Here is a 53,706-nt window from a genome sequence, read left to right on the forward strand (position 1 = left end):
CTGCCAGAAACAAACCACCAAGCTCGATCATGATCAGGCCGCGCGTGGCCAGCGGCGGTGCAAATCGTCGATCACGAAGGCATGAGCGTGATGGGGCCCATGTTCGGCCAGATGCGGGTGATCAGGTGGCAGGTCCGGGTGGTCGTGCGCCATTTCACTGGCGTCCTGCGTCGGCCAGATGCGCAACACGGCCACAAGCCCAAGCGAGCCGATCCCGGCAAGAACGAGGGCCGCAGCCGTCAGCCCCGCCCCTGCGCCGATCCAGCCCGCCAGCGGATAGGTCACCAGCCAACAGGCATGCGACAGCGCGAACTGCGCGGCAAACACAGCGCCCCGGTCAGCTTCGCGCGCAGAACGGTTGATGATGCGGCCAATGGGCGTCTGCGTCAGCGAAAAGCCAAAGCCTATAACCGCCCAAAGCGCGATCAGCACGGCAAGGCTGCCCACCAGAGGCACCAGCGCCACGCCCGCGACCATGAGGGCGGCGCCTCCGATCATCACCGGGCGGTCCGCCAGCCGGTCAAGGATGCGGGGCAGAAGGAACGCCGCCAGCATCGACCCCGCGCCAAAACCCGCGAAGGCCAGCGCCACGGATTCCTCGCCAAAACCCAGCCGGGCCTGCACCAGAACCACGGTGTTCACATAGACCATCGCACCGGCGGCAGCGACGGCTGCCTCCATCACCATCAGACCGCGCAGGCGCGGCGTTCGGGTGTAGATGCGGATGCCCTTGGTCACATCGGCCCAGAAATGACCGGGTTCGACCTGCGCCCGACCCGGCAAGCGCGCTGTGACCACCAAAAGGGCAGAGGCGACAAAGCCCACCACGGTGCCGGCGAACAGCACCGGAAAACTGACCACGGTCAAGAGAAGCGCCGCGATCATGGGCGAGGCGAGTTGTTCCAGATCCTCGGCCAGACGTAGCAGCGAAAGAGCGTTGGTATAGTCGTCTTCATCCTTCAAGACATCGGGGATCACCGCCTGGAAGGCAGGCGTGAATCCAGCCGAGGCGGCTTGGAGGAAAAAGATCAGCACATAAATCTGCCAGACCTGATCAACGAAAGGCAGGCAGGCGATGACGGCCGCGCGGATCAGGTCCAGTGCCACCAGAAAGGCCCGGCGCGGCAAGCGTTCGGCGATGGCGGCCGCTACCGGGGCCAGCGTGACATAGGCCACCATCTTGATTGCCAGGGCGGTGCCGAGCACGGCACCCGCGTTGTCACCAGCGAGCTTCCAAGCCAGAAGACCAAGTGCCACAGTCGCAAGACCTGTGCCCACCAACGCCACGATCTGTGCGGCAAAGAGGTGGCGAAAGGTCGGGTTTTTTAACGTTTTAAGCATGTGTGGCTTTCAATGGTGATGCCCGTCCGGCTCCACCATGCGGAACGGAAGGGTTTCGGATGTGTCATTCGCGGTCAACACGAGCGTTGCGTTGAACTCATGCGGCTCGGCAGGCACGGCATGGCTGGTCAATCTGTGGTGGTTGTCCATGTCCGGCATAAGCTCAAGAATTTCCGGGCCATCGGGGCGATCAATCACCACCTTTGCCGATAGTCCCTCGACATGCCGCGCCAGCGTAAGGCGCATTCTTTCACCACCTGGCGTATCCACAATCTCTACCACACCCGCAGCAAGCCCGGTTTCGAACCGGAACGGTTCTGGTGCATGGTGGTGCGAATGTGCGTCAGAATGGTGCAGCGCGGCAGCATGACCGGTGCTGTCATGCGCCGGCGCTTCGATCCGGATCGAGACCTGCGACAGGACCGGCAGATGTGCGAAGAGTTCTGTCCGCATGTGATCAACGATCCGCAAGGCGTCAGCCAGGGGCAATGTCTCATCGATCTGGACGGACATTTCTGCGTGCAGCCGGTGGCCCAGCCAGCGTGCCTGCACCGCATGAACACGCTGCACCCCTGCGACATGCTCGGCGACGTGATCGATTTCGTTCAGGATGTCCGGCTCAACGCCATCCAGCATGCGGGTCAGCACGGCCCGTGCGGATTGCCAGACAATCACGAAAATGGCTGCCGTGATCACCAATCCAACAATCGGATCGGCCAGCGGAAATCCCATCCAGATACCGAGGGCTCCCAGAACGACGGCGAGGCTAGTAAATCCGTCGGTGCGGGCATGATAGCCATCGGCGATCAGGGCGGCCGAATTGATTTCGCGTCCTACGCGGATGCGAAAAACGGCGACCGCCTCGTTGCCGAAAAACCCGATGACACCGGCTGCCAAGACCCAGCCAAGATGCGTGATCGGTTGCGGGTCAATGAGGCGCAAGATCGATTGGTAGCCCGCGACAATGGCCGAAAAGAGAATGATCGCCACTATGAACAGCCCGGCAAGATCCTCGACCCGGCCCAGACCGTAAGTAAAGGTGCGCGAAGGCTTGCGGCGCGCCAGCATGAAGGCGACCCAGAGCGGAATTGCTGTTACCGCATCCCCGACATTGTGAATCGTATCGGCAAGCAGGGCGACCGAGCCCGAGATGATGACCACTACCAGTTGCGTCGCCGCCGTTAGTGCCAAGATCACGAACGACCATTTTATCGCCCAGATACCGCGGCTCGTGGTGGCGATGGTCGGGTCGATCACACCGTGCGTGTGACCATGCCCCCCGCTCCCATGGTCATGCCCCCCGGAATGGCCGTGTCCGTGGCCACCAAGAACGTGGTCGCCGTCCCCATATCCGAGCCAAGACAATAACGATTTCATGTGGTGTCCCTTTCACAGGTACTTGGCGATCAACTTGAACTCGTCGATCTGCGCCCGGTCGCCTTTGGCCAACGGCTCTGCGATCGCATCGAGACAATGGTCGATGTGATCGTGGATGAGCGCCTTCTTGGCCTGAACGATGGCTTTCTCTACAGCGAGAAGCTGCTGGGCGATGTCGAGACAGGGTCTATCCTGTTCGAGCATCTGGATCACGGAGCGCAAATGCCCGTCGGCGCGGCGCAAGCGCTTGATGATTTCGGGATGACCGGTGTGGGTGTGTGCGTCGCTCGTCATGATCCTATCCCCCTGGAGGGGATAGCACTAGGGCCGACCAACTCACATTGCAAGGGTCGACTTCAGGCCAGGAGGCTTTCACCGACCCCAGATGCTCAATTTGCAGCGGTCGCCTTGATGCGTTTTCGATGTTGCTGTAAGGGTTTGGAAACCTCGGGAGAGGGAAAAAACGTCAATAGGCGAGCAGGCGTGTCGGGCAAAAGTGCGCAATTGGGAACAAGACCAGGCTGGGCCAGAGTTTTCTGGTCCGTTGCTGTTATCTGCGCCTTGCTCATCGCGCCGCTGTTCACAATCAAGACTCACGGCCCGGGTGCCTATGCCGAGGCGGTGGCTGCTGCTGCCGAGGATCTCGCTCATGGTCACTCACACGACTTCAGTGGCGACGGATCCGCTTCCCATGACGCCACGGACCATGAACATCAGAGCTTTGCGGTAATCCCTCGCGCCGAACATCCAAACCCAAGTGAACAGTCCGAAGACCTGTCCATTGAGTCTGCGGTCGCATCTGGACTTGACCGGGGTGGGCCACGAAGGCCCCCGCGTCTCGACGTCTGACCTGCCGCCGTTTGCGGCGTCAACCTTTCGAGACACCTCTTCAAGGAAACAACCATGAGTCATCGGACGCAAACCCCGTGGTTTGCGGATCACGGCCCGTTAAGGGTCATGGTCCTGCTTGCCACAATCGCAATAACGCTTCTCTGGGCAGAAGCGGCACTCGCCCACGCCGTCACCCTTGGCGACAAAGGCTATATTCAGGAAATTACCGGGCCGCAGATCGTCCCGTTCCTTTACCTTGGCGCCAAGCACATGGTGACCGGATATGATCACATCCTCTTCCTCTTTGGCGTGATCTTCTTCCTGTATGGAATGAAGGAGATTGGACTTTACGTCACCCTTTTCGCCATCGGCCATTCGACGACGATGATCATTGGCGTCTGGTTCAACTTTGGTATCAACGCCTACATCATCGACGCGATCATCGGCTTCTCTGTGATCTACAAGGCGCTTGATAACCTCGGCGCCTTCAGGGCGTGGTTCGGAGTGCAGCCAAATACCAAGGTGGCGACGCTGATTTTCGGCTTTCTGCACGGCTTCGGCCTTGCCTCGAAAATCATCGAATATGAGATCTCGCCGGACGGGCTGTTGACCAATCTGATCGCCTTCAACGTCGGCGTCGAACTTGGTCAACTTACAGCTTTGGCCATGATCTTGGTCGTCATGCAGCGCTGGCGCGCGACACCCTCGTTCGAGCGCCAAGCCTACAGTGCAAACGTCATTATGATGGGACTGGGTTTTTACCTGATGGGCTTGCAGCTCATCGGTCTGGCCATGTCCTGAAGAGAAATCGCAAATGAACAACAAATTCGATATCACCCGCGCACCCCAGGTTCCGCCGCGTGCAGGCGCAAAGATCCGTAGCGTCGAAACCACCTCTGGAGGCCTGATCCGGTCCACCATGCTTTCAGGCGTGGCGGCGCTTGCCGTCCTCACGATTGTCTATCTCCCGTCAGAATACGGGATCGATCCGACCGGTTTTGGTGCTGTGCTTGGACTGACCGAGATGGGCCAGATCAAGCAGCAGCTTTATGCCGAGGCTGAGGCGGATGCTGCAGCAACGCCTGTTGTTCTCGACCCTGCAGTGATGGCACGGCTGGACCGGATGGAAGCTCAGCTTTTGGCCATCGGGGCCATTATTGGTGCCCCTGTGACTGAGGCTCCTGCGCCCACAGTCGAGACCGCACCGAGAGAAGAAGTGGTCGTCGTTGAGCCGGAACCGCAGGCGGCACCGGAAGCGGTTTCGCCTGAAGCCACCCCCGTGGTGGAAGATACGGCGACAAACTCTGAGCCTGCGGCCGAAGCAGCCGCGATTGAGCCAGCCGTCGAAGCGGCGGTTGCCGAAGCGATCACGTCGGAATGGCGTGACGAAGTAAGCTACACACTTGCCCCCGGCGAAGGGATCGAGGTGAAGCTGGTCATGGAGGAAGGCCAGACCGCACGCTTCGAATGGACCGCGAATGGTGCCGTCGTGAACTACGATACCCATGGCGACGGCAGCGGACAGAAGATCAGCTACGAGACCGGACGTGGCGTGCCTGAACAAGCAGGCGAACTGACTGCCGCGTTCACCGGAAATCACGGATGGTTCTGGCGCAACCGCACGGACGCCCCGGTGACCATGACGTTGCGGACTGCCGGGGACTATGCGGAACTGAAGGCCCCTTGAGCAATACAGCACCGTGGCGGCCCTGTAAGGGGCCGTCACGTCGGCGGGAAGGTCGGAGAGAACTCCCTGCCAGACATCTCCATCTGGTCCAGACTTCTCCCAGCAGGCTGCCACTCAAGTCCAATGGGCAAGAGTCTGGATGGCTTCTGGTTTTCCGAAAATCCATAGCCCGGCAGCCCTTGACGCAGCGACTTGCCAACATATTGCTCCCTCAGCATCAAAATTGTCCCCGCCTGACGGCATGACGGGATCAGGCGGCGCGCGGCGCAAACAGGATGATCGCCGCCCCTATCAGACAGACCGCGGCCCCGGTGACATCCCAGCCATCCGGGCGCTGGCCCTCGATTGCCCAAAGCCAGATCAGCGACGCGGCGATATAGACTCCGCCATAGGCCGCATAGGCCCGCCCGGCAGCATCGGACGGGGCCAATGTCAGTAGCCAGGCAAAGGCAGCAAGCGAGGCAAGACCCGGCACAAGCCACAGCGCCGAGGCCCCAAGCCGCAACCAGGCCCAGACGGCAAAGCACCCGGCGATCTCGGCCAGTGCGGCAAGGGCATAGAGCGCCACGGTCGGGGCGGAACTCATCCGGCGACCTCGATCAGGTGTCCGGCGTGGGCATGGTCCGCGTGGCACTTTGTATGATCGCCCAAGACCTCGATCACACGGCAATCGGCAATCACGCCCCCCGCGCATTGGACGAGCATCCTTTCCAGCTCGGCCTTGAGCGCCACGAGCCGCGCAATGCGCGCTTCGACCGCTGCAAGCTGCGCCGAGGCGATGGCATCGGCCGCAGCACAGGACTGGTTTGGCCGGTCTGAAAGGCTGAGCAGGTCTCGGATCGCATCGAGCGGGAACCCAAGTTCGCGGGCATGGCGGATGAAGGTCAGCCGCTCTTGTGCCTTTTGGCCATAAAGCCGTTGATTGCCTGCACTGCGTTCGGCCTCGGGCAGAAGGCCGATCTCTTCGTAGTAGCGGATGGTCGGCACTTTGACCCCGGCGGCATCGCTCAGTTTTCCAATGGTGAGCATGGTTTGTCCTTGCACCTCTAGTTACTAGAGAGATTACAGAGGAGCCTGAACAGTTGCAACCGGTGCCAAGGCTCCGGTGGGAAAGGCTTGAAATGGCACAGAAATCAGAGGCCGAATCGCAGGAGTGGGTCGTCACCGGAATGGATTGCGCATCCTGTGCCGTGAAGATCCGGACGGCAGTGGAGCGGCTTCCGGGGGTCAGCGACGTCAACGTAGCGGTCATGGCGGAAAAGCTGACGCTTAAGCTGGAGCCGGGCACCACGCCGCGCGACAAGATCGAGGCGGCGGTGACGAAGCTGGGCTTTGGCATCGGGGCCACCAAGGCCAAAAAGGCCAAGGCGTTCGTCATGCCCGGTGCGCTGGACGCCGGGAAAGACGATCACCACGCTGGACCTGATCACGCGGACCATGTCGGTCACGACCACGTCGCTTCGTCCGACACGATGGCAAACGTCACCCCCGCCCCTGTCGACAGCGAGGATGGTCATGGCGCGCCCGGCCACATCCACAACGACCCTGCCGACCGGGGCAAGCGCTGGTATGAAACCGGCAAAGGCCGCCTGGTCATCGGTACCGGCCTGCTGCTGTGTGCCGCTTGGGCGGTCAAACTACTGGCGTCCGAAGACATCGCAAACTGGGCGTTCATCGCGGCCTGCCTGATCGGTGTGGCACCGGTGGCGCGGCGGGCGTTTTCGGCGCTGCAAGCCGGAATGCCTTTCACTATTGAAATGCTGATGACCATTGCCGCCGTCGGTGCGCTGTTCATCGGGGCGGCGGAGGAGGCGGCGCTGGTCGTGTTCCTGTTCGCAGTCGGCGAGGTGCTGGAAGGCGTGGCGGCCAACAAGGCGCGCGACGGCATACGGGCGCTGGCAAACCTGATCCCCAAGACCGCGCTGGTCGAGGAGAACGGTACCACTCGCGAGGTTGCCGCCGACACGCTGCGCATCGGCCAGAGGGTGCTGGTCCGCCCCGGCGACCGGATTCCTGCGGATGGCGAGATTGTCGAGGGCACCTCGGGCGTCGATGACAGCCCGGTGACGGGCGAAAGCATGCCGGTGACCAAGGGGCCGGGCGATGCGGTCTTTGCAGGCTCGATCAACACTGAGGCCGCTTTGCGCGTGCAGGTCACCAAGGCCGCCGAGGACAACACCATCGCGCGGATCATCAAGCTGGTGGAAGAAGCCGAAACTTCGCGTGCGCCGACCGAGCGATTCATCGACAAATTCAGCCGCATCTACATGCCTGCCATTGTCGGCGTTTCGCTGCTCGTCGTGCTGGTGCCGCCGCTGGCCTTTGGTCAGGCGTGGGACACCTGGATCTATCGCGGTCTGGCCCTGCTGCTGATCGGCTGCCCTTGCGCGCTGGTCATCTCGGTTCCCGCTTCCATCGCCTCATCCTTGTCGGCAGGGGCGCGGCGCGGGCTGTTGATGAAGGGGGGTGCCGTAATCGAGGCGACCGCGAAGGTGACGAAAGTAGCCTTCGACAAGACCGGCACGCTGACCCATGGCCGCCCCGTGGTCACCGACGTCATCGCCTTCGACGGTGTGACCGAGGCTGAACTGCTGGCGGTCGCTGCCGGGGTCGAGAACGGCTCAAGCCACCCGCTGGCCATCGCTATCCTGAACCGCGCCAAGGAGGCGGGCGTCACCGCCCTGCCGTCGCGCGAGGCCAAGGCGATCATCGGCAAGGGCGTCGAGGCCATCGTCGGTGACGCCAAAGCGTGGGTTGCGTCACCCCGCCATGCGATGGACGCGGGTGCACTGGACGGGCTTGGCCTGCGGCGGACAACGCAGTTGGAGGAGGAGGGCAAGACCGCGGTGGTGATCTACCGCGAGCGTCGTGGCCTTGGGATCATTGCCATGCGCGACGAGCCACGCGCGGACGCGATCAAAGCGGTGCAGCAGTTGAAGGCGCTTGGCGTGGGGTCGGTGATCCTGACCGGCGACAATGAACGCACGGCGGCGGCCATCGCGGGCGGCATGGGCATGGAGTTCCGCGCCGGCATGATGCCCGAGGACAAGCTGAACTTCATCAAGACGATGGCCGAGGGCGGCGGCGTGATGATGATCGGTGACGGCATCAATGATGCGCCCGCTCTGAAACAGGCAAGCGTCGGCGTGGCGATGGGGTCGGGCACCGATGTGGCGCTGGAAACGGCCGATGCCGCGATCTTGCGCGACAAGGTGACGGACGTGCCCGGGCTGATCCGGCTGAGCCGCGCCACCATGGCCAACATCCGCCAGAACGTGACCATCGCCCTAGGGCTGAAGGCCGTGTTCCTGGTGACGACGGTGCTGGGCATGACTGGCCTCTGGATCGCCATTCTGGCCGATACAGGGGCGACGGTGCTGGTCACGCTGAATGCGCTGCGCCTGCTGCGGTTCAATCCGGAACGCGAGGGCTGATCCGATGATCTCTGGTTTCGGCTGGGCCGCACTGGCCCTTCTGTTCGGCTATCTGGCGTTGTTCTTCTGGGGTAGCGCCCTTGCGGCCCAAGCCGCAGGTCGGCCCGTCTGGCTGTTTGCGCGGGCGAAGGGGCGTGACCGACTTGCCGCCACCGGGTTCCGCGCGGCCTTTGCACTCGCGTTCTTCGGGCCGCTTCTCTGGCTGGCCGTGCCCGTGCTGCACAAGGTCGATCCGCTCTGGACGGAAGGAAATGCCATAGCACTGGGCCTGATCGGCATCTTCATCGCGGGTCTTGGCGCGATGGTGGCTTTTGCGGCGCAAATGTCGATGGGCTCCTCTTGGCGCGTCGGTGTGGTGGGCGGCGAGACCGGCGATCTCGTCTCGGGCGGGCTCTACCGGTTCAGCCGCAACCCGACATTTGTCGGACAGGCTGCCTTGCTTACCGGAGTTGCCCTCACAGTGCCTTCCGTCCCGACCGTCATGGCACCAATCCTGTTTCTTTGGTCCGCCAGCACACAGATCCGGTCCGAAGAGGCTGCGCTGCGCGCGTCCCTCGGGTCAGACTATGACCGCTATACAGCGTCGGTTCCGCGCTGGATGGGCTTCAATCGCCGGGAATTGCCATGAGCGCGCGACTTACGCTCGTCTTGATCGCGGCCACCACACTGGCCGATCAACTGATTAAGGCCGCAGCCTTGGCACATCTGACAGTCGGCGAGCCAGTTGCCATTGTTCCTGGCGTAAATCTGGGGCTTGGGTTCAACGAAGGATCGAGCTTCGGCATGCTGTCCGGTGTCATGGCAGGAAGGCCCTTGCTGATGGCTGCCCTGACCGGAGCCTTGACCCTGATCTTTGCCGCCATGGCATTCCGCACTCGCGCGGCACTCGAACGCGTAGGATTTGCTTTCGTCACGGGCGGGGCACTCGGCAACATCGTTGACCGGCTGAGGCAAGGCGCGGTGACCGACTTCCTTGACCTCTATTGGCGCGACTGGCACTGGCCGACGTTCAACGTCGCGGATATCGCCATCACGGTTGGTGCGGCATGCATAATCGCAGCCTCCGTTCCCGCCTGCCGGCGCAAGGAGACTGCTCATGACCAACGCTGAATCTTCGCAATTGTCGCGTGACGACCTTCTGCTTGCGTCGGCATTCCTGACTGCGCTCACAGCAACGCTTGCAGCACTCTTCATCGGCGAGGTGCTGGGGCAGATGCCTTGCACCCTGTGCTGGTATCAGCGCATCGCGATGTTCCCACTGGTGCCGATCCTTGGCATAGCGCTGTGGCGCGGAGACGGCATGGCGCGTCTCTATGCCCTGCCGCTCGTAGTTGCAGGCTTGGCCCTGGCAGGCTGGCATTCCGGGCTCACCATCGGACTAATCCCGGAAGCGGTTGCCCCTTGCACACAGGACGGCCCGTCCTGCTCGGGTCCTGCACAGATCATTCTGGGCATCCCCATCCCCTACCTGTCGCTGGCAGCATTTGCCGCGATCCTCGTCTGTCTCATCTTGCCGAAAGGAAGCCGTGCATGAACCGCCGCACTTTGTTGATAGGGGCCTCAGCCCTCGGGCTTACCGCCTTCGGGGGCGGAGCCTTTTTCCTGAACCGCCAGCGTCAGGCCGGAGCCGAAGCGGTCGCCGCCGCGACCCCGGCCGTGGACCCGGCTCTTCTTGTCCGCCCCCACTCTCCCAGCTTTGGCCCGGAAGATGCGCCGGTCACGCTGGTCGAATTCTTCGACCCCTCCTGCGAGGCCTGCCGCGCTTACCATCCGGTCGTCGAAGAAATCCGACGCATGTTTCCGGATCAGGTCAGAATCGTGTTGCGCTATGCTCTCTTCCATGAGGGCTCAGACGAAGCAGCACGCATCCTCGAGGCGGCGCGGATGCAGAATAAATTCGAACCAGTGCTCGACGCGCTCTTTGAAGAACAACCCGGCTGGGCCGTCCACGGATCGCCGGAAATGGACGTCGCATGGGAAATTGCCGCCAATGCGGGTCTCGATGTGGAACGTGCCGAAACCGACAAGCTGTTCCCGGGGATTACCGGCACCCTCAATCAGGACATGGCGGACGTCGAAGCTCTTGGCATTCGACAGACACCCACGTTTTTCTTGAATGGCAAGCGACTGGAAAATTTCAGCGCCGAAAGCCTGATAGCCGACGTCCGGTTCGCGGTTGAGAATGCCTGACGGGGGCGTTCAGGAGCGGCGCGATCAGGACTTGCTGGCGTAGGCGGCAAAGAGAGCGAGCGTCCGTTCGCTGACGTGATGTTCGATGCCTTCGGCGTCGCGCTCGGCCGTCTCGGCGTCCAGTCCGAGACTGAGTAGGAAACGCAGCACGATCTCATGCCGACGGCGGCATTCCCGGGCGAGAGCGCGGCCCTCATCCGTCAGAAAGACCGAGCGATACTTTGCGCGGGTGATCAGGCCCTCGCGGGCCAGACGGTCCAATGCTTTTGTCACAGTGGGCGGTCTCACGCCAAGGCGCGCGGCGATCTCCACCGGGCGGGCTTCACCATGGTCGTGGATCAGTTCTGCGATCAGTTCGACATAGTCCTCGGCCAGTTCGCGGCTGCGCGCATCCCGGACGCCCTGAAACGCCTCGGCGCGCAGGTCTGCGGGGCGGCCATCGGTCACGGAAGGTGTCGGATTTGCAAGATCACGCTGTGTCATAAGCTTAGTGTCGCACATGGAGGATTGACAAGTAAAGTCGCACCTCTGATTGTTAGCATTGTCTAACTTTATGCGCCAAGACTTTGGCGCGCTATCTCCGACTATAGAAAGACAAGTCCTATGCCCGCAAACGCCTGGCGCCGGGAGCGTGAGACGCCCTCGCTGTCCGAGGTCTTCCGCAGCATCGCGGTCGGCAATGGTGGCACCAGCCGTTTTCGTCGGTTTCTTGCGTTCATCGGCCCCGGATACCTCGTTGCCGTAGGCTACATGGATCCCGGCAACTGGGCCACGTCACTCGCAGGCGGGGCAGCGTTCGGCTACACGCTCTTGTTCGTGGCGCTCTTGTCGAACATCATGGCGATCCTGCTGCAATCGCTGTGCGCCAGGCTGGCAGTGGCCTCGGGGCGTGATCTGGCGCAGGCCTGCCGCGACGCTTTCCCGAAATGGATGTCGGTGCCGCTTTGGCTGCTGGCTGAAGGCGCCATCATCGCCACCGATCTGGCCGAGGTGATCGGCACCGCCATCGGTCTGAACCTGCTGTTCGGCATCCCGCTGGAAATCGGCATCTTCATCACTGCCGCCGATGTGTTCCTGATCCTGTGGCTGCAGAACAAGGGGTTCCGCTGGATTGAGGCGTTGATCATCTCGCTCATGGCGCTGATCGCCGCATGTTTTGTCGTCCTGATCGCCCAGGCCGACCCGGTCTGGGGCGAGGTGATCGCCGGGTTCGCCCCCAGCAGAGACATATTCAACAATCCGACCATGCTGTTTCTGGCGCTCGGGATCATCGGCGCGACCGTCATGCCCCACAACCTTTACCTGCACTCGGGCATCGTGCAGACCCGCGCCTTCGGTCTCGATCTGCCCGCCAAGCGCGAGGCGCTGCGTCTGGCGACATGGGACAGCACCATCGCGCTGATGTTCGCGCTGACGATCAACGCCTCGATCCTGATCCTGGCAGCCGCCACGTTCTATACAGTTGGTCAGAATGATGTGGCCGAGATCGACAAGGCGCATCTCCTTCTCGAACCGCTGCTGGGGTCGTCCCTGGCACCGATCTTGTTTGGCGTGGCGTTGCTCTGTGCGGGCCTCAATTCCACCGTCACCGCCACCATGGCAGGGCAGATTGTCATGGAAGGGTTCATCAACCTGCGCATCGCCCCCTGGGCACGGCGCTTGATCACGCGGTGCCTTGCCATCGTGCCGGCCATCTTCGTGATCCTGATCTACGGCAGCGAAGGAGTCGGGCAGCTCTTGATCCTCAGTCAGGTTGTGCTGTCGTTCCAGCTTCCCTTCGCCATCGTTCCCTTGGTGATGTTCACCGCCAGCCGCGCCAAGATGGGCGAACTCGTAGCACCCCGCTGGCTGACCGGCCTCTGTTGGCTGATTGCGGCCCTGATCATCGTGCTGAACGTGAACCTGCTGTCGACCGTTCTTCTGGGCTGACAATTCACCCTTCGGTGAAGGTGTGATTTCCGGCTTGTAGCTTAAGCTACTGGAGGGTTTAGACACCGAGAATTGCGGAGTGGGCGGCGGATGCGTTTGACAAGACTGCAGAAAATACTCTGGGCGGCGGCGGGCGTTGCCGCACTTGCCTATGGGGCGTTAATGGTTTTCTCGGACCGTGCGCCGGTCTCCGTGGCGGAAGCGGCCTTTCGGCCGACCTTTTCGCTGCCAGATGCAGAGGGGCGGCTGCGTACCCCGGCAGATTTCGCGGGCAAGCATCTGTTGGTATTCTTTGGGTTCACCAACTGCCCCGATGTCTGCCCAACGACGCTGGCTGAAGTCGCTCAAGTCATGGATGATCTTGGCGAGCAGGCCGAAAACGTCCAGCCGCTGTTCATTTCCGTCGATCCCGAGCGGGACCGCAGGCTTGGTCTGGCCGCGTTTACCGCAGCCTTCCACCCAACGATCCTGGGGCTTGCCGGGGACACAGAGCAGACTCGCGCCGCGGCAGAAAGCTTCAAGATATTCTTCGAACGCCAGGACGATGCCGCAGCGCCGGATGGCTATACGATGTCCCATAGCCCTGCGCTCTACCTGATCGGGCCGGACGGGGATTGGCTGCGCCAATTCACCTACGGCACCCCCGCCACCGACATTCTTGCCGACCTGCAACCCAGATTGTGAGACTCCATGAAGCGCCTGATCCTTGCAACCCTCGTAGTCTTCGCGGCGATGCCCGCCCTCGCGTGCGAAACTGTACGCGTTGGCGATATCGAGGTTGAACATGCCTGGTCCCGCGCCACGATTGGTGCGGATCGACCCGGCGTCGTCTACCTGAGCATTCGCAATACCGGCAGCACTGATGATGCGCTCATCGGGGTGGCGACGCCCATTGCCGGGATGCCGATGCTGCATGAAACCGTTGTGAGCGATGGCATCGCCTCGATGCCGCATACCATGTCGATGCCCGTGCCTGCGGGCCAGACGGCGGCGCTGGCACCCGGTGGGTTTCACGGCATGCTTATGGGGTTGACGCTGGCGTTGAAGAAGGGAGATTCCTTTCCGCTGACCCTGACGTTCGAGACCGCAGGCGACTTGACGGTGACCGTTGATGTGCTGGGCATGGGGGCCAAGGAGGCTGAGTGCCCTGACGCGCAACCGTGAACCGGCGTCAGGTCCTGACAGGGGCGTCATTGGCCGTTGGGGGGGTGGGCTTCATGCTGACTCTGGGCTGGTGGCGATCCGGGGGGCAACCAATGACGGGACGAGATCTGCTGCCAATCCCGATCAGGGACATGTCCTTCAGCCTGACGGATCACAATGGTCAGCCCTTTGCACCTTCACAGTGGCTTGGCCGTCCGACGATGGTGTTTTTCGGCTTCACCTTCTGTCCCGACGTCTGCCCGACAACGCTGAACGACATTTCTGACTGGCTGGCCGACCTTGGTCCAGAGGCTGATCGGCTGAACGTGGCCCTGATTTCTGTCGATCCCGCACGTGATACGCCCGCCATTCTGGCTGAATATCTGTCGAACTTCGATCCGCGCATCGTTGGGCTGACAGGTCGGCTGTCCGAGCTTGAAAAGGCCGCCGCTGACTTCCGGGCGATATTTGAGAAACTACCGCGAGACGGCGGCTACACGATGAACCACACGGCGGGTGTCTTTCTCTTTGCCGCTGAGGGCCAATTCACGTCGATCATCGACTTTCATGAAGACCGCCGGTTCGCCATCCCGAAAATCCGCCACATCCTGACCTGAAGACCTGGAGCTTTCACATGCCGCAACTGAGCCGTCGAAGCCTTCTCATATCGACCGCGTCGCTCGGTCTGGTCTCGGCCTTGCCGCTTCACGCCGAAACCCTGCCGCCGATCCACGTCGCCAAGGGCACGGGCTGTGAGTGCTGCTCGGCTTGGGTGGAACACCTTCGCTCGGAAGGGTTCACCGTCACCGAGGAAGAGCTCTACGGTATGCTGCTGATCAATTACAAACTCGAGAACGGCATTCCACAGCGCATGACCTCGTGCCACACCGGAAAGATCGACGGTTACATGATCGAGGGTCATGTTCCTGCTGCGGACATCCGCCGCCTGCTGCAGGAGCGCCCGGATGCCATCGGCCTTGTGGTGCCCGGCATGCCTTATGGCTCGCCGGGCATGGGGGACGAAACTGACCGCGATGCCTATGAGGTTTTCCTGATAGCGCGCGACGGGACGACCTCGGTATTCACGTCTTATCCCGAAGCTTGAATGCTTTCCGGGCGAGTGGTCAGGAGCGACCGGAGGCTCTCATCCTAGTTGCTCGACCAGTCAGCGGCGAGCATGCCGAACCGGCGTCCGCTTCAGGATGCGAGCAAGGGCAGAGGGCCATGGAAGACAGCCCTCTGCGCTCAATCCCTCACTGACCGCGTGCGGCCAGCCAGGCTTTCATCTGTGCAATCTCGCGCTCTTGGGCCGCGATGACCTCCTCGGCCAGGGCGCGCACTTCGGGGTCGGTGCCATGTTCCAGTGCCACACGCGCCATTGCGACGGCGGCTTCGTGATGCGGGATCATCCCCACCATGAAATCCACGTCCAGATCGCCGGTGTAGGGCACCATCATATCGGCCATCATCTTGTCCATGGCGTCGGCATAGGCGTTCGTGGCCGGGTCATTGGCAAACTCGGGCGGGATCAGCGCGGAATGGTCCATCATGGCCATGCCTTCCATCGATCCGCCGGCCATGTTGCCGTGGTCCATGCCTTCCATCTGGGCAAAGGCAATGCCGCCTGCCACAACGAGGGTGGCAGCGGTCAGGGCAAGAACGGTCTTTTTCATTTTCTTCTCCTTTGGGTCGGTTACGCGGGTGCAAAGCCCGCTTCGGTCAGGGCGGCAACGATCTGGTCGCGCGGCGCAGTGGTGGTCACTTCCACACGGCGGTTAGGCGGATCGGCCTGCACGGTTGCGGTGGCGTCGACGCTCTGGATCGCCTTGGTCACACCCCGGGCACAGCCGCCGCAGGTCATTGTTTCAATATGGAACTGCATCGCATCCTCGTTCGGTTGAACTTCGCTGCATAGGACATGGGGCTTCCAAGCGTTGGAAGGTCAAGAGCACGTTTTTGTGTAATTTGACGCTTGACCTTCCAATGATGGGAAGGCCTATCTGTGAGTGCGACCCGACACTTTTCTGATCAGGACAGTCGCCATGAACGCTCCCTTTACCCCACCGGCCCCCGTCACTTTGAGCCTGCCCGTCGATGGCATGACCTGCGCCTCCTGCGTGGTACGGGTGGAACGCGCGCTGACGGCGGTGCCGGGCGTCACGTCCGCAACCGTCAATCTGGCAACGGAACGGGCGGAAGTTTTGTCAGCGGCGCCGATTGACCGCGCGGCTCTGGTCGCGGCGGTGGACCGCGTGGGCTATACCGTGCCTTCGCAGACTGTGGATATTGCCATCGAAGGCATGACCTGTGCCTCTTGTGTGGCGCGGGTAGAACGGGCCCTGACCGCAGTGCCGGGCGTTGTGTCGGCCAACGTCAATCTGGCCACCGAACGGGCTACCGTGACCGGGACGGCAGACGCCGCTCTGTTGCAAAATGCGGTAGAGACGGTCGGTTATGGCGCGCGGCTGGTTCAAGCCTCGGCCGCCGGCGATGCCGAAGGCGCGGCGCGCAAACAGGCGGAGGAGGCCTTGCTGCGCCGCGACCTGCTGATTGCGGCAACGCTGAGCCTGCCCGTCTTGGCGCTGGAAATGGGCTCGCATCTTTTTGCGCCCATCCACCACCTGATCATGACAACCATCGGGATGCAGACAAGCTGGGTCCTGCAGTTCGTGCTGACCTCGCTGGTCCTGCTGGGGCCTGGGCGGCGGTTTTATCTCAAGGGCTATCCCGCACTGTGGCGGCTTGCCCCCGACATGAACAGTCTTGTCGCAGTGGGCACAACGGCGGCCTTTGCCTATTCGGTGGTGGCGACCTTCCTGCCGGGCCTGCTGCCGCCGGGCACGGTGAACGTCTATTTCGAGGCGGCGGCGGTGATCGTCACGCTGATCCTGCTTGGTCGGTTTCTGGAGGCGCGGGCCAAGGGCCGCACGTCGCAGGCGATCAGCCGGTTGGTCGGCTTGCAGCCGCGCATGGCCCGTGTCCATCGCGGTGATACTGTGGTCGAGGTGCCTATTGCCGAGGTGCGGACGGGCGATCTTCTGGACCTGCGTCCCGGCGAACGCGTGCCGGTCGATGGCGAAGTGACAGCGGGCGACAGCTGGATCGACGAGTCCATGATCACCGGCGAACCCGCCCCGGTCGCCAAGGCCGCAGGGGCTGCGGTCACGGGCGGCACGGTCAACCAGACCGGCGCGCTCACATTCCGCGCGACGGCGGTGGGCGAGGCGACGATGCTGGCGCAGATCATCCGCATGGTAGAGGCGGCCCAAGGCGGCAAGCTGCCCATCCAGGGGCTGGTGGACCGCATCACCCTGTGGTTCGTGCCAGTGGTGATGGGGCTGGCGGCGCTGACCTTTGCCGTCTGGCTGATCTTTGGCCCCGACCCGGCGCTGACCTTCGGTCTGGTCAATGCTGTGGCGGTCCTGATCATCGCCTGCCCCTGCGCAATGGGGTTGGCGACGCCCACGTCCATTATGGTCGGCACTGGGCGCGGGGCGGAACTCGGCGTGCTGTTCCGCAAGGGCGAGGCGTTGCAAGCGCTGCAATCAGTTCGCGTCGTGGCGCTGGACAAGACTGGAACGCTAACCGCCGGCAAGCCCGCACTGACCGACCTGATCCTGGCCCCCGGGTATGACCGCGCCGGGGTGCTGGCGTTGGTGGCCTCGGTCGAGGCCAGATCGGAACACCCCATTGCCCGCGCCATCGTGGCCGCAGCCGCGGCCGAGGAGTTGACCCTGCCCGTTGTGACCGACTTTGCCTCGGAAACCGGGTTCGGCGTCACGGCCATGGCGGGCGGGGTGCCTGTGCAGATCGGCGCAGACCGCTACATGGCCCGGATGGGGCTGGACGTAGCCCCGTTTTCCGAAGAGGCCGCGTGCTTGGGGGCGGAGGGCAAATCACCGCTCTATGCAGCCATCGACGGTCGCTTGGCGGCGATGCTGGCTGTGGCCGATCCGGTCAAGCCGACAACCCCTGCAGCGATCCGCGCATTGCATGACCTTGGCCTGAAGGTCGCCATGATCACCGGCGACAACGCCCGCACCGCGCAGGCTATCGCCCGCCAACTGGGCATTGATGAAATCGTTGCAGAGGTGCTGCCGGGCGGCAAGGTCGAGGCAATCCAGCGGCTGCGCAGAGATCACGGTCCGCTGGCCTTTGTCGGGGACGGCATCAACGATGCCCCAGCTCTGGCCGAGGCGGATGTGGGTCTTGCCATCGGAACGGGCACCGACATTGCGATCGAGGCGGCAGATGTCGTGCTGATGTCGGGCCGGTTGACCGGCGTGCCCGATGCCATCGCCCTCAGCCGGGCGACGATGGGCAATATACGGCAGAACCTGTTCTGGGCCTTTGTCTATAACGCGGCCCTGATCCCGGTGGCGGCAGGGACGCTTTATCCAGCCTTTGGCATCCTCCTGTCGCCCGTCTTTGCGGCGGGGGCCATGGCCCTGTCCAGCGTGTTCGTGCTGGGCAATGCCCTGTGCCTGCGCCGCTTCCAGCCAACGCAAACCAACGGAGAAACGGCATGAACATCGGAGAAGCCGCCAAGCATTCGGGCGTTTCAGCCAAAATGATCCGCTACTATGAGCAGACTGGCTTGATCCCTTCAGCCGGGCGCACCGCATCGGGCTACCGCACCTATACCGGCACCGATGTCCAGATGCTGCGCTTCATCCGCCGCGCCCGCGATCTGGGTTTTCAGGTTGAAGCAATTGGCGAACTTCTGGCCCTTTGGCGGGACCGCAGCCGCCACAGCGCGGACGTCAAGCAGCTGGCACAGGCCCAGATCGCTGGCCTGCGCCGCAAGATCGTGGAGATGGAAAGCATGGTCGCCACGCTTGACCATCTGGCGCAGGGTTGTTCCGGCGATGATCGGCCCGATTGCCCGATCCTGGCCGATCTCGAGGGGGAGGCATCACTCGTTGCTCCCGCCTGCCACAGCGGGCCGGGCTTCAATCGATAACCGCGACGTCCCAGCCACTTGCCTTTCAGTGGCAGCGGGCCAAACTTCCTTTCAACTAATTACATTCGCTGGAGAGACCCAATGACCCTCACTCGTCGCCATGTCCTGTCCGCGGCCGCCAGTCTGATCAGCCTCGGCATTCTTCCAGGCCGGACCTTTGCTCAAGACTTGGAGACGATCGAAGTCTTCAAGACGGCCACCTGTGGATGCTGTCACGATTGGATCGCGCATCTGCAAGACGCAGGCTTTGCCGTCACTGCACAGGATCTGGAGTATGACGCACTCGCCGACCTAAAGCAGACGGCGGGGGTGCCAGAGGGCCTTGTGTCCTGCCACACCGGCCGGATCGCTGGCTATGTCATCGAGGGCCATGTACCCGCCGCCGACATCCGCCGACTGCTGGTCGAAAGGCCCGAGGCCATTGGTCTGTCGGTCCCAGGCATGCCCATCGGCTCACCCGGAATGGGACCAGAAGACCAGCGCGAAGCCTATGACGTGATCCTGATCGGGCACGATGGGGCGACCATGGTGTTCGCGTCCTATCCGGCTGCCTGAACACGGTCAGGTCCGAAGCAGGCAAGAAGCCGAACGAACCTAGCCAGCGGCCTTCCTGGAACGAAAACGCCAGCCCGAAGGCTGGCGTTCCCCTTGTTTGGTCAAGTGCGGATCAGAAGCAGCACTCGAACATCGCAGCACAGCAGGCCATCAAATCACCGCAGCAATCCGAGGCCGCAAAGGCGGCGCCGCCAAAGGCGAGCAATACTGCCGCAGCAGCAAGTGTGGTTTTCATCATAGGTCTCCTTGATGAGGTTGAATCGGGAGTGTCATCTCAAACAAGGGATCGGGGGGCGGCACATCCGGCTCTGTCAGGATGCCCGCGATCCGCGGGACCTTCGGGACGGGCAGAACGGATATCTTGCCGACAAAGGCGGGTGCGACCTGAACGCTGTATTGGAATGGAACACCGCAGGCTAAAACGCAAACGCCATCTTGGGTTTCCATGTCCATGCCTGCCATGGCGCAGTCGGTCTGACCCGTTGGGCAATAGCTGGAGCTCAACATCACAAGCCCGAGGCCGACCATGATGGCGCAGGCCCGCAATACGCGGGCGAAAAAGTTCAGCGCATGCGCAACCAGACCGATGTTCATCGATAGAAAGTCATCAGAAGCCGCTTCGGAAACAAGTCACAAAGCTGACATTCGGGCAGGGAAGCGAACTACCTGCGCGGCAGAAACTGTCCCCAAAGCCCTCTGTGAAAGACCGCAACGGTAGAAAAGGCGTTTTGGACACTGCCACTACGTCAAAATGATCCGCAGATCGTGGCGACATTTAGGACCTCGGGATCATGGGAAGCTTTTATGATCTTAGAGATATATTGACAAATTATGATCCAGAGAACATGCTACCTCTAAAAGGGTCAGATAGATGGATCAGATCGCGCGCACTACGAAGGATCTCGGCAACGTCTTGCGCAAGGCGCGCAAGGCGCGGAACTTGACGCAGGCCGACCTTGCTACACTCGCAGGTATCTGGCAGCGCACAGTCTCCAACATCGAGACCAGCGCCAGCGGAGCAAAGGTCGACACGATCTTCGATCTGCTCGCGGCCCTCGATCTCGAGCTGCACATCGTCCCCCGCAGCAAGATGACGCCCGGCGAACTTGAGGACATCTTTTGATGGGGCGCAAGCGCGCCTATGCCCCGCTCGACGTCTACATGAACCGCCGCAAGGTGGGGCAGTATTTCCGTGACCCGAACGGGGCCTTTGCCTTCACCTATGCCCCGGAATGGCTGGCTTGGGAAAACACCCTGCCCATCTCACGCTCCTTGCCCCTGCGGGCCGAGCGCTATGTCGGCCAACCAGTTATCGCTGTCTTCGAGAACCTCCTGCCGGACAGTGACGACATCCGTCGGCGTGTGGCGGAACGGGTTGGGGCGGAGGGTGTTGATGCTTACAGCCTTCTGGCCCGGATCGGGCGTGACTGCGTCGGCGCGCTGCAATTCCTCGCCGAGGGGGAAGAGCCCGGGGATAGCCGGGTGATGACGGGAGAACCGCTCAGCGATGCCCAAATCGCCGCGATGCTAAAAGATCTTGGCCGCACGCCGCTTGGTATCCGGGCCGAGCGGGATTTCCGGATCTCGGTTGCTGGGGCACAGGAAAAGACCGCACTTCTGTTCCATGACGGCCAGTGGGTTGAACCGACCGGCACGACACCAACCACCCATATCCTGAAGCCTGCGATCGGCACCTTGCCCAACGGCATGGACCTGACCGACAGCGTCGAGAACGAGCACTTCTGCCTACGCCTGATGGCCGCGTTCGGCCTGCCCGTCGCTCACACTGAGATGGTCACTTTCGCAGGTACCAAGGTGCTGGTCATCGAGCGTTTCGACCGGCTGCGCGCGCGGGACGGTCGGCTGATCCGCCTGCCTCAGGAGGATTGCTGCCAAGCGTTATCCGTCCCGCCGACCCGGAAGTACCAGAGCGAGGGCGGTCCCGGAATCGTTGAGATCTGCGGCCTGCTTCAGGGTAGTGACGAGCCGCTGCGCGACCGGGCGAACTTCCTGAAGGCCAACATTCTGTTCTGGTTGATCGGGGCCACAGATGGACATGCCAAGAACTTCAGCATCGCGCTGATGCCGGGCGGCCGCTTCGTCATGACGCCCCTCTACGATGTGCTGACAGTCCAGCCTTCGCTAGACGCCGGGCAGCTTCAGATCAAGGACATGAAACTTGCGATGCGAGCCGGGAAAAGCCGTCACTACAAGGTCTCCGAAATCCAGGGTCGCCACTTCGTCGAGATGGGTCTGGCTGCTGGGTTTTCCCGTGAACAGGTCGCGCGTATCTTCACGGACATCCACACGAGAGCGGAGCAGGCATTTGCGACGGCGCTTGCTGACATGCCGGCCGGTTTCCCCGGTGTGCTTTTCGACTCTGTGAAGCGCGGGTTTGACCAGCGGATACCGCGTCTTCGGGCTGCAGCCGACTAGCCCATTGGCACGCCAAGAAAAGCCGAAGGTTTACCGTGGAATCTCTCCCCGCCGTCGGCAGGAGGAGTGCAATCAATGCATAAGAAGCCACGAGCGTTTGCACTGAAGGCATTTCGGAAGAGGAGAGGGGAACGGTCGTCGGGGCCGGCGACAATGTCGGCCCCGAAAGAATATCGGTCACGCCACGGTTCAGCCGTGTGCGGCCTCGTCGTGTCGCTTCGGCTTCAGGCTCATCCACGCCACGATGGCGACGATGGCCGTCAGGAAAAGGGCGCTGGTGATGATCGTGCCAAGGCCCATGCCACCGTACTCTGCCGGTTGCGATAGAAGATCGCCAAACGACGCGCCAAGCGGGCGGGTCAGGATGTAGGCCAGCCAGAAGCCAAGGATCGGATCGAGCTTGAGGAAGAAGTACCCGAAGGCCAGCGAGGCGATGATCATCCCGAAGAGCACGCCGGTGGACAGATACCCAAGACCGAAATGCTCCGCCACCAAGTCCCCTGCGGCAGTGCCTAGGGCAAAGGTGAACAGGATCGCAAGCCAGTAGAACGCCTCGCGCTTTGTCGTGAAGATCGCGTGGATCGACAGGGTTTTTTCTGATGCGAACCAGACTGCGAATGTCGCAGCAAGGGCGACCGAAAAGCCGATGGTCGTGGCAATCAGCGAAACGCCGAAGTTGTCGACCAAGTTGTCGGTAACCAAGGTTCCGACGATGCTGATCAGCACCACCGCCAGCCAGTAGGACCACGGTACATAGCGTTTCTGTGCGAATTGCAGCACCAGGGCACCGATCAGGATGGCGGCCATGATCAACGAGGTCGCAGTCAAGCCAAAGCCCAGGTTGACCGCCAGATAGTCGGCGGCGGTTTCACCCATGGTCACGGCCATAAGCTTGATCAGCCAGAAATCGACTGTGACTTCCGGCACGCGATTCATGGCAAGCACGGGCACTGTTCCGAGCGAGGTTTGCGTTTTGCCGGTTGCGCTAGTGAGGGAGGATGAGATGCTCATTTCGCCACCAGTGCCAAAGCCTGAGCCGAGAACCCGTCTGCCCGCTGATCATCATCCGCGTTGCAACGCTCAAGCGCCTTGGTCTGGAAACCGACCGCGGCTGCATGATCTGCATCCGACAGTTTGGCGGTAGCAAGGCCGTCGGCCACCGACTTCAGCATGACTTCGCAGGGCAAGGCGCGACCGTTGGCATCCGTGACAGCGATGCCTGCGACAAGAACGGCATCGACCGAGGCAGCCGAAGTCGCAATCGGAGTGGTCAGCGTTGCTTGCAAGGCCGTCAGCGTAGCATCGACGTTTGCCGCGTCGGGCGTTCCGGCACGCAGCGCCGCAAGGGCGGCATCGGCGGCATCGTCGATGGTCCCCCACGCATTGCCATCAAGCGCGCGGAGCGAGGTGGCCTGATCGTCCCAAGTCGTCTCGAAATCTTTGATCCGGACTTTCGCGGCTGCAAGATTGCCGGTGGCTGCGATGGTCTGCACATCGGTCACGATGGCGCTGAACGCAGACATGTCGCCGAGCCCCGGCGCAGCGGTCGTGCTGGTGGCCGCCACGCCCGGCCCTGTCAGGTAGAGATTGAAGGCGGTAAAGGCACCGACCGGCAAGACGATCAGCGCCGTAGCAAGAAGAAGTTGTTTCATGTTCGGGCTCCTGTCGGGTACGGATTTGCCCCGTCAGAGGTGCCTCTAGAGTGGCAGCCATACCGCCAACTTTCGCCCGACTTACAGATTTGTATGGTGCCTGCGACCTTTGTGTTAAGCCGCAAATGCATTCATGCTGCAATGAATGACTTGCAGCCCTGAAAGACAAAGCCCTCCATGCGCATCCTTTTGATCGAGGACGACCCCTCTGCCGCCGACTATGTCGCGCGCGGTCTGTCCGAGAACGGCCATGTCTGCGACATCCTGGCCGACGGCACTGACGGCCTGTTTCAGGCAACTCGCGAAAGCTATGACGTGCTCGTGGTGGACCGGATGATCCCCGGGATCGACGGGCTGTCGCTGGTCAGAGCGCTGCGCGCGGCGGGGCGCAAGACGCCCGTGCTGTTCCTGACGGCCCTCGGCGGGATAGATGACCGGGTCGAGGGGCTGGAGGCCGGCGGCGATGACTATCTGACGAAGCCTTTTGCCTTTGCCGAACTTATGGCCCGAGTCAACGCGTTGGCCCGTCGTCCGCCCGTGCAAGAGGTGAAAACCTTGCTGCGCGTGGCCGATCTGGAACTCGATCTGATGCGCCGCGAGGCCCGGCGTGCAGGTCAGCAGATTGACCTACTGCCCAAGGAGTTCACCCTGCTGGAGGTGCTGATGCGCAACGAGGGCCGGGTGGTCACGCGCACCATGCTGCTGGAGCGGGTCTGGGATTTCCACTTCGATCCAAAGACCTCGGTGGTGGAAACCCACATCAGCCGCCTGCGCGCCAAAATTGACCGGCCATTCGCCGTGGCGCTGCTGCATACCGTCAAGAACATGGGCTATTCGATCTATGCGCCCCGCTGATCTGTTGCGGCAAAGCTCGTTTCGGCTGGCGCTTGGGGTAATGCTTCTGGTTCTCACAACGCTCATGCTGGCCAGCGGTGTCGGCTATGGCCTTATGCAGTCGCAGCTGGTCGCACGGCAGGATGCCCGTGTGACCGAAATCTTCGCCGCGATGGAGCTGGCAATTCTGCAGGATGATGAAACCGATCTGATCGAGATATTCGCCGCCCACATCAAAGCGAGCCCGGACCGCACCACGGTGTATCTGCTGAAAAACTTGGACGGTCGCATATTGATTGGCAACATCGGCGACGCCGGATTACCGCAAGGCTGGTCCACCGTCCCGGCGGCGCGCCTTGGTGTACAGACCGACTATCCCTATCGCGTATTCTCCGGAGATGCTGGCAGCTATTCTGTCACTGTCGGCCTCACCAACGCGGATCTGGATGATCTGCAAGAGATCGTGCTGGGGGCCTTTGCCTGGGCGGCGCTGTTCGCTGTACTTGCGACCGTCGCGGCAGGTGCTGTGCTGGCCCTTCGTGTACAGGCACGGTTGGCGAATGCCGAGGCCGCTGCTGCCCGCGTCGCACATGGCGATCTGTCGGCGCGGCTGCCGGTAGCGGGGCGGGGCGATGACCTGGATCGCATCTCGGGGGCGATCAATACCAGCCTGGCGCGCTTGCAAGGGCTGGTAGAGGCGATGCGACAGGTCAGCGACGACATCGCCCATGATCTGCGCACGCCCTTGAACCGGCTGCGGATCAGGATCGAGAGTGCGGCCGCCAACGCCGCCAGGGGCTTACCCGTCGAGCAGGAACTGAGCGCCGCAATAACCGAAAGTGACACGATCAACGAAACATTCTCAGCCCTCTTGCGCATCACGCAGATCGAGTCTGGGGCGCGGCGGGAGAAGTTCGCCGACGTCGATTTGGCCCTTCTGATAGCAGATATAGCAGATGTCTACGTCGACGTCGCTGAAGACGCAGGCCAGACCCTGAACCGCGACGTGACCGGGCCAGCATGGGTGACCGGCGACAGGGAACTGCTGACGCAGTGTTTTGCCAACCTGATCGAGAACACGATCCGCCATTGCCCGCCCGGCACCGCCATTACCTGCGCTGTGGCAACTGAGGGTGGCCACGTGACAGCTTGGGTCCAGGATTCCGGACCGGGTATACCGGCCGACCAACGCGACAAGGTTCTGCGCCGTCTTTACCGGTTGGAGAAAAGCCGGACGACCGAAGGCACCGGGCTCGGGCTCGCTTTGATCAAGGCCGTGGCGGACCTGCACAGTGCTGAGCTGGCACTGACTGACGCCGTGCCAGGGCTGCGGGTGGAATTGCGCTTTACGCAGATCGAGCGCAGGACATGATGCAATGGCTTACTCACTTCGTGGATTTTCTGGGTGCGCATCAGGCATTGGCGATCCTCTTCGCCTTTCTCGTGTCCTTTGGTGAAGCGCTTCTGATCATCGGTCTTTTCGTGCCGTCCACTGTTGTTCTGGTGGGCTTGGGCACATTGATCGGGTTGGGCAAGATGGCTCTTCTGCCGGTCTTTGCAGCAACAGTTGTCGGGGCAATTGCCGGGGATGCGCTGTCGTTCTGGGCTGGCGTGCATTGGAAAGAACGGATTCGCACTTTCTGGCCATTCTCGCGTTACGCAACGCTGATGGAGAAAGGTGAGCAGTTCATCGCGCGCCATGGCGGGAAGAGCATCTTCATTGTCCGCTTCATCCCGGGCGTGAAGGCCGTTGTACCGACGATCGCGGGCATGATGGGCATGACCACGACCCGTTTTGCGCTGGTCAATGTCGGCTCGGCGTTCGTCTGGGCGGCGGTCCATCTGCTACCTGCGATAGCACTTGGGCGCGGGCTTCAGGTCGCACACGCCGCCAATCCACGATTTGCCATCCTCGCAGCCCTAGGCGCGGCGGCGGCGGTCCTAGCGTGGCTGGCAATGCGCGTTGCGCGGGGTCTTCTGATCCCGGCGGCGGATCTGGTGCGGTTCAGGCTTGCCGTGTGGCTGGAGCGGCGCGGAGGACGCGTCGGCGCCTTTGCGCGGGTCCTGCGCAATCACGACGGAGCGCTGGAAGCGACGGCCTTGATGGGGTTGGCGCTTGGTGCACTTGCGGGATTTGCATTGCTCTTTTTCGCGGTGATCTTCGATCCGGAAGTGGCATTGGCGGATGCAGCCATTGGACAGTTTGTGCAGGGTTTGCGCACAGATTGGGCGACCTCCATCATGATCGGTATCACGATGCTGGGCGATGCTGGGGTTCTGTTCCCGGCAGCGCTTTTGCTGATCACCGCTGTGTTGGTCCGTCGTCAATGGGCGATTGCCGTCGCAGTGGCTACAGCTAGTCTTTCCGGCGTGGTCTTTGTGGACCTGTTCAAGACGCTGCTGCAACGCTCGCGCCCAATCCCGATGTACCAGGGTGCGGACCAGTTCAGCTTTCCGAGCGGCCACTCGACATCCGCCACCATTACTTTCGGGATGCTGGCGCTGTTTGTCGCGCAAGCCTTGCCAGCTCGGTTTCGCGGTTTGGTCTATGGTTGCTTCGCCACCTTGATTGCGCTGATCGGATTGTCGCGCGTGTATCTGCAGGCGCATTGGCCCAGCGATGTACTTGCGGGGATGCTGTTCGGTGGTGCCGTGGTCAGCGTCGTGGCGCTGTTGCTGCATGCGCGGGTCGTGACTTTCCCCCTTCGGATGTTTGCCGCTATGCTGATAGTGATCGGGCTGGGCATCATGCCGCTTCACGTGTGGACTGGCTGGTCTGCCGCAGTTGCGCGGTATGACGCCATCCTACCCGTGACGACGCTTGCAGCAGGTGACTGGTTGGCAACTGGCTGGCAGAAGCAGCCCACCCATCGCGTCTTGCTGGATGGCGACCCCGGCGAGCCCATGCTGGTGCAAACCACCTGGCCCATTGCAGATCTTGTGAACGATTTCGAGGCTGTCGGGTGGCAACCCTCGCAGAACACTCTTTCGGGCGAAATCCTTTCGGCAATCGTGCCGTCTCGTCTGCCACTTACCGATCATGCGCCTTGGCCGATGACGCATCTCGGCCGCACAGCTTTGGCGACCCTCACCAAAATGGACGGCACCGATCAGCGCCTGGTGTTGCGTATATGGGCAACGCAAACCTTGGTGCAGAATAGGACGAGCAAATACCCGCTCTTGATGGTTTCTCTGACTGCGGACCGGCTCGACCCGGTCGCTTTCGGATATGCGCAGCTAGAGGAGGCGTCGATTGTGCCTGACCAGTTGGCCACCGAAAAGGCTGGATTGGCAGCGGCGCTGCCGCAAGCTGTCGGGGAGCCGAGCAGGATTGTCGATCTGCCGCCTGTCGCAGAGTAATGATCGGCCAAGGGCTTCGCTTCTATAACTTGCGCGGGAAGACGGAGCCTGGAAGTCCAAGCCGATGAATCCCTGTCTCGTAGATCGAGACCAGCAAGGGATAGAACCAGCGGTGAAGACTTGGACCGGCCATCCAGATCAAGGAGGAAGCAAAGGCCGCAACGCCTAACGCGCCGAGCATATCCAGAGGGAAATGAACCCCGAGGTAGATGCGCGACCACGCAACGGCAAAGCCCAACAGCAGCATCCCACTGCCCCAGCGACGCGTTTCTGCCCGGCAAAGCAGAAGTATTGCCAAAGAAAACATCAGTGTGGCGTGGTCACTGGGAAACGATGCCTCTGCGGCATGGTCCAGCAATTGACGCCCCAACCCGATCTCGAAGGGTCTTGGGTGATACCAGGTTGCCGTGATCCCTTGAGCGGCGGCCAAGGCGATCAAAGCGGCGCCTGTCGCATCCAGCAGAGCAAATCTTACGGTCTTGCCCCGCCGAACCCATGCAATGATCAACAGGATCATGGCGAGATAGATCGCCAAACTTGCCAGCATTCTGGCAATCGCGATGACAAGAGCCGGTGCTTGCGCACCGGCGTTGATCACAAGAAAGGCGTTCTGATTCCAAAGCTCGACTGCGGACAAGGTCATATCGAGGCCCTACCGCCCCAAGGACCACATCGTCGACAGGCGCATCGACTGCATCAAATGGCGCAGCAGGGCCAGGCTAGCGTGGGCGATCAGGTAGGCCCAAACCAGATTGGCCAGTGCCAGATGAACCGTCATCGCGATCATCCCATCTGGTTCGGCCGAATGCAGGCCAAGAGCGACCTGTGCGAAATAAACAGCGCCAGAGGCTGCCATCGCCGAGATCAGCACAAGACCAAGGCCATGAATGGCTGAAGGCAACGCCGCCGGCGGATCATGCTCGGGAAGCCGTAACTTCAACGCTGCTCCGGCATGCACCTTGATGTCCAGCCCCAGTGCCATCAAGCGCCGTCCAGAAAACCACGGCATCAAGGCGCCAAGGTCAGTGCCGCGCGACCGCACCAGAATTGTCACCCACAGCCCGAATGCCATAACCGTGGCCGCAAGGCCCGAATACCGGTGAACCTGAAAAAGAATGTCGCCCGCCTGCACATCGTCCGGTCCGTGCATTTGTAGACTGGTCACAAGCTGGGTCACGATGGCGAGGGCCAGACCTGCGTGCAAAAAGCGGGTTGCGCGATTGTGCCGGGTTGGAAGGTTTGTGTTTTGGACATGACTTAGCATGATGAGGTGTTCCAATGGGGGCGACCAAAGGTAATTGGCGCGATGATCCCGAATAGGTCTCACAGACCGCGCCAGCCTTTCCGCAAACTCAATAATTTGTAAGGTTGCCGAAGGGCGCTGAGGTTGCGCCATCGCAGGATGCCGACGCACAGTCCGCGTGTAACCCAGTCCGTTCAACGCCCGGAGCAAGCACCATGTTCGCATCGAACCGCAGCCAGATTCCGACCGGCATCTGGATTCTGGGCTTCGTCAGTCTCCTAATGGATGTCTCGTCCGAGATGATCCACAGCCTGCTGCCGCTTTTCATGATCACCTCATTGGGGGCCAGTGCGCTGATGATCGGGTTGATCGAGGGGCTGGCTGAAGCAACCGCGCTGATCGTCAAGGTGTTTTCGGGCGTGCTGAGTGATTGGTTCGGGCGGCGTAAGGGCTTGGCGCTGATCGGCTATGGGCTTGGGGCGATTACCAAGCCATTGTTCGCCCTCGCGCCAAGCGTAGGTGTCGTGCTGACCGCGCGCCTACTGGACCGCGTGGGCAAGGGTATTCGCGGCGCACCGCGCGATGCGCTCGTCGCAGATTTAGCTCCGCCCGAGTTGCGTGGCGCCGCATTTGGGCTGCGCCAGTCGCTGGACACAGTCGGCGCCTTTGCCGGGCCACTGATTGCGGTGGGACTGATGCTGCTGTGGTCAAACGATTTTCAGGCGGTGTTCTGGGTGGCGGTCATCCCGGGTGCCATGGCTGTGGCACTGCTGGCTTTCGGCGTGAAGGAGCCGCTGCTGAAACCCGGAGCCATCCGGCAAAACCCGCTACGGCGTGCTAGTCTTGCCCGCCTGCCGCCCGCCTACTGGCAGGTTGTCGGCATCGGCGCCGTTTTTACGCTGGCCCGCTTCAGCGAGGCTTTTCTGGTCCTGCGTGCGCAGCAAAGCGGCATTCCTCTAGCCACTGTGCCATTGGTCATGGTGGCGATGAACCTGGTCTATGCCCTGTCGGCTTACCCGCTGGGCCGCCTTTCGGATCGGGTCAGCCACAAATCCCTGTTGATCGGGGGTCTGGCCTTGCTGATCGTGGCAGACCTCATTCTGGCCAGCTCCGCTCATTGGGCCGTGGTTCTTGCCGGAGTGGCGGTGTGGGGCGTTCACATGGGCATGACGCAAGGCCTCATGGCCGTCATGGTGGCCGACACTGCCCCGGCAGACTTGCGTGGCACGGCTTACGGGTTTTTCAATCTGGTCAGCGGGGTGGCGCTTCTGGTCGCAAGCCTGGTTGCCGGGCTTCTGTGGGACAGTGTCGGGGCGCCAGCGACCTTTCTGACAGGCGCTGCGTTCAGCGCCCTCGCCCTCGTTCTGCTATTAAAGCGCGGCGGAAATGTGCCGACCTTTCGTGCACCTTGAGGATGTAATATCGCTGAAAGCCGCGTGTAAGATGGCACCCCCATCTGTCTTCCATCAGGCTGCAACCCGTGGCCATGATTGACTGGAGAGACAAATGAAAAAGAAGCGTTCCCTGGCGACCGTCGGAGCGATTATGGCGCTTTCCCTGATTTCCGGCAATTCGGCGTTTGCCGAATCCAAAGGCACCGAAAATCCGATGGAAGAAGCGCAAGCATTTTTGGCCTCGCCAACCAGCATGTCGCAGGCCATTGCCGCCGCCGAAGCGGCATCGGGCGGCAAGGTGTCGGGCATCGAGTTCCAGATCGGGGAGGACGGTGCGCCTGACCTGATCATGGCCGATGTGGTCCTTGCCGACGGCACTGAGAAGACCGTCGCCATCAACCCTGCCGATGGCAAAGTGATGAACATCACGCTGGCCGAGAACGACCAGCAGGGTGACGAACAGGACGGCGAAGACAGTGACGGCGAGCAGGATGGCGAAAACGCCAACAACTGATCTCTGATCTGCAGACAGGTTAGGCGGTGCCGCAGGGCACCGCCTTTTCCTTTGCCCAATTGCCATCTGCGGAAAGGGCCCGGATCACAAAAATGTAAGTCGGGGGAAAGGCCCCGGCGGTGTGGGACAGGTAGAAAGGGCGCATCAGGAACCCGCCCACGCGGCCCCCAAGGAGGAACCCACAATGTCTGAACCCATGATCCGGTTGAACCGGCTGACCCAATCCTTCGATGGGGTGACCGTCGTTGACGCCCTTTCGATGGACATCGAACAGGGCGAGATCTTCGGCTTTCTCGGGCACAACGGCGCGGGAAAGACAACCACAATCCAGATGCTGACCACGTTGGCGCGTCCTGCCTCCGGGACGGCGACTGTCGCAGGGTATGACATCTGCAACGAGCCGTTGGAGGTGCGACGCCGCATAGGCTATGTCCCCGAAAATGTGCGGCTTTACGATACTCTGACGGCTGCCGAGAACCTGGTTTTTTTCGCACGCCTTTCGGGCGTCGATGCACCAGCGCGCCGCGTCCGAGAGGTGCTTGAGCTGCTGGATTGCACCTATCTGGCGGACAAACGGGTCGGCGGATTTTCCAAGGGCATGCGGCAGCGCGTCGGCCTGGCGCAGGCGATCCTGCATGGCCCTGCCGTGCTGTTCCTGGATGAGCCGACCTCGGGCCTTGACCCTATGGGCATCAAGATGCTGCGCGATCTGGTGATGCGCCTGAATACCGAGTTCGGGATGACCATTTTCATGAACACCCATCTGATTTCCGAGATTGCCAAGACCTGCACCAGCATCGCGGTGCTCAGCCACGGCAAGCTGGTCTACCACGACCGGATTGAAGCCGTGACCGCCCGCTATGGCGACGATGCGGCCTTGGAGGAACTCTACCTGTCGCTGACCCCGGTTGGCCGTCTGGCCGAGGTGGCGTAATGCAAGGTGCACCCTCACCCGGCTGGCTGATCGTCCGCCAATCCGCAAGCTTCGTGCTGCGCGAACGAACGGTGGCTCTTCTGTCGCTGATGTTCGTCGTACTTGTGCTGATTTCAGCCTGGCTCGGTTGGTCCGCCACCTCGACGGTCAACCGCATCTATCTGGACGCGGCGGCGTTTCTGAAAAGTGCAGGGCAGCCGGTGCCGACAAACCCGGTTCTGGACATCTCGCCCCTATCGTTGATGCGCAACATGTCGGTTTACGTGGCGCTGATCGGGGCGCTGTCGGCAATCGTGATCGGCAATCGCCTGGTTGGCTTGGATCGCAAGGCGGGGGTGTTGCCGCTGATCGGCATCCGTCCGCTTGGTCGAGACGCCTATGCGGCAGGCAAGATTGCGGCCCTGATCGGGTTGATCCTAGCACTGGGCGCAGTGGCCGGAGTGGTGGCCGTTGCGACCTTTCTGGTGCTGCCCGCCATCACATTGACCGGCCTGCAATGGGCGCAACTGGCCGGGTTCATGGCCGTGACCACGCTCTACATGGGCATCTTCGGCCTGATCGGTCTTGCTGCCGGGGCGGCCGCGCGTTCGGAAACCGTCGGGCTGTTGGTGCCCGTCACCCTCTGGCTGACCCTGACCTTCATCCTGCCGCAGCTGACCGCAAACCTGAACCCGACGGCCGCGATCAATCCGATCTCGGCTCTAGCCATCCCGCCCGACACCAGCTTTTTCCACTGGGCGGCCATCGTTCTTGGCCCGGTCTCGCTGGCCGATGCCTACAAGTTCGCCTCGGCTGGGCTGCTGGACTACCTGCCGCAGGGTATCGCCTCGCCGTCTTTCATCCCGCCGGTCATCACCCTGGTCCTCGCCACTGGTGTGGCTGCCGCCTTTGCATGGCGCGCGCTGACTCGGCTTTCCATGACCGAAGGAGAGTACAATGTTTGACGCAGCCCTGATCCCCACCCGTTTAAACCCGACCCCTGTCCGCACGATCGCCGCTAAGGATATCCGCGATGCGTTGCGCGACCGCTTCATCCTGATCGTCACCGCTTTTCTGGCTGTTGCCGCCTTAGTGGCTCTTGTGACGGGTGCTATCGCTCTACGCGGCGATGTCGCGACTTACGAAGCAGCCAAGGCTTCCCTGCTGGCGCTTGGGAAATCCGCCGATGCGATCAAGGCGCCGGAATTCTACCCGCTGCGGCTTCTCCGTGGTGCCATCGAGCAGATCGAGATCATCGGAGCCGCCATCGCAATCCTAATCGGCTACCGCTCGGCTGCAAGCGAACGCGGACGCCAGACGCTGGCGCTGATGCTAACGCGCCCCATGCGCCGGTGGCAATTCGTGGCGGGCAAGGCCCTGGCCGGGATCGGCCTTCTGGCGGGTGGTCTTGCGCTGGTGCTGGGCGGGCTGACACTTGTCCTGCACTTCCTGTCCGGCATTGGTCTGGGCGCGGATGACCTTCTGCGCATTGTCGTCGTCTGGGGCGTGGCCGTCGCATATACGGCTTGTTTCTTCCTGGTGAGCTTCATCCTGTCGCTGCATATGAAGCAACCGAGCCACGCCCTGCTGGTGGCTTTCGCGGTCTGGCTGACGCTTGTTCTGATCGCGCCCCAGATCGGCGACACGCTTGACCCCGACAATCAGGTGGCCGGCGGCGTGTTCAAGCAATTGAACATCGCCAAACCTGATCAGGTCGAGATCATGAAGAGTTTCGCCACCTTCGAGACGGTGCGCGACGGCATCGAGCAGGCCTCTGTCACCAAACACTTCGAGCGGTTCACCTTCGCCGTCCTTGGCATCAAGGCAACCTATGCCGGGATGCCGCTTGGCCCGATCCTGATCGAAATGCTGGGCAATCTGGTCTGGATTTTTCTTACTGCCCTCGGGCTCGGCGCACTTGCGCTGGCCCTTCCCCTCAACCCCGACCGGCTTGCAAAAGCCTGAATTCAAAGGACCTGAACCATGACCCTCAAGAAACACATCTCGACGCTTGCGCTAGTCTCTATCCTTGGCCTGACGCTGGCCAACCCCGGGTTTTCGCAGACCACGACCGATACGGACGGTGACGGCGTGCCAGATGCCTCGGAGGTTCTGCTCGGCACCGATCCGATGGTGGCCGACACCGATGGCGACGGGCAGAACGATCTGGCCGACACCGATCCCGCCTTCATGGCAAACCCGATGGACATGACCGGTGCTCCCGCTACTTTCGCGATCAAGGAGGCGCTGGTCGAAAACAACTATGACTATGCCGCCAAGAAGGACGCGACCGATCACCTGGAACTTCTGGTAACCAATTCAGGCAGCGCGCCTATGTCCGGGTTCTCGATTTACTACAGCGTGACCGATGCTGACAGCGGCAAAGTCGAGGGCACCTTCCGCAAGCTTGACGGCTTCAGCGTTCCCGCCGGCGGTGAGGCCCGGATTCACTTTGATGACGGGGCAGTGGCCGGGCATTTCCGCGCCAACCCGAACTCGATCTACATCACCAGTGAGGCGGCGAAGACCGTCAGCTTCGTTCTGAAAGCTGACGGCTTTGTGCCGGTCAGTGTCGATGTCGCAAAGGACAAGGGCGGTGCGGAAGCTGCAGACTGAGGTCTGTCTCGGACCGAATGCATCTGATTTCTATTGTTTCCTACCCTGCGCGGTTAAGCCCGCCGCGCAGGGTCCGCCACATCGTGATTGGCGGATACTCACTCTCCGTTCAGCGGCAATACGACCAGTATGGAGTCAGGTATGACGTCAGCGGGTAATTTCCCCAGCAAGCACCGCCCCACCGTGCACCGCGAGCATCGCTGCGAAGCTAGGACATCCGAAGTGCCGTACAACTTCACGCACTCTAGCGTCATAAGCCGCTTGACCAATCACTTGGCAGAGGTCGGATGCATGAAATTCCCGGTTCTTGCTAGGTGCCGCAGCGATCAGCTGATGTAGTCTCCGCTCCGTCGGCCCGATAGCGCGTGCTGGAGCAGATTCCGCTGGTGGATGCACGGCCACACCAAGTGACGTCCGCCACCTTCGCATAAAGCCCAACAGAAACCCCGCTGGAACTGCCGCATTCCCGCGCGCGCGGTTGAAAGCAACGAACCTCTCCCAGATGACCTGCGTGTCGACGTTCCAACATGCGAGGGATGCTTTCGCGGCCTTGATCAGATCCGACCAGGGTGTCTGATAGACGTTGGTGCCTGCACCGATTTCAATACTCCCTGCAAAGATAGTTTTGTTCTTAGATTCTCTAGATAGTGATGTGTCGCATGTGGTTGACACGACATCTGGCAGTGCATCGGTCCCAGCTTCACCCCCAAACCTGAACAGCCAGGGCGCAAACTTCCCATTTGGCTTCCACCGGACCAAAGCCAGATCGGATGCAGCGAGCTCGACCAAAAGCGCCGTCAGATGCTGCCGCGACACCCCCATTTTCTCGGCGAGGTGCGCAAGCGTGAAGGCGGCCGTTCCGCGCTCGAGTCCGTTGTAACCGTCCTTCCAGGCAATCCCATCGAGGATGATCGTGGCGAGCTTGTGGGCCGCAGTAGAGAGCGGCGTTTCGGTGATGCGGCGCAGAATGGCACCGGTCGTAAGTTCCATGATGTGTCGTTCCGTCCTAGGATGACACCAGACCGTGATGCGTGCAAAATTTCGTCCCGGCATAGGTATTTGCCGGTTGAACGGACCCAAGGCTCGCGCTAAATTCCCACTACCACGAGGAAATCAGTGCGGCGTCGGGCCTATGGTCTGGCGTCGTTTCTGTTTCTGGGGGTCTCAGTCTTTCGATCGTTTCGGTGGAGGGCAGTGGGGCAGGTTCTCAGTAGTGAACCTCTTCGTGTCCGTAGCTGCCTTCATAGTCGCGCCACTCGACGAAGACGGACCGATGCCAATAGGTGTGACAGTCTTCCGGTACAGCGAGATCTGAGGCGGTTGGAACCGCAGACACGCTGCTCCGGCGGCGGCTGTATTCGCCTTGATCGCCGTAGCTGCCCATGTAGACACTGCCCCAACTGTTGCAGTCGCCATCAGAGCTGCGCCGCTGCTGGTAAGTGATCTCGAACACGCGGATTGAGCGGACGAAGTCAAACGCCGGGTCCGATATGTCGACATCCGCCCGATCTTGGACAAGCTGAAATGCGAAGGGCGTTTCCGGGACCGAGACGAGCGGCACAGGCTCACCGCGTACAGCGATGTCGAACAGGCGCTCTATCGGTTTCGCCTCGCCCCGGAAACTCACCCGCATCGGACAGTTCCAGATCTGCAGCGGCGGCTCGATCGGCCACGGCGTGATGCGGCGGATGAAGACTGCACGGGCATGGGCGCATTCTGCCGAGGCCGGCCAGCCCCCTGCGAGGCAAAGAAGGATCGCGCAGTCGACAGGGTAAGCCATTGCCGGAGTGACGGTTGCGGTTGAGAGACCGACACCCAGGAGGAGGGCAGGGATGAGAGGTTTCACGGGAGGTCCTTCTGAGCTGGCTGGATGTTGAGGAAGGTTGAATAGGCCTCGATTGCCCTGTGGGCTTCCGACAGGGCGCGATTGCGCTCGCTATCGAGGCACGCGATGTGGATGCTGACGGCCGCGAAGTAGGCTTCGAACTCGGCGGCGATTTCAGATCGGTACTCGGCGAGAACCGCCTCTGGAAGGTCGGTGACCGGCACTTCGGGCGGCAGGCAGCGAATCACCTCTGGTTGTGCGAAAGCTGCGGAGCTCACAAACAAGACCACAGTGATCGCGACCAGATGCAGCTCTCGTTTGCGCGTCGGAAGCGCCAATCCGGCCGATGAACTCGCTCCAGGAATCCGCAAAACTGCCAATTTTTCTTGGGTTTTTCTCAACGTCTGCGTCTCACAACCTAGCTCCAGTTTTTCGAGGGCCGACCGGTGTAGCTGCCTGCATCGCGCACCCACCGGATCAACCGCAGGTTTGGCCATACGCCCTTCTTTTATCGTGTTTGTCATTTTTGTGTTGAATGCGCCATACATTCTGTTAGGCATCGCCTCACAAAGAAATCTGCGATACAACGTTCCCAACAGATGATCCGAGGGGACCCCATGAATACCAAACGGCGCGCATTGCCTGTCTTGCTGGAGCGTGACTTCCGCAAGCTGGCCGCATCCGAAGGAGCGACTGTTGAGATCGAGTGTGTCAGTGCGCCCAACCCCGACGAACGGTTCTCGGGGGAATGGCTGTTCTACGTTGTCAGCCCCGCAGGCGAGCGCTTCCTGCTGGTCACGGCCCTTGCGCGGGAACGCATTGTCAACTCGCCAATCGGCATGTTTGGGCTCGCCTTCGGCAAGCTCAACCTCGACCATCTCGACGTACCTGCTGTCGCTGGCGCTGTCTGCACTGGCATGCGGAGCCGCCCGAGCGGAAGTGATCCGCTGGAATGAACCGGAAAGGCAGAGCGGTGACGTTCAGCTTGCGGCGCTTGATACATCCGTCCTGCGTTATGACGGTCAGGGGCAGCTGATCGTTCCCGTTCCCCCTGAACCGGTTGAAGAAGAGACCCGGGAAGGGGAGGGGGCTGAAGCCGCCATCGATGTCTCCTACAGCACTAAAGGGGTTGCTGCCCCGAAGGACGTTCTGCCTTCAATCCGGTTGATTGCCACGCGGTATCAGGACCATCCGGCCTTGGCGCGGCTTCACCTAACGCCCGCAGAGTGGTCCGCCTTCTTCCAGGCGATGATCAAGGTCGAGAGCAATTACACCCAAGGTGCTGTCAGCCATGCCGGTGCCCTTGGCCTTGCGCAGCTGATGCCCGGGACGGCTGACTACCTGAATGTTGATCCTGCCGACCCCATCGAAAACCTCGACGGGGGCGCGCGCTATCTTCTGGAACAGATGGCGGCTTTTGGCAGCCTCGAGCTTGCCCTTGCCGCCTACAACGCCGGCCCCGAGGCCGTGCGCAAATACGACGGCGTGCCACCCTACGCCGAGACACAATCCCACATCGTCAAGGTGATGGCGGTCTATGACCGCATCCTCACCGAGCTCTGAACCAAGAAGGACAACTCACCCAATGCGCAACCAAAACGTGGCTCTTCTGGGCCTGACCCTTTGCACCCTTTTTCTGGCGCAAGCCGAGCCAGCACTCGCGCAGGTGGTCTTCACCAAGGCCGAAACCGTCGCGACGGGCGTTCTGGCCTCGTTCCGGGGCACCCTTGCGACCGCCTTCTTTGGCATCGCCTTCGTGGTGACTGGCTTCCTCGCGGCCTTTAACCGGATCAGCTGGGCCTGGGTGGCACTGGTCGTGGTCGGCGCCTTCCTTGTCTTCGCCGGCCCCGCCATCGTCGCAAACCTGCGCACGTCGTTCAGCTGAGGCGAGAGAAGAACCATGGAGAAAAGCGCGGTCATCCTCGGGCTCTCGCGGCAAGCCAAGTTTCTTGGCCTGCCGATGCCCTATGCCATGGCAGTGGGAGCGATGACCGTGCTGCCCTTCATTCTGTTCAAGCCAGTTTGGTGGTTCCTGACCGCCCCGATCTGGTACGGGCTCGCGCGATTTGCGACGAAGCTGAACCCGAACGGGCATCATGTCTTTGCCGTCATGATGCAAGTGACGCCGATGGCCATTCTCCGGAAGGGGCGGCGTCATGTTTCTTGAGAGAGAAGGTCTGCGGGGCAGGGCACGGGCGCTGATCCCCGCAGACCCGAAGATCTATGCACATCTGCCCTATGTCATCGAACTTGATGACGAGGTGGTGCGCACCCGTGACAACGGCTTGATGATCTCGCTAGAGGTGACCGGCATCGACGGGATCACATCCGGATCGTCGGCGATCACCGCCTTGCGGGCCGGGTTCGCGCATCTCCTCGACACGCTGGATGAGCGTTTCAGCTTCTATTTGCACCGGATGATGCGTCCCGCCAACGCCCAGCTGAAACCCATCCACGGACAAAGCTTTGCAGCCGATATCGACCGGGCCTGGAGTGGTGAACTGCAACGCCGCAATCTTCAGGAATCCGTCTTGATCCTCACGGTCGTTCGGCGGCAGGTTGCCCCGCTGGCGGTGCCGCTCTTTGGCAAGGCCGCGGCAAAGGTCTGGGGCGAGGATACTGATCGGCGGCTGGAAGAATTGCGCGAAGTAGTCTCGATCCTAGAGACTGGTCTCGGCGTGAAATCCCACCGCCTGAAGATCAGGGAGGGCAGCCTGATTGGCTTTTACGCCTCGCTTTTGACGGGCGAACTGCGCAACAAACCCCGCAGCGCTTTCGGCATCATCGCTGAAGACGCGAGCGATGCGGCTATCCGTTTCGGCAAAGGCCAGTTCACGTTGGAGGAGGGGGCAGACACACCCCGCGTCGGTGCCGTCCTCTATGTCAAATCCTACGCCACCTCGACCTGGCCGGGCATGCTTGATGCACTTGGGGCCAGCCGCGACACCATCATCACCCACAGCTACACGCCAATCGAGCGCGGCAGCATCACGGAACGGGTGAAGCGTCGTGTGGCGCAAATGCGAGCCTCCGAGGACATCGCTGCCACGATTGAGGCCCAACTCTTCGAGGCCGCAGACAAATCTGAAAGCGGCGAGCTCGGGTTCGGCATTCATCAGATGACCATCACCGTCTTTGCCGGTGATCAGGCGGCACTCGATACCGAAGTCGCCCGCATCCGCGGCATTGCCCATCAAAATGGCATGCGGTTGGTGCGCGAGGTCACCGCGCTCGAGGCTGCCTTCTTCGCCATGCACCCCGGCAATATGGATTACCGGGCGCGGGACATGACAGTCTCGTCCTTGAACTTCGCCGACATGGCGGCGCTTCACGCCGCTGACACCGGGACCGAAGCCTCACGCCTACCGTGGCAAACGCCGCTGACGTTGTTTCAGACGCTGCAGGGCAGCTTGCACCGGTTCAGCTTCCATGAACCGGGTGATCCGTTGGCGGAACCGACCAACGGCCATACTCTTGTCTTGGGCAAATCCGGCGGCGGCAAAACCACCACCGTCGCCTTCCTCGCAGCCCAAGCCCAAAGGGCAGGGGGCCGCACGATCATCTTCGACAAAGAGGCCGGCCTCAAGATGGCCGTCCGTGCTCTCGGCGGCCGCTACGCCGAAATCCGCGCCGGGCGGCCAACCGGGCTGAACCCGCTTGCCACTGAATCTGGCGAGCGCGGTGAGGCATGGTTTCTGGATTGGTTGGTGGCCCTTCTCGAACAACGCAGCGGGCCGATGACACCGCTGCAATCGGAGGCCCTGAAGTCCGCCATTTCTCAGAATGGCAAAGCCCGCGAAGGGTTGCGGAATTTCCGGGCGTTTCAGGAGCTGTTTGGTGATGTTGGCGACGGGCTCGATCTGGCGCAGCGGATCAGTGAATGGGGCCCTGAGGGCCGCTATGGCTGGGTCTTTGGCGAGGCGTCCGAGCCGGTGGTGGATTTCACCAGCCATGATGTGACGGCCGTGGATCTGACAGAAATCCTCGACCTCGGCACCGAACGCACCGCGATCCTCGGCTATCTCTTCCGCCGCATCGAGATGCTGATCGAGGAAAAGCGCCCGACGCTGATCCTGATCGACGAGGCCTGGAAGGTTCTTGATGACGAATACTTCGCAAAGAAGCTCGCTGAATGGCTGGTGACCGCGCGGAAGAAGAACGTCGTCGTGGTGATGATGACGCAGTTTCCGAGCCAGATCCGAGGATCCAAAGCCCGCTCGATCTTGGAGGCGCTGCCGAACCAGCTGCTGTTCCCGAACGGTGAAGCGGCCAGTGCCGACTATGACGGTTTCCGGCTTACCGATGGCGAGTTGGACTTCGTCCTGAGCCCAATCCCGGGCCAGCGCATGGTGCTGTCACGCACGCCGCGCAGTTCAACCGTGCTGAACGTCGATCTCAAAGCTCTGGGGCCGCTGTTGACGGCGCTCGGCGGTGGTCAGGCCGGACAGAATGCTTTCGGCGCTGACTATGCCAATCGGCCTAAATTCTGGAAGGAATAATTGTCCAATGAAATCAATATATTACATAACCTTGATTATGCGAGTCCGATTTTGGGCGGTCATGATGGGTGCATCGCTCGGTCTCGCCGCCTGCACGGGCGTGCCGATTGCCAAAACCAATTGTTGGGCCACCGCGGGTTCCACTGTCACCACTTCCACCAAGGGTGCAAGCCCGGATGCGGGTCTGGTTTCTCGCGGCAACACCTCGGGTCTTGATGTCATTCCCTGCCGTTAAACTTCAACGCTCGGCCAGGGTCCTTGCTCTGGCGACTGTGGCGCTGCCGATGATGGCGGCGGCGCAAGGCGTCCCCATTGCGGACAGCAAATCGATCGTCCAGCACGTTCTGGAGATCGCTCAGATGTCCTATCTGACCGGCGGGCGCGAGCTTGAGGCCGACAAGAAGCGCCGCATCGACGAATTGCACCAGGACCAGCTCGACGCGCTCGACGCCACGCTGGCGATGATGACCGGCCAGACGCCGTGGATTGGCGATCTCGAAGTGATCCCCGGGGCCGAGGCCGAAGTCCTTTATGCCGTGGAGGATAACAACCCCTATGCTGATCGGCTTTTTGGCGACGCCAAGACCAGCATCGAAGAGATGATCGTGGCCACCGCGCAGAAATATGCCGGACACCCCGGTCTTGCCCGCGCCGGGTTGAACCCGGTCGAGTTCCGCATTTGGTTCCAGAGCCTTGTCAAACAAGAGTCTGGGTTTTCCATTGGGGCACGCAGCCCGGTTGGGGCCTTTGGCCTGACGCAAGTGATGCCGGATACGGCCAAGGGTCTCGGCATCTACCCCGCCTATTATGATGACCCGATGCTGCAGCTTGACGGTGGTGCGCGGTATTTCCTGACGCAGCTGAACACCTTCGGTTCCGTTCCGCTCGCGCTCGCGGCGTACAATGCCGGACCAGGCAACGTCACGAAGTATGGCGGCATCCCGCCGTTTGAGGAGACGCAGAATTACGTTGTCCGCATCACCGGGTTCTTCAACGCCTATGCCGGCAAGATCACTGGCGTGGATCAGGTCGGCACTTTCGACCCGCGCGACATGGCGATCGCCGAGGCCAGCAACACGGCTGACGCGGGTCTGCACTATGGGATGGCGGCCTCAGTCGAGATTGGGGCCTCGCTGAAGCGGTTGCGTTCCATCATCGAGCGCATCCCGACAACCAAATCGACCAAAGAGGCGCTGGACCTCAACAGCTATGCCCGGGCCGAAGCCGTGCGCATCGGGCTCATGGTCGAGCGGGTCAAGGCAGCGCGCGTGAAGGTCGATCAGGCCCGCTATGCCCTCTGGCTGCAGGCCTATGCCATCGACGCAACATTCATCAAAGTAAAGGGTGGTTCCGAATGATCCGCAATCTTGTCCGGGGTCTTGGCCCTTTTCTGATCTCTGCCGCCTTGTTTTCTGCGGCCCCTGCCCTCGCGCAGGGCGTGCCGACCGTTGACCTCACCAGCATCGCCAAGATTGGCGAGGTGCTGACCGAGGCCAAGCTACAGGTGAAGGAGATGATCGCGTCGAACCTCAAGCTTGATGAGCAGATCCTGAAGCAGATCGAACAGATCGCCACCTTGAAGGCGCAGCTCGACGCCTTGCGCAACGGGCTGACCCTGGAAGCCTTGGGCATCCCAGACCCGGACACCTTCTTTGATGACATTCTGCCAGATGTGGCGGATCTGACCGGTGGGTTGATCGCGGCCAAGGATGGCAGCTATTCCCTGATGACCACATCCGGCAAGGTCGGCGACAAGCCCGCCGCGCAATATGTCTCTGAGTTCTTCGCATCAGCTGGCCTCGATGTGGCCACTGTCGACACCCTTGCGAACAGTGAAGACGAAGGGGCCGCCCGGATTGGGACACAAGCCAACACCGCTGCCTTCCTGTCAGCCGCGGCTGAAACCTCCTCGGTCAAGGCCTCGGAAAGCCTCGAGCGGGTCCACGAGCTCGTGCAGGAAATTCCGGACACCGAAGGGCTGAAAGAAGCCATCGACCTCAACACCCGCGTGACGGCGGAACTATCGATCGCACTCGCCAATATCTGGAACATGGAGTCCGCCCAGCTGATGGGCATGGGCGAAGCGGGCGTCATGGACGCCGCCACCGCAGCCGAAGAGCAGCAGTTCATCAAGGTCCTTGGGGGAGAATGAGTATGGCCAATACTTTCAAAGCGCGCGTGATGGGCGGTACCCTTGGGCTGATCGCGGTTTTCTCGGCCGCAGCGTGGGCCGAAACCCCTGTCCCGGCAGACCTTGCCCAAGAGGACGCCTATCTCGGCGTTTTGCCCAAGGTCGATGTGCCAGTAAATGTGGAGCCGATCCCCGGAGCAGTGAACGAAGAATTCCGGAACTGTGAAGCCTCCTGGCCCGCAGGCTACGCTTTGGCGCGGTCTGGCCCCGAGGCGCGGGCGCTGCGCGACATCTACGGCCTGGTCCGCGTGCGCAACGTGATTGAAACGCAGGATTGCGGCTGCACAGGCAAAGTGGCGAACTGGGAAGAGGTCGAGGCCGTCGCGGCTGCATTGCGCGATCATCACGACGTCCAGCGCCTCAGCTGGCAGCAGACGAAGGCGATTGCGGAGGAGGCCTCAACCCTGACGGCTGTCGCAGAAACCATGTGTGGCGGCAGCTTCTGATGGACAGCGTCTCGGCCATCCTGACAACGCTGGATGCGGCGATCACTTCAGCCGGGCGGCAGTATTTCGAGGCGACAGCCGGTGCTGTCGGGCCGATCTACACGACCCTGCTTGCCCTCCTGCTCGTCATGGTCGGGATCAACGCGGCCTTGAATGTCTACCGGATTTCCATGCGCGACGCGGTGCAGCTGTCGTTCCGGATCGTCATGGTCCTGATGTTCGGTCTGACCTGGTCCAACTTCACCCAGATCTATGACGCCGCCAGCAACGGGCTCAGTGCTCTTGCCTTGGAATACTTTCGTTTGGGTGGTGGTGGTGTCGGCGCCTCGGCGACAGCGGCGATGGACGATATGGCCAATATGATGGCCGGGAACGTCGACTCTGTTTCCTCCGCGATGTCCTCGATCATGCGCGGCTTTGTGGCCGCCGTCCTTTACGTTGTCCTCGGCGTGTTGATGGCAGTCTACGTTTTCATCGTCGGCTTCTCGAAGCTGATGATCGCATTCCTTCTCGGGGTCGCTCCGATCGCCATCGGCGCCACGATCTTTGAGAAGACCAAGGGCATGTTCGAGGCCTGGCTCTCGGCAATGATCGGCTACCTGATGTATCCGGTTGCCTCCGCCGGTGTCATCGTTGCTGTCGTCACTGTTGCCCACGACGTCTTCCGCGAAACAAAAGATGTGACCGACCTCGGCTCGATCCTTGGTTTTTTTGTCATCGTCTTCGTCGGCATCTTCGCCCTGATGGCGATCCCGAATGCCGTGACGCACATCACTGGCCAGATCAGCCTTGCGAGCATCGCGCCGCAAGCACTGCGGGTTGCGGGCAAGCCGCTCGAAAAGGCCTCCGAATATTCGGCGCGCCGGATGAACGAAGTGCGATCAGGTTTCTTGCACGGCAAGACCGAACACCACCATTTGCGCGATCAGGCGCGGTCCGATGCCGAGCGGGGACAGGCCGCAAGGGCGCGGCTTGGCCAGTTCATTCGCGACAGCTGACGCCGACCAGCTGCCTCACGCCGTACTGCCGCTGACCGCGCAAATCCCCATTTCCGGAGCAAGACAATGACAGGATCGCCCCCTGAATTGAGAAGTTTTCTCGAAGCCGAGATGTTCTATGGCGTCAAAAAGCGCGAGCGCATCGCCTATGCGGTGGCGGGCGGCGGTCTTGCCATCGGCCTCATGGGCATGATCGCCGTTGTCACCCTCCTGCCCCTGAAACAAACCGAGGCCTTCCTCGCCATCGTCGACAAAGACACTGGTGTCGCCGAACGCGTGGTTGCCGTGGAAAAGGCCGGTATCGAACAGGCTGAAGCCATCCGGCAAAGTCTGCTCTTTGCCTATGTCACTGACCGCGAAACCTATGACCAGCATGACAATGAGTCCCGCATTTTGCGCGCCTATACCTGGTCCGAAGGCAATGCCCGCCAAGGTTTGGTGAGCCTTTGGACGGAAGGCAATGCCAATTATCCGCCAAAACTCTATGGCCAGAATTCCAAGGTGGTCATCGACATCCTGTCGATCACCCCGGTGACAGACACCACCGCGCAGGTGCGCTTCACCAAGACCTGGGTCTCAGACGGCGAAGGCGTGCCCGACCGGATCGGCAAATTCACGGCGACCGTCACCTATCGCTTCGAGCCATCCAAACAAACCGCGCTCGACCTCGTCTGGCAGAACCCCACCGGATTTTTGGTAACGGATTACCGCATCACCGCTGAAACCCTGGCCCCCACGGAGGAATGAAATGACCCATCCACTGACCCTTCCTGCGCTCGGGCTTCTGATCTCAATAGTTGCCCTGCCCGCTTTGGCCGAAACCGCGCCCAAGCCCGGCAACCATGATGCCCGTGTGACCTATGCCACCTACCAGGAGGGGCAGGTTTACCGGATCAACACCCGGCTCAGAAACGTGACCCTTGTCGAGCTAGGTGAGGGTGAAAAGATCCAGTCCATCGCCATCGGCGATTTGGAAAGCTTCAAGATTGACAAGTTGGAGCGCGCCAACCTCTTCATCATCAAGCCCGTCGTCGCCGGGGCCACGACCAACCTGACCGTCGAGACGCAGCGCAACATCTACTTTCTGCAAGTGACGGAAGGTGGTCGTGGTGAGCCGAACTATTCGGTGAAGTTCACCGTGCCTGGCAGCACGCGTGCTGCCACCACCGGCAGCGAGATCCCCGCCTCCTTGCCCATGACCTACAAGATCATGAAAAAGGGCCGCACCCTGCCCGCATTCGCACCGGTGTCGATCTCTGATGACGGGAGGAAGACCACCTTCGTCATACCACCCGGCGCGCCAATGCCGACGATCTTCCGGGCCGACGCCAAGGGGCAGGAATACGCAGTCAATTCTTCCGTCCGCGGCACCACCATCACGGTCAGCACACGCTCTGAGCGTTGGGTGCTGCGCTACGGCGAGGAATACGTCTGCGTCACGGCCGAGCCGGGGGTCAGCCAATGACAGACGAGACCCAAGCCGAAAAACTCACCGCCCGCATGGAGCGCATGAAACCTTCCGAGGCCCCAAAGCGCCGCCGGGGCATAAATCCCTACGCGCTTTCCGCCGTCACGGCCGTGGCCGGCGTTGGCGTCGGAGCTTGGCTGGTTCTGGCCGCACCTGATGCCCCTGCCCCGGCACCCGCGATTGAGACGGCCTCGGTCAGCGATTTTCAGGGCGACGGGACTGGCACCGATGGCTTCAGCGTCTCGCGGCCAAAGCCGCAGATCGTTCCGGCAGCACCAGATACCTCGGAGGCAGAACGGTTGCAGGCCGAGATCGAGGCGTTGAACGCCCAGATCGCCGATCTGAAGGCCAATCCGGTGACCGTCACTGATGAGGCCGCACTGGCAGACCTGAAAGCACAGGTCGCGGCACTTGATGCTGATGCAAAGGCCCGCGCAGCAGCCCTTTCGGATCTAGAGCGCGAGAACATCCGGCTGCAGACCGAGCTTGAGACCAAGATGCTGATCGATGGCGATTCCGAGGCTGAGGCGGCCCGCGCCCGAGAAGAAGAATTGGCCCGTCGCAGGCAAGAGGCCGAGATGCTGAACGAGGCGCAGATCCATTCCGACATGGTGGCTCTGCGCTCCAGCATGGACATGGGCGGTGAGGCTGGCACCGCAGGCCCAGCCCCGGGTGCGCCCGGGCAAGCGGCCACCGGCGATGATGCGTTTCGCAGAGTTGGGGCCAAGGCGGCCGACGTCCGACAAGCGGAAGTCATCGCCGATCCAGCCCACACTGTGATGCAAGGCACGCTGATCGAGGCAGCACTTGAGACCGCGATCAGCACCGATCTTGCCGGCAATGTCTCTGCCATCGTGAGCCATGATGTCTGGTCGTTTGATATGTCCCGCGTGCTGATCCCGCGCGGTTCGCGTCTCTTCGGGCGCTACGATTCCGAAGTTGATGCCGGTCAGCGGCGCGTGCTCATCGCCTGGGACCGGCTGGTCACCACCGACGGGCAATCCGTCACCCTTGCCGCCTATGGAACAGACCGTATCGGACGCTCTGGTCTGCCTGGCACGGTGCGAAACCACTTCTTCCAGCGGTTTGGCACCGCCGCTTTGATATCCCTGATCGGGGCCGTGCCAACGCTGGCAGCCGACAACTACGCGGCCAATGAGGTGGCCTCGGACACTGCCGAAAACGTCGGCACCGATCTCGGCGAGGCGGTTAATACGGTGATGGCCGACTATCTCAGCATCCCTCCGACGATCAGCGTCAACCAAGGCGCGGTCGTGATGATCCGCGTCGATGCGGATCTGGCGTTTTATTGATGAGCTATCTCGATACTTATCTCGGGCAGCTCGATGCCGCCTTGTCGGATCCGGCCGTGATGGAACTGGCGATCAATGCCGATGGCTCGATCTGGCTGGAGCGTGCGGGGCAGATTCACATGACACCAAGCGGCCTTGCCGCGCTGCCCGCGCGGTCCGTGCGGGATCTGGCTTCCCAGATTGCCAACTCGACGTCGAACACCTTCACGGAAACTGCGCCGCTGGTCTCGGCGGCGGTGCGGTATCGCGATCTGATGCTGCGCTGTCAGGTGGTGGGCAGCCCTGCCGTCTCGGGCGGCACTGTGATCGGCATTCGGGTGTTTCGATCCCGGCACGGAGATGTTCGGCGTGTGGCCAAATCCTTCAGCTTTTTGCGCGGCCAAGAAAACTCCCTGGAAGAGGAGCGCCGCGCGATGGTGGCTGAAATCCGCGCCGGATCGGAAGGGGCGGATGTCGAGGGGTTCTTGGGCAAACTGGTCTCCGAGCGGTTGAACGTCATCGTCTCGGGCGGCACATCGACCGGCAAGACCGAACTGGGCCGCAAGCTTCTGGAAATGGTAGCCGCCGATGAGCGGATCATCACGATCGAGGATTCCCTCGAGCTTCTGCCCGGTCAGCCCAATACCGTGAGCCTCATCGCGCAGCGTGACGAGGGTTCGCCTCGGTCTGCCGACAAGCTTTTGCAGGCAACGCTACGCTTGCGACCTGATCGGATTATCCTCGGAGAGTTGCGCGGGGCCGAGGCGGCAACCTTTCTGGATGCGATCAACACCGGGCATTCTGGCTCCTTCACCACACTGCACGCCCATTCGGCCCGCAAAGCCATGGACCGGCTGGCGCTTCTGGTGATGGCCCAAGGCACCAAGCTCAGTTTTGGCGAGGTGATCCGATACCTGCAAACTTCGATCGACGTGATCCTGCAGATGGGCCGCATCGGCGATCAGCGCGGGATCATGGAGATGTATTTCCCCGGCCTCGACGACTGACGCCGTCGCAGCGCCCGCCCTCCCCTTCCCCATTTCCGGCTCTTTGCCCGCAGGTAACTCATGGAAAACGATAGCAATGCAGGGCTGAACGGCCCAGAAACAGAGCGCCGCGATGCGGAACGTCCGGCCACCGAGGGCCCGAACGAATACTTTTCGGTGCGCTTGACGCTGTCAGGGGCAGCGCAGGAATTCGAAGACCCGCGCCAGGCGGGCGAGGCCTTCTTCCGCGCCGATCCTGCCGAGCGGCCCTCGGTGGCGCATATCAATGGCAACACGGCCCGCACCATGGCCCGGACAGAGATTCACGGGGTCCATGACACAGGCGAGACGCGGTATTTCAAAAGCCTGCCGGACTCGTATGCGCCGGATGCCGAGTTCCGCGCCGGGTTTCTGAATGCGATGGAGGCCTCGCTGACGGAGCGGTTGGGCAAGCTCGAATGGGGAAAAGACGGTCCTGCCGTGACCGAGCGGCTGGATACAGGTTTGAGGGACGATCTCGAGGCCTTCGCGCGTCGGGAGCCAGAAAAGGCGGCGACGCTTTGGGCAGATCACAGTGATGCAGCCCCGCCGGGGCCAGAATTGCGCGCAGCAGTGCAAGCCCGGGAGGAAGTGGCGGATCGAGAGTTGGCCGCGTATCAGGAAGCCCTTGCCGAAAAGCCGCCCATTATCGCCACAGGCGATTGGGTCACCACCGATGCAAATGTCGAGTTGCAGCCCGTGGCGGTGGCAACCGACCGAGGGATTCACACGGGCTACGAGGCAAATCTGCCGGGAGGGGAGAATGAACTCACCGTTTCGGAGCGCACGTTCCCGAATTCCCGCGAGGCCCTGCGTCATGCCTATGACTTCTATGAAGGGGGCGAAGAAGGGCTTGAACTGGCGGTGAAGCGCGCGGCTGAGATGGACCGAGAGTTGGTGGAAGAACCCGACCGCGGGCCGGAAGGGCTTGTCCTTGAGCATCGGCCACAGCCCGAGTTCGCCCGCCCCGAGACCGCAATCTACGCAGGCGACGAGGCGCAGCTCGTCCTGACTCTAGGCCGGGACAATGAAGAAACCCGCGAACTCGCCGAGCGGCTCGTCGCAGATCCGGAATTTCGCAAGGTGGTGGCCGAGCATATCCCTGATGCGGACGGCACGCTTGGCAGCGGTCGCTTTGTCGACGGCGAAGGCTCCGCAGGATTTCTACCCGACGAGCTTTTGGCCGTTACCTCCTATGGTCGCAATGGCGGCGCCGAAGTTCTGGCGAAATTCCCCGATGAGGGTCCGCTCAGTGAAGCCTTGGCCAAGCATCTGACGCATAGCCCGGTGATGGCGACCTATGTCGAAGAGGAACAGCAGCGGAGCGATTTTGCTTCCGACCCGGCGCGGGCAATCTCGGCCTGGGTGGCGCAATCAACCGCGCAGATCGACAGATTGCCGTCGGACCGACAGGACGACCTGCGATCTGAAATGCAGGGCATCGCCAAGGAAGCAGCGGCGGCCTTTGGGCTGGATCGACAGCAGTCGGAAATCGAAGCCCCGCCCCGTTCGACACTGTATAGCACCACCATCGGCGCAAACACGTTGGCGATTGCCGGGGCCGAGAAGGACCTCGACGAAAGCAGTGCCAAGATGTTGAGCGCTACTTTGAGTTTATATGCGAACATCGCTGGGATCAATTTCAAGAAGCTTGAGACGCGACTCGAAACTGGGGCGGCCAACGCCCGCGAAGAAGAGTCGTGGGTGAAATCCGATATTGCCGATGTCGCCAAGCGGCATGGCTTTGATCTCAGCAGCGCCCAAGGTCGCAGTTCGGCGGCCGAGCGGGTGGATCGTTTCTACGAGCGTGCAGCCGAATTGATCCAGTCCGCCCGCAGCATTGAAGTGACCCGTGGACCTGACCCGCTGGTGGAGGCTTTGGGTTCACTGGCGCGCGTCCATGCCAGCCAGGGATCCGTCGCCTTCCGAAACGAAAATCAGGCGCGGGATTTCGCGGAAGAAATGAAGGAGCGCTACGGGGCGTCGGTGTTGAAAGACATCGCCGCTGGCCGGACGGAGGCACTGGCCAAGGACGTGCCGGACCCGGCTACTCGGGCAGCAATGGCGGTAGCCGTCGTCGCGGCTGCCAAAGAGCATCCCTCGCTTGGTCTCAGCGCACATGAAGCCGAGGCAGCGGAACGCCGAATGGTGGCTCAAGCGGCGTCGCGGCCACCTGAACACACGCGGGCACATGCTCATGATCGCAATCAGGACCGGGAGTTTTGATCATGCAACGCATTGCATTGCTGCTTCCCCTTGGTCTCACCTCCGGCCTGCTGGTTGGTCTCATCGCCGGCGGCCTCGTCCTCAACCTGATCTTGGGGCGCGATCCGAACGCAACCGGCATCTTTGTCCTGATCGCCGAGTTCCCCGGCTTCGCCCGGCTGACTTCCGTGCCCTGGGTCCTGCCTTGGCAGATCGTCGGCGCGTCGACCGTGCTCTTCACGGTTGCCGCCGTCGCCCTGACCTTCCGCCAACAGCTCACCGAATACGGGCAAGCCAAGTTCCAAGGGCGCGCTGAAATGAAGGCCAATGGCCTCTTGCAGCCCTTGGGCGCAGGCATGGTCTTTGGCAAGCTCGGAGCACCTTCAAAGACCGCGCCATATGTCAGCGCCACCTTCCAGAAATTCCCGCATTGCCTTGTCGTAGCACCTACCCGAGCTGGTAAGGGCGTGGGCTATGTCATCCCAAACACGCTTCTCTTCAACGGCAGCATCGTTGTTCTCGACGTGAAGGGCGAGATCTTCGAGGCCACTTCCCGGCACCGTCAGGCCGAAGGTGATGCAGTCTACCGTTTCTCGCCGTTCGATTTTGAACATCCGACCCATCGCTACAACCCGCTCGAGCGCGTCGCCCGCATTGAAAATTTCGAACAGCGCTACACCGAACTGGCAAAGATCTCGGATTATTTCTTGACGGTTTCGGACAAGGGAACGGCTGGCGACTTTTTGGCCGAGGGACGCGAACTCTTCGTGGCCGCAGGGCTTCTGGCCATTGAGCGCGGCAAGCCGACCATCGGTGAGATCAGCCGCATCCTCTTTGGCCGGGGTGCCACCCAGGAGGTTTACGGCGAGCATGCAAAAGAGGTGAAACACCCCAACGCGGCCCAGACCTTCCGCAAGTTCGCAGGCTATTCCGACCGGACGTTGTCCTCGCACGCCTCGGTCCTTGGTGGCGCGGGCATGACGCTCTGGAACAACCCGGCCGTCGATCGGGCAACTTCCGGCAATGACTTTTCCTTTGCTGACCTGCGCAAGCGGCCGATGTCGATCTATGTGGTGGTCAACGCCGATGACATCCGCACCCTGTCGCCCTTGGTGCGGCTGTTCTTTGGCGAGTTGATCGCCACCATGCGATCCACCCTCCCCGACCCGAAGTCTGAGCCCTGGCCTGTCATGGTCATGCTCGATGAATTCGACCAATTGGGGCCCATGCCCATCGTCGAGCAGGCCCTGAAGCAGCTCGCTGGTCATGGCGCACGAGTGTCGATCATCACCCAGTCGATCCCCGGTCTCGACAACATCTATGGCGAAAACGTCCGCCTGTCGCTCGAGTCTGCGGCCGGGATGAAGCTCTACCTCGCGGCCAACGACAAGAAAACGGCGGGGGAGATTTCGGACGCTCTGGGCAAGACGACCAAGCTTTCGGTCTCGGATAGCGTTTCGAGGGATCGGGATTTCATGCAGAGGCGGTCGGTCAGTCGGCGGATGGAAGAACGGCCACTTCTGACACCAGACGAGGTTCGTCGGTTGAACCCGGATCAGGCAATTCTCATCCCAGAACGGCAGAACCCGCTGTTGGTCCATCGGATTGTCTATTTCCAGGACCCGACGTTCAAGAAGTTGTTCGAGGCACAGAAGGGGCCCCTGCCCTTTCCGCCAAAGGAAGCTGCGGACGTGCAGGTGCTGACCCAACGGATGGAGGCGCTGGAAAGGCGTTTGGCCGAAAGGATGGTGGTGGATTTTGTGAGGCCAGAGAAAGTGAAAGCGGAAGCCCCCGTTGAGGCGGAGCCGAAACTGGCGGCCGAGATTGTGGCTCGGGATGAAATTGGGCCGGAGAGAGAAGCGACAGCACTAAATTCCGATGTTCTTGTGCCAGTGTCGCAACCACAGGCGACCCCTGAACCCGAGGTTGATCTCGCGGACTTGAAGCCACCGATCACGATCGCGGTCTCGAAGATGAGCAAGTTCTCACAAAAGCTCGCGCTGCTGGAGTGATGGCAGTTTGGGCGGAGTGCTGATCTAGCTGCGCGTTGGACGAAAAACTTCAAAGAGAAATCTGAGGACCATCAGTTTGATTTGATAATTCTCGGATTTCGCAAACTGCGAAAGTGTTTGGGCCTGGTCAGACGAAAGTGGGGTGGGTTTTTCGAACCTGGCGAGATACTAAGATTCAAGCAATGATCTTTGTCGCGAGTAGGAATTGCTGTACCTCCAGTTTGTGTAAGTGGCTGTTTGGACAACGATGCAGGATGACAATCGCCTGAAAGCAGCTTGGAACCAGAAGACAATCCCCGTTGCGCTTCGCCGTGATGGGAAGGGCGAGCAGGTCAGGGTCCGCCTGCCCTATGCCGACGACAACTATGCTTGGCTCAGGAATGGGCGGCGCACTCGGCCGAGCTGGAACACGGCACTGGGCTGCTGGGAAACTCCCAAAGCATGGTTCAATGACCTCGTGGACCGCTGTCTTCACCGCTGGGGCCAAATCTATGTCATCCAACCCTACAGGGAGCAGGAAATCTGCGCGCCGGCATGCATGAACGCAGTCGGTCATGAGTGCCAGTGTTCCTGCATGGGCGCCAACCACGGGCAGGGCGACGATGGCGGCTGGTTCTCGACGAGCGAGGCCTTTGCGGCCCGATGGGGTGCTCGACAACTCGCCTGTCGTCTCATGACGGCCAAGCCCGAAAAGTAGAGGGCCGGCCGATACGGCCAGGCCCTTTGACAGATGCGCCGATGATGATCGTTCTCAGACTAGGAGGCTCGTCGCGGGCAAATCATACCCTCGGGCGATCCTGCTCGGGCACCTCCCACGGGTCTTCCAGGTTAACGATGCCGTAGCGGTCGCCGTCATGCTCGGCCTTAGGCAAGAACGTGATCAGCCCCACGTCAAGAATCATACCCTTGTCCTTCATATGTTGCTGTCGGAAGTGGCCGAAGTGGGTGAGATACCCGAGTCCCTCCAACTCGCGGCACAAGTCGGCAATACTGGTCGCATACTCGAGCCTCTGGCTTGCCGTGCTGATGTCCCAGATCCCGTCTAGGTCAGTCATCCAGTCCGATATCGAGGCGGTCAGCTCGAGAGCGTGATCGGCCTCAACCGCACTGGTGTTGATAAGAATCCCGTCCCATTCACGGTTGCGGGAATAGAAATCGTTCGGTTTCTTGATAGGTGACGTGGGGACGAGCGCCGTCTTCCTCAGCGCGCGCTCCATTTCTTCCTGCCGGAGCTTCTCCTGCTCAGGTGTCGGCCTCAAAAAGACTGCCATATCGAATCCGAGTCCGCGGGCGAGGCTCCGCAAAGTCTGAACCTCGGGCATGTGCCGCCCGC

At 61.5% G+C, this 53,706-nt stretch carries 60 protein-coding genes (2 of these 60 only partly in view); 41 read left to right on the forward strand and 19 right to left on the reverse strand.

Going from position 1 to position 53,706, the window contains the following annotated elements:
* The 4 genes from RSW2DRAFT_RS10090 to RSW2DRAFT_RS10105 form a co-directional block, all read right to left on the reverse strand.
* Positions 1-31 carry the 5' portion of a YqaA family protein gene (locus tag RSW2DRAFT_RS10090; protein WP_008030590.1) on the reverse strand. It extends 401 nt beyond the left edge of the window, so the window shows 31 of its 432 coding nt (coding positions 1-31); it begins with the start codon at positions 29-31; its stop codon lies beyond the left edge, outside the window.
* A 2-nt stretch (positions 32-33) separates the two neighbouring features.
* Positions 34-1,341, reverse strand: coding sequence for an MFS transporter (locus RSW2DRAFT_RS10095; protein ID WP_008030592.1), 1,308 nt, complete (start codon positions 1,339-1,341; stop codon positions 34-36).
* Positions 1,342-1,350: 9 nt separating this feature from the next.
* Positions 1,351-2,598 carry a cation diffusion facilitator family transporter gene (locus RSW2DRAFT_RS10100; RefSeq protein WP_198008091.1) on the reverse strand — a complete coding sequence of 416 codons (1,248 nt, stop codon included), beginning with the start codon at positions 2,596-2,598 and terminating at the stop codon, positions 1,351-1,353.
* A gap of 132 nt (positions 2,599-2,730) precedes the next feature.
* Entirely contained in the window at positions 2,731-3,012 is a 282-nt protein-coding gene (locus RSW2DRAFT_RS10105) for a metal-sensing transcriptional repressor (protein ID WP_008030594.1), read from the reverse strand.
* 609 nt (positions 3,013-3,621) lie between these two features.
* Here RSW2DRAFT_RS10105 and RSW2DRAFT_RS10115 point away from each other — a divergent pair.
* Together RSW2DRAFT_RS10115 and RSW2DRAFT_RS10120 are read left to right on the forward strand one after the other, a co-directional pair.
* Entirely contained in the window at positions 3,622-4,350 is a 729-nt protein-coding gene (locus RSW2DRAFT_RS10115; protein WP_008030596.1) for a HupE/UreJ family protein, read from the forward strand.
* A gap of 13 nt (positions 4,351-4,363) precedes the next feature.
* Entirely contained in the window at positions 4,364-5,236 is an 873-nt protein-coding gene (locus RSW2DRAFT_RS10120; RefSeq protein ID WP_008030597.1) for a hypothetical protein, read from the forward strand.
* 250 nt (positions 5,237-5,486) lie between these two features.
* Here RSW2DRAFT_RS10120 and RSW2DRAFT_RS10125 read toward each other — a convergent pair whose 3' ends face one another.
* Both RSW2DRAFT_RS10125 and RSW2DRAFT_RS10130 read right to left on the reverse strand, forming a co-directional pair.
* Positions 5,487-5,822: a YnfA family protein gene (locus tag RSW2DRAFT_RS10125; protein WP_008030608.1), complete on the reverse strand. Its 336-nt coding sequence runs from the start codon at positions 5,820-5,822 to the stop codon at positions 5,487-5,489.
* Complete coding sequence (locus RSW2DRAFT_RS10130) at positions 5,819-6,265, reverse strand: MerR family transcriptional regulator (protein ID WP_008030610.1); 447 nt, start codon at positions 6,263-6,265, stop codon at positions 5,819-5,821. The genes RSW2DRAFT_RS10125 and RSW2DRAFT_RS10130 overlap by 4 nt, the downstream gene beginning before the upstream one ends.
* A 92-nt stretch (positions 6,266-6,357) precedes the next feature.
* On the opposite strand from RSW2DRAFT_RS10130, the gene RSW2DRAFT_RS10135 reads away from it, so the two are divergent.
* The 5 genes from RSW2DRAFT_RS10135 to RSW2DRAFT_RS10155 are packed head-to-tail and all read left to right on the forward strand — an operon-like array spanning position 6,358 to position 10,860.
* The gene (locus RSW2DRAFT_RS10135) at positions 6,358-8,670 is read left to right on the forward strand and encodes a heavy metal translocating P-type ATPase (protein ID WP_008030612.1); all 2,313 of its coding nucleotides are present in this window, start codon (positions 6,358-6,360) and stop codon (positions 8,668-8,670) included.
* Positions 8,671-8,674: 4 nt separating this feature from the next.
* Positions 8,675-9,298 carry a methyltransferase family protein gene (locus RSW2DRAFT_RS10140; RefSeq protein ID WP_008030613.1) on the forward strand — a complete coding sequence of 208 codons (624 nt, stop codon included), beginning with the start codon at positions 8,675-8,677 and terminating at the stop codon, positions 9,296-9,298.
* On the forward strand, positions 9,295-9,780 hold the full coding sequence (gene lspA, locus RSW2DRAFT_RS10145) for a signal peptidase II (RefSeq protein ID WP_008030617.1): 486 nt from the start codon (positions 9,295-9,297) through the stop codon (positions 9,778-9,780). The genes RSW2DRAFT_RS10140 and lspA overlap by 4 nt, the downstream gene beginning before the upstream one ends.
* On the forward strand, positions 9,767-10,204 hold the full coding sequence (locus RSW2DRAFT_RS10150; RefSeq protein ID WP_008030619.1) for a disulfide bond formation protein B: 438 nt from the start codon (positions 9,767-9,769) through the stop codon (positions 10,202-10,204). The genes lspA and RSW2DRAFT_RS10150 overlap by 14 nt, the downstream gene beginning before the upstream one ends.
* The gene (locus RSW2DRAFT_RS10155) at positions 10,201-10,860 is read left to right on the forward strand and encodes a DsbA family protein (protein WP_008030621.1); all 660 of its coding nucleotides are present in this window, start codon (positions 10,201-10,203) and stop codon (positions 10,858-10,860) included. Before RSW2DRAFT_RS10150 ends, RSW2DRAFT_RS10155 begins: the two co-directional genes overlap by 4 nt.
* Positions 10,861-10,884: 24 nt before the next feature.
* On the opposite strand, the gene mntR is transcribed toward RSW2DRAFT_RS10155, so the two are convergent.
* On the reverse strand, positions 10,885-11,343 hold the full coding sequence (mntR, locus tag RSW2DRAFT_RS10160; protein WP_040671987.1) for a manganese-binding transcriptional regulator MntR: 459 nt from the start codon (positions 11,341-11,343) through the stop codon (positions 10,885-10,887).
* Positions 11,344-11,463: 120 nt separating this feature from the next.
* Between mntR and RSW2DRAFT_RS10165 the strand changes: the two genes are divergently transcribed.
* The 5 genes from RSW2DRAFT_RS10165 to RSW2DRAFT_RS10185 all read left to right on the forward strand — a co-directional run bounded on the left by RSW2DRAFT_RS10165 (position 11,464) and on the right by RSW2DRAFT_RS10185 (position 15,037).
* Positions 11,464-12,789, forward strand: a complete 1,326-nt coding sequence (locus RSW2DRAFT_RS10165) for an Nramp family divalent metal transporter (protein ID WP_008030623.1) — start codon at positions 11,464-11,466, stop codon at positions 12,787-12,789.
* Between the two features lie 90 nt (positions 12,790-12,879).
* Positions 12,880-13,473 (forward strand): SCO family protein, encoded by a 594-nt coding sequence (locus RSW2DRAFT_RS10170; RefSeq protein ID WP_008030624.1) that lies wholly within the window; start codon positions 12,880-12,882, stop codon positions 13,471-13,473.
* A 6-nt stretch (positions 13,474-13,479) separates the two neighbouring features.
* On the forward strand, positions 13,480-13,953 hold the full coding sequence (locus RSW2DRAFT_RS10175) for a copper chaperone PCu(A)C (RefSeq protein ID WP_008030626.1): 474 nt from the start codon (positions 13,480-13,482) through the stop codon (positions 13,951-13,953).
* Positions 13,950-14,549 carry an SCO family protein gene (locus RSW2DRAFT_RS10180; protein ID WP_040671988.1) on the forward strand — a complete coding sequence of 200 codons (600 nt, stop codon included), beginning with the start codon at positions 13,950-13,952 and terminating at the stop codon, positions 14,547-14,549. Before RSW2DRAFT_RS10175 ends, RSW2DRAFT_RS10180 begins: the two co-directional genes overlap by 4 nt.
* 17 nt (positions 14,550-14,566) lie before the next feature.
* Entirely contained in the window at positions 14,567-15,037 is a 471-nt protein-coding gene (locus RSW2DRAFT_RS10185; protein ID WP_008030629.1) for a DUF411 domain-containing protein, read from the forward strand.
* Between the two features lie 148 nt (positions 15,038-15,185).
* On the opposite strand, the gene copM is transcribed toward RSW2DRAFT_RS10185, so the two are convergent.
* The gene (gene copM / locus RSW2DRAFT_RS10190; protein WP_449314181.1) at positions 15,186-15,536 is read right to left on the reverse strand and encodes a CopM family metallochaperone; all 351 of its coding nucleotides are present in this window, start codon (positions 15,534-15,536) and stop codon (positions 15,186-15,188) included.
* 89 nt (positions 15,537-15,625) lie between these two features.
* Complete coding sequence (locus tag RSW2DRAFT_RS10195; protein WP_008030632.1) at positions 15,626-15,814, reverse strand: heavy-metal-associated domain-containing protein; 189 nt, start codon at positions 15,812-15,814, stop codon at positions 15,626-15,628.
* Positions 15,815-15,974: 160 nt separating this feature from the next.
* Here RSW2DRAFT_RS10195 and RSW2DRAFT_RS10200 point away from each other — a divergent pair, with 160 nt between their 5' ends.
* From RSW2DRAFT_RS10200 to RSW2DRAFT_RS10210, 3 genes are all read left to right on the forward strand, one after another.
* A complete protein-coding gene (locus tag RSW2DRAFT_RS10200) occupies positions 15,975-18,461 on the forward strand; it encodes a heavy metal translocating P-type ATPase (protein ID WP_008030634.1) in 2,487 nt (828 codons plus the stop codon).
* Positions 18,458-18,895, forward strand: a complete 438-nt coding sequence (cueR, locus tag RSW2DRAFT_RS10205; protein WP_008030636.1) for a Cu(I)-responsive transcriptional regulator — start codon at positions 18,458-18,460, stop codon at positions 18,893-18,895. Before RSW2DRAFT_RS10200 ends, cueR begins: the two co-directional genes overlap by 4 nt.
* An 81-nt stretch (positions 18,896-18,976) precedes the next feature.
* Positions 18,977-19,450, forward strand: coding sequence for a DUF411 domain-containing protein (locus tag RSW2DRAFT_RS10210; RefSeq protein WP_008030637.1), 474 nt, complete (start codon positions 18,977-18,979; stop codon positions 19,448-19,450).
* A gap of 112 nt (positions 19,451-19,562) precedes the next feature.
* Here RSW2DRAFT_RS10210 and RSW2DRAFT_RS18695 read toward each other — a convergent pair whose 3' ends face one another.
* Positions 19,563-19,685, reverse strand: a complete 123-nt coding sequence (locus tag RSW2DRAFT_RS18695) for a hypothetical protein (RefSeq protein WP_257724885.1) — start codon at positions 19,683-19,685, stop codon at positions 19,563-19,565.
* Entirely contained in the window at positions 19,685-20,044 is a 360-nt protein-coding gene (locus RSW2DRAFT_RS10215) for a hypothetical protein (protein ID WP_008030638.1), read from the reverse strand. The genes RSW2DRAFT_RS18695 and RSW2DRAFT_RS10215 overlap by 1 nt, the downstream gene beginning before the upstream one ends.
* 277 nt (positions 20,045-20,321) lie before the next feature.
* Here RSW2DRAFT_RS10215 and RSW2DRAFT_RS10220 point away from each other — a divergent pair, with 277 nt between their 5' ends.
* Both RSW2DRAFT_RS10220 and RSW2DRAFT_RS10225 read left to right on the forward strand, forming a co-directional pair.
* Positions 20,322-20,573: a helix-turn-helix domain-containing protein gene (locus tag RSW2DRAFT_RS10220; RefSeq protein WP_008030639.1), complete on the forward strand. Its 252-nt coding sequence runs from the start codon at positions 20,322-20,324 to the stop codon at positions 20,571-20,573.
* Positions 20,573-21,886 (forward strand): type II toxin-antitoxin system HipA family toxin, encoded by a 1,314-nt coding sequence (locus RSW2DRAFT_RS10225; protein WP_008030640.1) that lies wholly within the window; start codon positions 20,573-20,575, stop codon positions 21,884-21,886. The genes RSW2DRAFT_RS10220 and RSW2DRAFT_RS10225 overlap by 1 nt, the downstream gene beginning before the upstream one ends.
* Positions 21,887-22,075: 189 nt before the next feature.
* On the opposite strand, the gene RSW2DRAFT_RS10230 is transcribed toward RSW2DRAFT_RS10225, so the two are convergent.
* A complete protein-coding gene (locus RSW2DRAFT_RS10230) occupies positions 22,076-22,897 on the reverse strand; it encodes a COG4705 family protein (protein ID WP_008030642.1) in 822 nt (273 codons plus the stop codon).
* On the reverse strand, positions 22,894-23,538 hold the full coding sequence (locus RSW2DRAFT_RS18310; protein WP_008030643.1) for a hypothetical protein: 645 nt from the start codon (positions 23,536-23,538) through the stop codon (positions 22,894-22,896). The genes RSW2DRAFT_RS10230 and RSW2DRAFT_RS18310 overlap by 4 nt, the downstream gene beginning before the upstream one ends.
* Positions 23,539-23,715: 177 nt before the next feature.
* Between RSW2DRAFT_RS18310 and RSW2DRAFT_RS10240 the strand changes: the two genes are divergently transcribed.
* From RSW2DRAFT_RS10240 to RSW2DRAFT_RS10250, 3 genes are read left to right on the forward strand one after another with little or no spacing between them, the layout of a single operon-like run.
* Positions 23,716-24,393, forward strand: coding sequence for a winged helix-turn-helix domain-containing protein (locus tag RSW2DRAFT_RS10240; RefSeq protein ID WP_008030644.1), 678 nt, complete (start codon positions 23,716-23,718; stop codon positions 24,391-24,393).
* A gap of 40 nt (positions 24,394-24,433) precedes the next feature.
* Complete coding sequence (locus RSW2DRAFT_RS10245) at positions 24,434-25,744, forward strand: sensor histidine kinase (RefSeq protein WP_198008092.1); 1,311 nt, start codon at positions 24,434-24,436, stop codon at positions 25,742-25,744.
* Positions 25,741-27,732: a bifunctional DedA family/phosphatase PAP2 family protein gene (locus RSW2DRAFT_RS10250; protein WP_008030647.1), complete on the forward strand. Its 1,992-nt coding sequence runs from the start codon at positions 25,741-25,743 to the stop codon at positions 27,730-27,732. Before RSW2DRAFT_RS10245 ends, RSW2DRAFT_RS10250 begins: the two co-directional genes overlap by 4 nt.
* 22 nt (positions 27,733-27,754) lie before the next feature.
* Here RSW2DRAFT_RS10250 and RSW2DRAFT_RS10255 read toward each other — a convergent pair whose 3' ends face one another.
* Both RSW2DRAFT_RS10255 and RSW2DRAFT_RS10260 read right to left on the reverse strand, forming a co-directional pair.
* Positions 27,755-28,375 (reverse strand): undecaprenyl-diphosphatase, encoded by a 621-nt coding sequence (locus RSW2DRAFT_RS10255; protein WP_008030648.1) that lies wholly within the window; start codon positions 28,373-28,375, stop codon positions 27,755-27,757.
* A gap of 9 nt (positions 28,376-28,384) precedes the next feature.
* Complete coding sequence (locus tag RSW2DRAFT_RS10260) at positions 28,385-29,011, reverse strand: cytochrome b/b6 domain-containing protein (protein WP_232209678.1); 627 nt, start codon at positions 29,009-29,011, stop codon at positions 28,385-28,387.
* A gap of 179 nt (positions 29,012-29,190) precedes the next feature.
* On the opposite strand from RSW2DRAFT_RS10260, the gene RSW2DRAFT_RS10265 reads away from it, so the two are divergent.
* From RSW2DRAFT_RS10265 to RSW2DRAFT_RS10290, 6 genes are all read left to right on the forward strand, one after another.
* Positions 29,191-30,387: an MFS transporter gene (locus RSW2DRAFT_RS10265; protein ID WP_008030652.1), complete on the forward strand. Its 1,197-nt coding sequence runs from the start codon at positions 29,191-29,193 to the stop codon at positions 30,385-30,387.
* A gap of 133 nt (positions 30,388-30,520) precedes the next feature.
* Positions 30,521-30,883, forward strand: coding sequence for a hypothetical protein (locus tag RSW2DRAFT_RS10270; protein ID WP_156790695.1), 363 nt, complete (start codon positions 30,521-30,523; stop codon positions 30,881-30,883).
* 184 nt (positions 30,884-31,067) lie between these two features.
* Positions 31,068-31,817, forward strand: coding sequence for an ABC transporter ATP-binding protein (locus RSW2DRAFT_RS10275; protein ID WP_008030655.1), 750 nt, complete (start codon positions 31,068-31,070; stop codon positions 31,815-31,817).
* The gene (locus tag RSW2DRAFT_RS10280) at positions 31,817-32,761 is read left to right on the forward strand and encodes an ABC transporter permease subunit (RefSeq protein WP_008030664.1); all 945 of its coding nucleotides are present in this window, start codon (positions 31,817-31,819) and stop codon (positions 32,759-32,761) included. The genes RSW2DRAFT_RS10275 and RSW2DRAFT_RS10280 overlap by 1 nt, the downstream gene beginning before the upstream one ends.
* The gene (locus RSW2DRAFT_RS10285) at positions 32,754-33,761 is read left to right on the forward strand and encodes an ABC transporter permease (protein ID WP_008030665.1); all 1,008 of its coding nucleotides are present in this window, start codon (positions 32,754-32,756) and stop codon (positions 33,759-33,761) included. The genes RSW2DRAFT_RS10280 and RSW2DRAFT_RS10285 overlap by 8 nt, the downstream gene beginning before the upstream one ends.
* An 18-nt stretch (positions 33,762-33,779) precedes the next feature.
* Positions 33,780-34,412 carry a thrombospondin type 3 repeat-containing protein gene (locus RSW2DRAFT_RS10290; protein WP_008030666.1) on the forward strand — a complete coding sequence of 211 codons (633 nt, stop codon included), beginning with the start codon at positions 33,780-33,782 and terminating at the stop codon, positions 34,410-34,412.
* A 147-nt stretch (positions 34,413-34,559) separates the two neighbouring features.
* Here the strand turns inward: RSW2DRAFT_RS10290 and RSW2DRAFT_RS10295 are convergent, their stop codons facing one another.
* The 3 genes from RSW2DRAFT_RS10295 to RSW2DRAFT_RS17955 form a co-directional block, all read right to left on the reverse strand.
* Positions 34,560-35,402 (reverse strand): hypothetical protein, encoded by an 843-nt coding sequence (locus tag RSW2DRAFT_RS10295; RefSeq protein WP_008030667.1) that lies wholly within the window; start codon positions 35,400-35,402, stop codon positions 34,560-34,562.
* A gap of 217 nt (positions 35,403-35,619) precedes the next feature.
* Positions 35,620-36,258 carry a hypothetical protein gene (locus RSW2DRAFT_RS10300; RefSeq protein ID WP_198008093.1) on the reverse strand — a complete coding sequence of 213 codons (639 nt, stop codon included), beginning with the start codon at positions 36,256-36,258 and terminating at the stop codon, positions 35,620-35,622.
* The gene (locus RSW2DRAFT_RS17955; RefSeq protein ID WP_156790696.1) at positions 36,255-36,785 is read right to left on the reverse strand and encodes a hypothetical protein; all 531 of its coding nucleotides are present in this window, start codon (positions 36,783-36,785) and stop codon (positions 36,255-36,257) included. Before RSW2DRAFT_RS17955 ends, RSW2DRAFT_RS10300 begins: the two co-directional genes overlap by 4 nt.
* Before the next feature lie 69 nt (positions 36,786-36,854).
* Between RSW2DRAFT_RS17955 and RSW2DRAFT_RS10310 the strand changes: the two genes are divergently transcribed.
* The 15 genes from RSW2DRAFT_RS10310 to RSW2DRAFT_RS10380 all read left to right on the forward strand — a co-directional run bounded on the left by RSW2DRAFT_RS10310 (position 36,855) and on the right by RSW2DRAFT_RS10380 (position 52,373).
* Complete coding sequence (locus tag RSW2DRAFT_RS10310) at positions 36,855-37,193, forward strand: hypothetical protein (RefSeq protein WP_008030686.1); 339 nt, start codon at positions 36,855-36,857, stop codon at positions 37,191-37,193.
* Positions 37,177-37,800, forward strand: coding sequence for a lytic transglycosylase domain-containing protein (locus tag RSW2DRAFT_RS18525; RefSeq protein WP_008030687.1), 624 nt, complete (start codon positions 37,177-37,179; stop codon positions 37,798-37,800). Before RSW2DRAFT_RS10310 ends, RSW2DRAFT_RS18525 begins: the two co-directional genes overlap by 17 nt.
* 22 nt (positions 37,801-37,822) lie before the next feature.
* The gene (locus tag RSW2DRAFT_RS10320) at positions 37,823-38,122 is read left to right on the forward strand and encodes a TrbC/VirB2 family protein (protein ID WP_008030689.1); all 300 of its coding nucleotides are present in this window, start codon (positions 37,823-37,825) and stop codon (positions 38,120-38,122) included.
* Positions 38,123-38,137: 15 nt separating this feature from the next.
* Entirely contained in the window at positions 38,138-38,404 is a 267-nt protein-coding gene (locus RSW2DRAFT_RS10325) for a VirB3 family type IV secretion system protein (protein ID WP_008030690.1), read from the forward strand.
* Positions 38,394-40,736 (forward strand): VirB4 family type IV secretion system protein, encoded by a 2,343-nt coding sequence (locus RSW2DRAFT_RS10330; protein ID WP_008030697.1) that lies wholly within the window; start codon positions 38,394-38,396, stop codon positions 40,734-40,736. The genes RSW2DRAFT_RS10325 and RSW2DRAFT_RS10330 overlap by 11 nt, the downstream gene beginning before the upstream one ends.
* Positions 40,737-40,912: 176 nt before the next feature.
* Positions 40,913-42,094, forward strand: coding sequence for a lytic transglycosylase domain-containing protein (locus RSW2DRAFT_RS18700; RefSeq protein WP_083800673.1), 1,182 nt, complete (start codon positions 40,913-40,915; stop codon positions 42,092-42,094).
* Positions 42,091-42,888 (forward strand): type IV secretion system protein, encoded by a 798-nt coding sequence (locus RSW2DRAFT_RS10340; protein ID WP_008030705.1) that lies wholly within the window; start codon positions 42,091-42,093, stop codon positions 42,886-42,888. The genes RSW2DRAFT_RS18700 and RSW2DRAFT_RS10340 overlap by 4 nt, the downstream gene beginning before the upstream one ends.
* 2 nt (positions 42,889-42,890) lie before the next feature.
* Positions 42,891-43,373 (forward strand): hypothetical protein, encoded by a 483-nt coding sequence (locus RSW2DRAFT_RS10345; RefSeq protein ID WP_008030707.1) that lies wholly within the window; start codon positions 42,891-42,893, stop codon positions 43,371-43,373.
* Positions 43,373-44,371 carry a type IV secretion system protein gene (locus tag RSW2DRAFT_RS10350; protein WP_008030709.1) on the forward strand — a complete coding sequence of 333 codons (999 nt, stop codon included), beginning with the start codon at positions 43,373-43,375 and terminating at the stop codon, positions 44,369-44,371. Before RSW2DRAFT_RS10345 ends, RSW2DRAFT_RS10350 begins: the two co-directional genes overlap by 1 nt.
* Positions 44,372-44,437: 66 nt before the next feature.
* Positions 44,438-45,118: a virB8 family protein gene (locus RSW2DRAFT_RS10355; protein WP_008030710.1), complete on the forward strand. Its 681-nt coding sequence runs from the start codon at positions 44,438-44,440 to the stop codon at positions 45,116-45,118.
* Position 45,119: 1 nt separating this feature from the next.
* The gene (locus tag RSW2DRAFT_RS10360) at positions 45,120-45,836 is read left to right on the forward strand and encodes a TrbG/VirB9 family P-type conjugative transfer protein (protein ID WP_008030712.1); all 717 of its coding nucleotides are present in this window, start codon (positions 45,120-45,122) and stop codon (positions 45,834-45,836) included.
* Complete coding sequence (locus RSW2DRAFT_RS10365) at positions 45,833-47,152, forward strand: TrbI/VirB10 family protein (protein WP_008030724.1); 1,320 nt, start codon at positions 45,833-45,835, stop codon at positions 47,150-47,152. The genes RSW2DRAFT_RS10360 and RSW2DRAFT_RS10365 overlap by 4 nt, the downstream gene beginning before the upstream one ends.
* The gene (locus RSW2DRAFT_RS10370) at positions 47,152-48,138 is read left to right on the forward strand and encodes an ATPase, T2SS/T4P/T4SS family (RefSeq protein WP_008030726.1); all 987 of its coding nucleotides are present in this window, start codon (positions 47,152-47,154) and stop codon (positions 48,136-48,138) included. Before RSW2DRAFT_RS10365 ends, RSW2DRAFT_RS10370 begins: the two co-directional genes overlap by 1 nt.
* A 60-nt stretch (positions 48,139-48,198) precedes the next feature.
* Positions 48,199-50,382, forward strand: coding sequence for a hypothetical protein (locus RSW2DRAFT_RS10375; RefSeq protein ID WP_008030728.1), 2,184 nt, complete (start codon positions 48,199-48,201; stop codon positions 50,380-50,382).
* Positions 50,383-50,384: 2 nt separating this feature from the next.
* Positions 50,385-52,373: a type IV secretory system conjugative DNA transfer family protein gene (locus RSW2DRAFT_RS10380; RefSeq protein ID WP_008030730.1), complete on the forward strand. Its 1,989-nt coding sequence runs from the start codon at positions 50,385-50,387 to the stop codon at positions 52,371-52,373.
* A 779-nt stretch (positions 52,374-53,152) separates the two neighbouring features.
* Here RSW2DRAFT_RS10380 and RSW2DRAFT_RS10390 read toward each other — a convergent pair.
* Positions 53,153-53,706 carry the 3' portion of a helix-turn-helix domain-containing protein gene (locus tag RSW2DRAFT_RS10390; protein ID WP_008030732.1) on the reverse strand. 133 nt of this gene lie beyond the right edge of the window, so only the last 554 of its 687 coding nucleotides appear in the window; its start codon lies beyond the right edge, outside the window; the stop codon is at positions 53,153-53,155.

It is taken from the genome of Rhodobacter ferrooxidans (assembly GCF_000176015.1).
Classification (GTDB): domain Bacteria; phylum Pseudomonadota; class Alphaproteobacteria; order Rhodobacterales; family Rhodobacteraceae; genus Pseudorhodobacter_B; species Pseudorhodobacter_B ferrooxidans.

Coding starts and splice junctions, on each gene's coding strand:
- copM (WP_449314181.1), bottom strand. CDS start 15,536: ATGGAAGGCATGGACCACGGCAACATGGCCGGCGGATCGATGGAAGGC.
- RSW2DRAFT_RS10240 (WP_008030644.1), top strand. CDS start 23,716: ATGCGCATCCTTTTGATCGAGGACGACCCCTCTGCCGCCGACTATGTC.
- RSW2DRAFT_RS10285 (WP_008030665.1), top strand. CDS start 32,754: ATGTTTGACGCAGCCCTGATCCCCACCCGTTTAAACCCGACCCCTGTC.
- RSW2DRAFT_RS10165 (WP_008030623.1), top strand. CDS start 11,464: ATGCCCGCAAACGCCTGGCGCCGGGAGCGTGAGACGCCCTCGCTGTCC.
- RSW2DRAFT_RS10280 (WP_008030664.1), top strand. CDS start 31,817: ATGCAAGGTGCACCCTCACCCGGCTGGCTGATCGTCCGCCAATCCGCA.
- RSW2DRAFT_RS18310 (WP_008030643.1), bottom strand. CDS start 23,538: ATGAAACAACTTCTTCTTGCTACGGCGCTGATCGTCTTGCCGGTCGGT.
- RSW2DRAFT_RS10255 (WP_008030648.1), bottom strand. CDS start 28,375: ATGACCTTGTCCGCAGTCGAGCTTTGGAATCAGAACGCCTTTCTTGTG.
- RSW2DRAFT_RS10275 (WP_008030655.1), top strand. CDS start 31,068: ATGTCTGAACCCATGATCCGGTTGAACCGGCTGACCCAATCCTTCGAT.
- RSW2DRAFT_RS10200 (WP_008030634.1), top strand. CDS start 15,975: ATGAACGCTCCCTTTACCCCACCGGCCCCCGTCACTTTGAGCCTGCCC.
- RSW2DRAFT_RS10310 (WP_008030686.1), top strand. CDS start 36,855: ATGAATACCAAACGGCGCGCATTGCCTGTCTTGCTGGAGCGTGACTTC.
- RSW2DRAFT_RS10170 (WP_008030624.1), top strand. CDS start 12,880: ATGCGTTTGACAAGACTGCAGAAAATACTCTGGGCGGCGGCGGGCGTT.
- RSW2DRAFT_RS10120 (WP_008030597.1), top strand. CDS start 4,364: ATGAACAACAAATTCGATATCACCCGCGCACCCCAGGTTCCGCCGCGT.
- RSW2DRAFT_RS10270 (WP_156790695.1), top strand. CDS start 30,521: ATGGCGCTTTCCCTGATTTCCGGCAATTCGGCGTTTGCCGAATCCAAA.
- RSW2DRAFT_RS10140 (WP_008030613.1), top strand. CDS start 8,675: ATGATCTCTGGTTTCGGCTGGGCCGCACTGGCCCTTCTGTTCGGCTAT.
- RSW2DRAFT_RS18695 (WP_257724885.1), bottom strand. CDS start 19,685: ATGAAAACCACACTTGCTGCTGCGGCAGTATTGCTCGCCTTTGGCGGC.
- lspA (WP_008030617.1), top strand. CDS start 9,295: ATGAGCGCGCGACTTACGCTCGTCTTGATCGCGGCCACCACACTGGCC.
- RSW2DRAFT_RS10115 (WP_008030596.1), top strand. CDS start 3,622: ATGAGTCATCGGACGCAAACCCCGTGGTTTGCGGATCACGGCCCGTTA.
- mntR (WP_040671987.1), bottom strand. CDS start 11,343: ATGACACAGCGTGATCTTGCAAATCCGACACCTTCCGTGACCGATGGC.
- RSW2DRAFT_RS10230 (WP_008030642.1), bottom strand. CDS start 22,897: ATGAGCATCTCATCCTCCCTCACTAGCGCAACCGGCAAAACGCAAACC.
- RSW2DRAFT_RS10185 (WP_008030629.1), top strand. CDS start 14,567: ATGCCGCAACTGAGCCGTCGAAGCCTTCTCATATCGACCGCGTCGCTC.
- RSW2DRAFT_RS10125 (WP_008030608.1), bottom strand. CDS start 5,822: ATGAGTTCCGCCCCGACCGTGGCGCTCTATGCCCTTGCCGCACTGGCC.
- RSW2DRAFT_RS10290 (WP_008030666.1), top strand. CDS start 33,780: ATGACCCTCAAGAAACACATCTCGACGCTTGCGCTAGTCTCTATCCTT.
- RSW2DRAFT_RS10340 (WP_008030705.1), top strand. CDS start 42,091: ATGATCCGCAATCTTGTCCGGGGTCTTGGCCCTTTTCTGATCTCTGCC.
- cueR (WP_008030636.1), top strand. CDS start 18,458: ATGAACATCGGAGAAGCCGCCAAGCATTCGGGCGTTTCAGCCAAAATG.
- RSW2DRAFT_RS10360 (WP_008030712.1), top strand. CDS start 45,120: ATGACCCATCCACTGACCCTTCCTGCGCTCGGGCTTCTGATCTCAATA.
- RSW2DRAFT_RS17955 (WP_156790696.1), bottom strand. CDS start 36,785: ATGTATGGCGCATTCAACACAAAAATGACAAACACGATAAAAGAAGGG.
- RSW2DRAFT_RS10370 (WP_008030726.1), top strand. CDS start 47,152: ATGAGCTATCTCGATACTTATCTCGGGCAGCTCGATGCCGCCTTGTCG.
- RSW2DRAFT_RS10105 (WP_008030594.1), bottom strand. CDS start 3,012: ATGACGAGCGACGCACACACCCACACCGGTCATCCCGAAATCATCAAG.
- RSW2DRAFT_RS10350 (WP_008030709.1), top strand. CDS start 43,373: ATGGACAGCGTCTCGGCCATCCTGACAACGCTGGATGCGGCGATCACT.
- RSW2DRAFT_RS10320 (WP_008030689.1), top strand. CDS start 37,823: ATGCGCAACCAAAACGTGGCTCTTCTGGGCCTGACCCTTTGCACCCTT.
- RSW2DRAFT_RS10330 (WP_008030697.1), top strand. CDS start 38,394: ATGTTTCTTGAGAGAGAAGGTCTGCGGGGCAGGGCACGGGCGCTGATC.
- RSW2DRAFT_RS10175 (WP_008030626.1), top strand. CDS start 13,480: ATGAAGCGCCTGATCCTTGCAACCCTCGTAGTCTTCGCGGCGATGCCC.
- RSW2DRAFT_RS10215 (WP_008030638.1), bottom strand. CDS start 20,044: ATGAACATCGGTCTGGTTGCGCATGCGCTGAACTTTTTCGCCCGCGTA.
- RSW2DRAFT_RS10265 (WP_008030652.1), top strand. CDS start 29,191: ATGTTCGCATCGAACCGCAGCCAGATTCCGACCGGCATCTGGATTCTG.
- RSW2DRAFT_RS10325 (WP_008030690.1), top strand. CDS start 38,138: ATGGAGAAAAGCGCGGTCATCCTCGGGCTCTCGCGGCAAGCCAAGTTT.
- RSW2DRAFT_RS10155 (WP_008030621.1), top strand. CDS start 10,201: ATGAACCGCCGCACTTTGTTGATAGGGGCCTCAGCCCTCGGGCTTACC.
- RSW2DRAFT_RS10150 (WP_008030619.1), top strand. CDS start 9,767: ATGACCAACGCTGAATCTTCGCAATTGTCGCGTGACGACCTTCTGCTT.
- RSW2DRAFT_RS10345 (WP_008030707.1), top strand. CDS start 42,891: ATGGCCAATACTTTCAAAGCGCGCGTGATGGGCGGTACCCTTGGGCTG.
- RSW2DRAFT_RS10220 (WP_008030639.1), top strand. CDS start 20,322: ATGGATCAGATCGCGCGCACTACGAAGGATCTCGGCAACGTCTTGCGC.
- RSW2DRAFT_RS10375 (WP_008030728.1), top strand. CDS start 48,199: ATGGAAAACGATAGCAATGCAGGGCTGAACGGCCCAGAAACAGAGCGC.
- RSW2DRAFT_RS10130 (WP_008030610.1), bottom strand. CDS start 6,265: ATGCTCACCATTGGAAAACTGAGCGATGCCGCCGGGGTCAAAGTGCCG.
- RSW2DRAFT_RS10365 (WP_008030724.1), top strand. CDS start 45,833: ATGACAGACGAGACCCAAGCCGAAAAACTCACCGCCCGCATGGAGCGC.
- RSW2DRAFT_RS10195 (WP_008030632.1), bottom strand. CDS start 15,814: ATGCAGTTCCATATTGAAACAATGACCTGCGGCGGCTGTGCCCGGGGT.
- RSW2DRAFT_RS10210 (WP_008030637.1), top strand. CDS start 18,977: ATGACCCTCACTCGTCGCCATGTCCTGTCCGCGGCCGCCAGTCTGATC.
- RSW2DRAFT_RS10245 (WP_198008092.1), top strand. CDS start 24,434: ATGCTTCTGGTTCTCACAACGCTCATGCTGGCCAGCGGTGTCGGCTAT.
- RSW2DRAFT_RS18700 (WP_083800673.1), top strand. CDS start 40,913: ATGCGGGTCTGGTTTCTCGCGGCAACACCTCGGGTCTTGATGTCATTC.
- RSW2DRAFT_RS10295 (WP_008030667.1), bottom strand. CDS start 35,402: ATGGAACTTACGACCGGTGCCATTCTGCGCCGCATCACCGAAACGCCG.
- RSW2DRAFT_RS10380 (WP_008030730.1), top strand. CDS start 50,385: ATGCAACGCATTGCATTGCTGCTTCCCCTTGGTCTCACCTCCGGCCTG.
- RSW2DRAFT_RS10250 (WP_008030647.1), top strand. CDS start 25,741: ATGATGCAATGGCTTACTCACTTCGTGGATTTTCTGGGTGCGCATCAG.
- RSW2DRAFT_RS10095 (WP_008030592.1), bottom strand. CDS start 1,341: ATGCTTAAAACGTTAAAAAACCCGACCTTTCGCCACCTCTTTGCCGCA.
- RSW2DRAFT_RS10225 (WP_008030640.1), top strand. CDS start 20,573: ATGGGGCGCAAGCGCGCCTATGCCCCGCTCGACGTCTACATGAACCGC.
- RSW2DRAFT_RS10135 (WP_008030612.1), top strand. CDS start 6,358: ATGGCACAGAAATCAGAGGCCGAATCGCAGGAGTGGGTCGTCACCGGA.
- RSW2DRAFT_RS10355 (WP_008030710.1), top strand. CDS start 44,438: ATGACAGGATCGCCCCCTGAATTGAGAAGTTTTCTCGAAGCCGAGATG.